This window comes from Desulfovibrio sp. (genome assembly GCF_019422935.1).
Lineage (GTDB): Bacteria > Desulfobacterota > Desulfovibrionia > Desulfovibrionales > Desulfovibrionaceae > Desulfovibrio.
The window spans coordinates 228,519-284,925 of the sequence record NZ_JAHZCJ010000002.1; the positions used below are offsets into that span (position 1 = coordinate 228,519).

The 56,407-nt window shown below is 57.6% G+C and carries 51 protein-coding genes (1 of these 51 running past the window's edge); 26 read left to right on the top strand and 25 right to left on the bottom strand.

Annotation, left to right across the window (positions count from 1 at the left end):
- The 3 genes from QZ383_RS04125 to topA form a co-directional block, all read right to left on the bottom strand.
- Window positions 1-545, bottom strand: partial view of a thioredoxin gene (locus QZ383_RS04125; protein ID WP_291443279.1) — the 5' portion only. Its footprint begins 97 nt before the window's first position; only the first 545 of its 642 coding nucleotides appear in the window; its start codon is at window positions 543-545; its stop codon lies beyond the left edge, outside the window.
- A 191-nt stretch (window positions 546-736) separates the two neighbouring features.
- The gene (locus QZ383_RS04130) at window positions 737-1,897 is read right to left on the bottom strand and encodes an XdhC/CoxI family protein (protein ID WP_291443282.1); all 1,161 of its coding nucleotides are present in this window, start codon (window positions 1,895-1,897) and stop codon (window positions 737-739) included.
- On the bottom strand, window positions 1,890-4,130 hold the full coding sequence (gene topA, locus QZ383_RS04135) for a type I DNA topoisomerase (protein WP_291443283.1): 2,241 nt from the start codon (window positions 4,128-4,130) through the stop codon (window positions 1,890-1,892). Before topA ends, QZ383_RS04130 begins: the two co-directional genes overlap by 8 nt.
- Before the next feature lie 393 nt (window positions 4,131-4,523).
- Here topA and QZ383_RS04140 point away from each other — a divergent pair, with 393 nt between their 5' ends.
- The 6 genes from QZ383_RS04140 (at window position 4,524) to QZ383_RS04165 (ending at window position 10,109) form a co-directional block, all read left to right on the top strand.
- Window positions 4,524-5,234 (top strand): hypothetical protein, encoded by a 711-nt coding sequence (locus QZ383_RS04140; protein WP_291443285.1) that lies wholly within the window; start codon window positions 4,524-4,526, stop codon window positions 5,232-5,234.
- A 122-nt stretch (window positions 5,235-5,356) separates the two neighbouring features.
- On the top strand, window positions 5,357-5,992 hold the full coding sequence (traT, locus tag QZ383_RS04145; RefSeq protein ID WP_291443287.1) for a complement resistance protein TraT: 636 nt from the start codon (window positions 5,357-5,359) through the stop codon (window positions 5,990-5,992).
- 241 nt (window positions 5,993-6,233) lie between these two features.
- The gene (locus tag QZ383_RS04150) at window positions 6,234-7,367 is read left to right on the top strand and encodes a hypothetical protein (protein WP_291443289.1); all 1,134 of its coding nucleotides are present in this window, start codon (window positions 6,234-6,236) and stop codon (window positions 7,365-7,367) included.
- A gap of 12 nt (window positions 7,368-7,379) precedes the next feature.
- Window positions 7,380-9,107 carry a glycosyltransferase family 9 protein gene (locus tag QZ383_RS04155; RefSeq protein ID WP_291443291.1) on the top strand — a complete coding sequence of 576 codons (1,728 nt, stop codon included), beginning with the start codon at window positions 7,380-7,382 and terminating at the stop codon, window positions 9,105-9,107.
- A gap of 57 nt (window positions 9,108-9,164) precedes the next feature.
- On the top strand, window positions 9,165-9,770 hold the full coding sequence (locus QZ383_RS04160; protein ID WP_291443293.1) for a hypothetical protein: 606 nt from the start codon (window positions 9,165-9,167) through the stop codon (window positions 9,768-9,770).
- A gap of 15 nt (window positions 9,771-9,785) precedes the next feature.
- A complete protein-coding gene (locus QZ383_RS04165) occupies window positions 9,786-10,109 on the top strand; it encodes a hypothetical protein (RefSeq protein WP_192112181.1) in 324 nt (107 codons plus the stop codon).
- A 386-nt stretch (window positions 10,110-10,495) separates the two neighbouring features.
- On the opposite strand, the gene thiE is transcribed toward QZ383_RS04165, so the two are convergent.
- Both thiE and QZ383_RS04175 read right to left on the bottom strand, forming a co-directional pair.
- A complete protein-coding gene (thiE, locus tag QZ383_RS04170; protein WP_291443295.1) occupies window positions 10,496-11,143 on the bottom strand; it encodes a thiamine phosphate synthase in 648 nt (215 codons plus the stop codon).
- 17 nt (window positions 11,144-11,160) lie between these two features.
- Entirely contained in the window at window positions 11,161-12,207 is a 1,047-nt protein-coding gene (locus tag QZ383_RS04175) for a DUF362 domain-containing protein (RefSeq protein ID WP_291443296.1), read from the bottom strand.
- Window positions 12,208-12,326: 119 nt separating this feature from the next.
- Here QZ383_RS04175 and QZ383_RS04180 point away from each other — a divergent pair, with 119 nt between their 5' ends.
- Both QZ383_RS04180 and QZ383_RS04185 read left to right on the top strand, forming a co-directional pair.
- Window positions 12,327-15,065, top strand: a complete 2,739-nt coding sequence (locus QZ383_RS04180) for a mechanosensitive ion channel domain-containing protein (RefSeq protein ID WP_291443298.1) — start codon at window positions 12,327-12,329, stop codon at window positions 15,063-15,065.
- 138 nt (window positions 15,066-15,203) lie between these two features.
- Window positions 15,204-15,551, top strand: a complete 348-nt coding sequence (locus tag QZ383_RS04185) for a cupin domain-containing protein (RefSeq protein WP_291443300.1) — start codon at window positions 15,204-15,206, stop codon at window positions 15,549-15,551.
- 81 nt (window positions 15,552-15,632) lie between these two features.
- Here QZ383_RS04185 and aldA read toward each other — a convergent pair whose 3' ends face one another.
- Both aldA and QZ383_RS04195 read right to left on the bottom strand, forming a co-directional pair.
- The gene (gene aldA, locus QZ383_RS04190) at window positions 15,633-17,066 is read right to left on the bottom strand and encodes an aldehyde dehydrogenase (protein WP_291443302.1); all 1,434 of its coding nucleotides are present in this window, start codon (window positions 17,064-17,066) and stop codon (window positions 15,633-15,635) included.
- 166 nt (window positions 17,067-17,232) lie between these two features.
- A complete protein-coding gene (locus QZ383_RS04195; RefSeq protein WP_291443304.1) occupies window positions 17,233-18,066 on the bottom strand; it encodes an Mrp/NBP35 family ATP-binding protein in 834 nt (277 codons plus the stop codon).
- A gap of 150 nt (window positions 18,067-18,216) precedes the next feature.
- Here QZ383_RS04195 and QZ383_RS04200 point away from each other — a divergent pair, with 150 nt between their 5' ends.
- Complete coding sequence (locus tag QZ383_RS04200; protein WP_291443307.1) at window positions 18,217-18,627, top strand: DUF5320 domain-containing protein; 411 nt, start codon at window positions 18,217-18,219, stop codon at window positions 18,625-18,627.
- Between the two features lie 85 nt (window positions 18,628-18,712).
- A complete protein-coding gene (locus QZ383_RS04205; protein WP_291443308.1) occupies window positions 18,713-19,081 on the top strand; it encodes a DUF134 domain-containing protein in 369 nt (122 codons plus the stop codon).
- 149 nt (window positions 19,082-19,230) lie between these two features.
- On the opposite strand, the gene QZ383_RS04210 is transcribed toward QZ383_RS04205, so the two are convergent.
- From QZ383_RS04210 to cutA, 5 genes are read right to left on the bottom strand one after another with little or no spacing between them, the layout of a single operon-like run.
- Complete coding sequence (locus QZ383_RS04210; RefSeq protein ID WP_291443309.1) at window positions 19,231-19,701, bottom strand: YbaK/EbsC family protein; 471 nt, start codon at window positions 19,699-19,701, stop codon at window positions 19,231-19,233.
- 56 nt (window positions 19,702-19,757) lie between these two features.
- Complete coding sequence (locus QZ383_RS04215; RefSeq protein WP_291443310.1) at window positions 19,758-20,186, bottom strand: DMT family transporter; 429 nt, start codon at window positions 20,184-20,186, stop codon at window positions 19,758-19,760.
- A gap of 13 nt (window positions 20,187-20,199) precedes the next feature.
- Complete coding sequence (locus QZ383_RS04220; RefSeq protein WP_291443312.1) at window positions 20,200-20,658, bottom strand: VOC family protein; 459 nt, start codon at window positions 20,656-20,658, stop codon at window positions 20,200-20,202.
- 57 nt (window positions 20,659-20,715) lie between these two features.
- Complete coding sequence (locus tag QZ383_RS04225; RefSeq protein WP_291443314.1) at window positions 20,716-21,669, bottom strand: carbohydrate kinase family protein; 954 nt, start codon at window positions 21,667-21,669, stop codon at window positions 20,716-20,718.
- 35 nt (window positions 21,670-21,704) lie between these two features.
- Window positions 21,705-22,049 carry a divalent-cation tolerance protein CutA gene (cutA, locus tag QZ383_RS04230; RefSeq protein ID WP_291443315.1) on the bottom strand — a complete coding sequence of 115 codons (345 nt, stop codon included), beginning with the start codon at window positions 22,047-22,049 and terminating at the stop codon, window positions 21,705-21,707.
- Between the two features lie 156 nt (window positions 22,050-22,205).
- On the opposite strand from cutA, the gene nth reads away from it, so the two are divergent.
- Both nth and QZ383_RS04240 read left to right on the top strand, forming a co-directional pair.
- Window positions 22,206-22,883, top strand: a complete 678-nt coding sequence (gene nth / locus QZ383_RS04235) for an endonuclease III (RefSeq protein ID WP_291443317.1) — start codon at window positions 22,206-22,208, stop codon at window positions 22,881-22,883.
- A gap of 123 nt (window positions 22,884-23,006) precedes the next feature.
- Window positions 23,007-23,960, top strand: coding sequence for a chemotaxis protein (locus tag QZ383_RS04240; RefSeq protein WP_291443319.1), 954 nt, complete (start codon window positions 23,007-23,009; stop codon window positions 23,958-23,960).
- An 87-nt stretch (window positions 23,961-24,047) separates the two neighbouring features.
- Here QZ383_RS04240 and QZ383_RS04245 read toward each other — a convergent pair whose 3' ends face one another.
- The gene (locus tag QZ383_RS04245; RefSeq protein ID WP_291443320.1) at window positions 24,048-24,965 is read right to left on the bottom strand and encodes a nitroreductase family protein; all 918 of its coding nucleotides are present in this window, start codon (window positions 24,963-24,965) and stop codon (window positions 24,048-24,050) included.
- 204 nt (window positions 24,966-25,169) lie between these two features.
- On the opposite strand from QZ383_RS04245, the gene fliR reads away from it, so the two are divergent.
- The 3 genes from fliR (at window position 25,170) to QZ383_RS04260 (ending at window position 27,976) form a co-directional block, all read left to right on the top strand.
- The gene (gene fliR / locus QZ383_RS04250; protein WP_291443323.1) at window positions 25,170-25,967 is read left to right on the top strand and encodes a flagellar biosynthetic protein FliR; all 798 of its coding nucleotides are present in this window, start codon (window positions 25,170-25,172) and stop codon (window positions 25,965-25,967) included.
- A gap of 254 nt (window positions 25,968-26,221) precedes the next feature.
- Entirely contained in the window at window positions 26,222-26,983 is a 762-nt protein-coding gene (locus QZ383_RS04255; RefSeq protein ID WP_291443325.1) for a glycosyltransferase family 2 protein, read from the top strand.
- 93 nt (window positions 26,984-27,076) lie between these two features.
- Window positions 27,077-27,976 (top strand): radical SAM protein, encoded by a 900-nt coding sequence (locus QZ383_RS04260; protein WP_291443327.1) that lies wholly within the window; start codon window positions 27,077-27,079, stop codon window positions 27,974-27,976.
- Between the two features lie 85 nt (window positions 27,977-28,061).
- Here QZ383_RS04260 and QZ383_RS04265 read toward each other — a convergent pair whose 3' ends face one another.
- The 3 genes from QZ383_RS04265 to QZ383_RS04275 all read right to left on the bottom strand — a co-directional run bounded on the left by QZ383_RS04265 (window position 28,062) and on the right by QZ383_RS04275 (window position 33,503).
- Window positions 28,062-29,573 carry a methyltransferase domain-containing protein gene (locus QZ383_RS04265; protein WP_291443329.1) on the bottom strand — a complete coding sequence of 504 codons (1,512 nt, stop codon included), beginning with the start codon at window positions 29,571-29,573 and terminating at the stop codon, window positions 28,062-28,064.
- 401 nt (window positions 29,574-29,974) lie between these two features.
- A complete protein-coding gene (gene gltX, locus QZ383_RS04270; protein WP_291443330.1) occupies window positions 29,975-31,366 on the bottom strand; it encodes a glutamate--tRNA ligase in 1,392 nt (463 codons plus the stop codon).
- A 133-nt stretch (window positions 31,367-31,499) separates the two neighbouring features.
- Window positions 31,500-33,503, bottom strand: coding sequence for an ATP-binding protein (locus QZ383_RS04275; protein ID WP_291443332.1), 2,004 nt, complete (start codon window positions 33,501-33,503; stop codon window positions 31,500-31,502).
- Between the two features lie 287 nt (window positions 33,504-33,790).
- On the opposite strand from QZ383_RS04275, the gene argB reads away from it, so the two are divergent.
- Window positions 33,791-34,573 (top strand): acetylglutamate kinase, encoded by a 783-nt coding sequence (argB, locus tag QZ383_RS04280; protein WP_240823565.1) that lies wholly within the window; start codon window positions 33,791-33,793, stop codon window positions 34,571-34,573.
- 153 nt (window positions 34,574-34,726) lie between these two features.
- Here argB and QZ383_RS04285 read toward each other — a convergent pair whose 3' ends face one another.
- The 4 genes from QZ383_RS04285 to QZ383_RS04300 all read right to left on the bottom strand — a co-directional run bounded on the left by QZ383_RS04285 (window position 34,727) and on the right by QZ383_RS04300 (window position 39,117).
- A complete protein-coding gene (locus QZ383_RS04285) occupies window positions 34,727-35,359 on the bottom strand; it encodes an HD domain-containing protein (RefSeq protein ID WP_240823564.1) in 633 nt (210 codons plus the stop codon).
- 172 nt (window positions 35,360-35,531) lie between these two features.
- Complete coding sequence (locus tag QZ383_RS04290; RefSeq protein ID WP_291443336.1) at window positions 35,532-37,628, bottom strand: clostripain-related cysteine peptidase; 2,097 nt, start codon at window positions 37,626-37,628, stop codon at window positions 35,532-35,534.
- Window positions 37,629-37,740: 112 nt separating this feature from the next.
- Window positions 37,741-38,427 carry a tetratricopeptide repeat protein gene (locus QZ383_RS04295; RefSeq protein ID WP_291443337.1) on the bottom strand — a complete coding sequence of 229 codons (687 nt, stop codon included), beginning with the start codon at window positions 38,425-38,427 and terminating at the stop codon, window positions 37,741-37,743.
- A gap of 138 nt (window positions 38,428-38,565) precedes the next feature.
- Window positions 38,566-39,117 (bottom strand): hypothetical protein, encoded by a 552-nt coding sequence (locus tag QZ383_RS04300; RefSeq protein WP_291443339.1) that lies wholly within the window; start codon window positions 39,115-39,117, stop codon window positions 38,566-38,568.
- 523 nt (window positions 39,118-39,640) lie between these two features.
- Here QZ383_RS04300 and QZ383_RS04305 point away from each other — a divergent pair.
- From QZ383_RS04305 to QZ383_RS04315, 3 genes are all read left to right on the top strand, one after another.
- Window positions 39,641-39,931, top strand: coding sequence for an HdeA/HdeB family chaperone (locus QZ383_RS04305; protein ID WP_022657584.1), 291 nt, complete (start codon window positions 39,641-39,643; stop codon window positions 39,929-39,931).
- A 60-nt stretch (window positions 39,932-39,991) separates the two neighbouring features.
- Complete coding sequence (locus tag QZ383_RS04310) at window positions 39,992-40,333, top strand: hypothetical protein (RefSeq protein ID WP_022657583.1); 342 nt, start codon at window positions 39,992-39,994, stop codon at window positions 40,331-40,333.
- Between the two features lie 406 nt (window positions 40,334-40,739).
- A complete protein-coding gene (locus QZ383_RS04315) occupies window positions 40,740-42,170 on the top strand; it encodes a helix-turn-helix transcriptional regulator (RefSeq protein WP_291443343.1) in 1,431 nt (476 codons plus the stop codon).
- An 81-nt stretch (window positions 42,171-42,251) separates the two neighbouring features.
- Here QZ383_RS04315 and QZ383_RS04320 read toward each other — a convergent pair whose 3' ends face one another.
- The 3 genes from QZ383_RS04320 to zraS form a co-directional block, all read right to left on the bottom strand.
- The gene (locus tag QZ383_RS04320) at window positions 42,252-42,725 is read right to left on the bottom strand and encodes a rhodanese-like domain-containing protein (RefSeq protein ID WP_291443345.1); all 474 of its coding nucleotides are present in this window, start codon (window positions 42,723-42,725) and stop codon (window positions 42,252-42,254) included.
- A gap of 338 nt (window positions 42,726-43,063) precedes the next feature.
- Entirely contained in the window at window positions 43,064-44,425 is a 1,362-nt protein-coding gene (locus tag QZ383_RS04325) for a sigma-54 dependent transcriptional regulator (protein WP_240823557.1), read from the bottom strand.
- 61 nt (window positions 44,426-44,486) lie between these two features.
- Window positions 44,487-46,001 (bottom strand): two-component system sensor histidine kinase ZraS, encoded by a 1,515-nt coding sequence (zraS, locus tag QZ383_RS04330; protein WP_291443348.1) that lies wholly within the window; start codon window positions 45,999-46,001, stop codon window positions 44,487-44,489.
- Window positions 46,002-46,175: 174 nt separating this feature from the next.
- Between zraS and QZ383_RS04335 the strand changes: the two genes are divergently transcribed.
- Both QZ383_RS04335 and QZ383_RS04340 read left to right on the top strand, forming a co-directional pair.
- A complete protein-coding gene (locus QZ383_RS04335) occupies window positions 46,176-46,637 on the top strand; it encodes a periplasmic heavy metal sensor (RefSeq protein ID WP_291443350.1) in 462 nt (153 codons plus the stop codon).
- A 305-nt stretch (window positions 46,638-46,942) separates the two neighbouring features.
- Window positions 46,943-47,437, top strand: a complete 495-nt coding sequence (locus QZ383_RS04340) for a periplasmic heavy metal sensor (protein ID WP_291443352.1) — start codon at window positions 46,943-46,945, stop codon at window positions 47,435-47,437.
- A gap of 378 nt (window positions 47,438-47,815) precedes the next feature.
- On the opposite strand, the gene QZ383_RS04345 is transcribed toward QZ383_RS04340, so the two are convergent.
- Complete coding sequence (locus QZ383_RS04345) at window positions 47,816-48,940, bottom strand: radical SAM protein (RefSeq protein ID WP_291443354.1); 1,125 nt, start codon at window positions 48,938-48,940, stop codon at window positions 47,816-47,818.
- Between the two features lie 344 nt (window positions 48,941-49,284).
- On the opposite strand from QZ383_RS04345, the gene QZ383_RS04350 reads away from it, so the two are divergent.
- The 4 genes from QZ383_RS04350 (at window position 49,285) to QZ383_RS04365 (ending at window position 54,381) form a co-directional block, all read left to right on the top strand.
- The gene (locus QZ383_RS04350; protein ID WP_022657574.1) at window positions 49,285-49,572 is read left to right on the top strand and encodes an integration host factor subunit alpha; all 288 of its coding nucleotides are present in this window, start codon (window positions 49,285-49,287) and stop codon (window positions 49,570-49,572) included.
- Window positions 49,573-49,885: 313 nt separating this feature from the next.
- The gene (locus QZ383_RS04355; protein WP_291443357.1) at window positions 49,886-51,499 is read left to right on the top strand and encodes an MBOAT family O-acyltransferase; all 1,614 of its coding nucleotides are present in this window, start codon (window positions 49,886-49,888) and stop codon (window positions 51,497-51,499) included.
- A gap of 15 nt (window positions 51,500-51,514) precedes the next feature.
- Window positions 51,515-52,744, top strand: a complete 1,230-nt coding sequence (locus tag QZ383_RS04360) for a hypothetical protein (protein ID WP_291443359.1) — start codon at window positions 51,515-51,517, stop codon at window positions 52,742-52,744.
- A gap of 11 nt (window positions 52,745-52,755) precedes the next feature.
- Window positions 52,756-54,381, top strand: a complete 1,626-nt coding sequence (locus QZ383_RS04365; RefSeq protein ID WP_291443360.1) for a sel1 repeat family protein — start codon at window positions 52,756-52,758, stop codon at window positions 54,379-54,381.
- A 27-nt stretch (window positions 54,382-54,408) separates the two neighbouring features.
- Here the strand turns inward: QZ383_RS04365 and QZ383_RS04370 are convergent, their stop codons facing one another.
- Window positions 54,409-55,287 (bottom strand): LysR substrate-binding domain-containing protein, encoded by an 879-nt coding sequence (locus tag QZ383_RS04370; RefSeq protein WP_291443362.1) that lies wholly within the window; start codon window positions 55,285-55,287, stop codon window positions 54,409-54,411.
- 103 nt (window positions 55,288-55,390) lie between these two features.
- Between QZ383_RS04370 and QZ383_RS04375 the strand changes: the two genes are divergently transcribed.
- Window positions 55,391-56,374: a TDT family transporter gene (locus QZ383_RS04375; RefSeq protein WP_291443364.1), complete on the top strand. Its 984-nt coding sequence runs from the start codon at window positions 55,391-55,393 to the stop codon at window positions 56,372-56,374.
- Window positions 56,375-56,407: the final 33 nt, after the last annotated feature.

Here is a 56,407-nt window from a genome sequence, read left to right on the forward strand (position 1 = left end):
CACCATACGGTATCCTTGAACAGCTCCATGCGCTTAAACTTATGGCGCTCGTCCGTCATGCGCAGCACTGTTATCTCCAGCTGCTTTTCTGCGCCGCTTTCGCCCATAAAAACAATCCGCAAGCCAGCCCGCAGCATGACGCGCAGGTCTGCCGGGGAATACTGGGTAAGTATTCTGCCTGCCACATCGGTGGCCTTGAGGAAACTGGTGGCCTGGGCGGAAGAAATGCCCACCTTGCGCACATCGCCGTTGATCAGCAGTTCCACACGCTTGATGTTGGCCAGATTGATACGGCTGCGGTTAATGACCTTGCCGTCGCGCAGCACGCGGTAATAACAGGCCCCGATTTCCTCGGACACGCCCATAACAACGGTGGCGCTCACATCAGGATAAAAAACGCCGATGCTGGCTGTCATGCCGGAGGCCCTGGCAATATCGCCCTTCTCCTCCGCGATGCAGCGCAGATGGCGCGCAGTGCGCATCCTGGCATTTATATAAATGCCTACAAGCAGGAGAAACAGCAGGGCGACTATTGTAAGGGTCATGCAAAGCGCCTTGGAGGGTAAGGGATGAAGTATCTGCGCACCCGGCGAGCGGCGCACATTCACCTTTCAGTGCCAGTTAACACCTGAAATGCTCGCCCCCAGCAGGCAAAAGCCTGCCTGTTCGCATTTCGCGGCAAGAATTTTCAAAAACTTCTTGCCGGGCAGTTAGCTCATTTCATACGGCAACGGCTCTAGTCGTCAAACCGCAGGCGCACAAGGGTTCCGGCACGGGCGGCCAGCAATTCGGCCACAATGGAAACTGCAATCTGCTGCGGAGTCTCCGCCTCTATGGAAAGGCCAATGGGGCAGCATACGGCAGCCAGTTCCGCATCCGGCACACCCTGCTTGCGCAAAGCGGCATACACCTGCTCGCGCTTGGTTCTGCTGCCGATCATGCCCACATACTGGGCGTGACTTGTCAGTGCCTGGGCCAGGGCCTCGCGGTCAAAGCTGTGCCCGCGCGTGATAATGGCCACAAAATGTCTGCGCCCGATATCGCAGGTCTGCACAAGGTTCTCGTAGCCCGGCAAAATCCGGCAATGGCGGGCCATGGGGAAACGCCCGGCATTGGAAAACTCTTCGCGGTCGTCCACCACATCCACCACAAAGCCGCAGGAATGGGCCAGCCGCGCAACTTCCAGCGACACATGCCCGCCGCCGCAGAGCAAGAGCACAGGCGGCGCATCCAGCGGTTCCACGTAAAGGATGCGTCCGTCAACGTCTACCAGCCCAGGGCGGCCTTTGCGGGTCTCCAGCAGGGGGGTTACTGCGTCCAACCCCACGGTCACGCCTTCGGGCTGAACAGTATGCTCCGGCAAAGCGCCAACAACGAGCCGCCGCTGCGGGGTTTCCGCCTCGCCATGCAGCGAAACGCCGTCCCGGCGCAGTTCAACCAGCCATGCGCCCTTTCCGCCCAGCCGCAGGACCTCTGCCGCAAGGGCGAACATCTCAGCCTGGCGGGGTGCGAGCACCTCGCACAGCACTTCCATGCCGCCGCCGCAGATCATGTCGCTGTTGGGCGTAAAGCCGCTCATATCGCATGAAACACGTGCAGAAAGGCCGCTTGCAAGGCTGTTGCGGGCCGCTTCCATGGCGCGGGCTTCAAGCAGGCCGCCGCCAACGGTTCCTTCAAATCCGTTGCGGGTCTGAAGGGCGCGGGTTCCGGCTTCGCGCGGGGCAGAGCCTGTGCGGCTCACCACAGTCACAAGCACCAGAGGTTCGCCCCCTGTCAGCAGGGCCGTAGCGCGCGCTTCAAGCGTATCTTCCCACGGGGTTGTCACCAGAGATTCCGGCGTGCCCTTGGGGCCTTCGCCGCCTGAAGGCAACAGAGAGGCATCGTTTTTCTTACCCATCTCCATCCTCCTTCACATAGCCGCAGCCCTTGACCGGGCAGATGATTTTTGCGCCATCGCGGCTTTTCTTTTCGATCAGATAGGGCGAATTGCACCGTGGGCAGGGGCCGGGCACGGGTTTGTCCCACAGGGCAAAATCACACTGCGGGTACTGGTCGCATGAATAGAATATCTTGCCGCGCTTGGTGCTTTTTTCAACCAGCGAACCCTTGCCGCAACGCGGGCAAGGCACCCCGGTGGAAAGCGGAGCCGCATACTTGCAATCGGGATAGCCCGTGCAGGCAATGAAGCTGCTGCCCGTGCGGGATTTTTTGATCACCAGGTCTTTACCGCACTGCGGGCAGTCCCCCACCTTTTCATACTGGGGTTTTTCCTGGGCCACGGCTTCCACGGTGCCGTCTTCCGTGCGCTCAAAATTGCTGGTGTAGCGGCATTCCGGATAGCCGGAACAGGCCAGAAAAGCCCCGGCCTTGCCAAACTTGATGAGCAGATCCTTGCCGCACTCCGGGCAGGGCAGGTTTGCGGGCATGCCCCCCTTGAGGCTCTTCATGTTCTTGGACGCAGCCGCCAGCGTGGGATTGAAATCTTCCGAAAACCGCCGCAGCAGTTCGACCCACTGTTCCTGACCTTCAGCCACCTTGTCCAGGTTTTCTTCCATCTGGGCGGTGAAACCCACGTCCATGAGCTTGCCGAAATGCTCCACAAGCTGGGTGCATACCACGCGCCCAAGGTCGGTGGGCACAAAATGGCGTTCCTTCAGGCTCACGTATTCCCTGTCCTGAAGGGTGGAAATAATGGCCGCATAGGTGGAAGGACGCCCGATGCCCAGTTCTTCCAGCTCGCGCACGAGGCTTGCTTCGCTGAAGCGGGCCGGGGGCTGGGTGAACTTCTGCTCCTTGTCGAGCTTTTCGAGTGTAAGCGTCTGCCCAGCGGTCAGGGGCGGCAGCTCAGCGTCCGCCTCATCCTTGCCGCGCGGCATGGCCGCCAGAAAACCGGGGAACAACAGGCGCTCGCCCTTGGCCTTCCACTGCGTATGCGCGCAGGCAATACTGGCCGTGGTGTCGTGAAAGCGCGCCCCGGCCATCTGCGAGGCCACAAAGCGTGACCAGATGAGCCGATAGAGGTTGTACTGCTCCGGCGGCAGGTGGGTTTTCACCTCATCGGGCGTGATGCTCACGTCAACAGGACGGATGGCTTCATGCGCGTCCTGCGCGCCGCCCTTGGCCTTGTAGACCCTGGCCCGTTTGGGCAGATATTCCTTGCCAAAGCTGCCTTCAATAAAGGCCTTGGCCGCATCGCGGGCTTCATCGGCAATGCGTGTGGAGTCGGTACGCATATAGGTGATGAGTGCCGTGAGTCCCCTGTCGCCCAGTTCAACGCCTTCGTACAGACGCTGGGCAATATTCATGGTGCGCTTGGCTGTGTACGAAAGACGCTGGTTGGCAGCCTGCTGCAAGGTTGAGGTAATGAAAGGCGGCTGCGGGGCGCGTTCGCGCTCTTTTTCTTCCACGCTTTCCACCACAAAGGGCTTGCCCGCCATGGCGTCTTCAATATCCTTGGCCTGGGCCGCATTGCTGACCACAGCCTTTTTGCCGCCCACCTTGGCAAGCTCGGCCTTGAACGGAGGCGGCACGTCCGCTGCCAGCAAGGCCTTGAACAGCCAGTATTCTTCGGGCTTGAAGACCTCGCGGGCCTCCTCGCGCTCAACAATGAGGCGCAGGGCCACCGACTGCACGCGTCCGGCAGAAATGCCGCGCTTGATGGACTTCCACAGCAGGGGCGAAATTTTGTAGCCCACCAGACGATCCAGCACACGGCGGGCCTGCTGGGCGTCAAAAAGATGCCCGTTCAGTTCGCGTGGGTGCGCCAGGGCTTCTTTCACAGCCTTGGCCGTGATTTCGTTGAACTGGATACGTTTGATGTCCTTGGCTTTGTCGCGGATAAGTTCCGCCACATGCCAGGCAATGGCCTCTCCCTCGCGGTCGGGGTCGGGCGCGAGATATACGGTATCGGCCTTGGAAGCGGCAGCGCGGAGTTCGCTGACCACATTCTTTTTATTGTCTATAACCTCGTAGTGCGGCGCAAAGTCGTTGGCTTCGTCCACACCAAGCGAGCTGGACGGCAGGTCGCGCACATGGCCAACACTGGCCTGCACCATGTACTGCGGCCCCAGAAACTTCTTGATGGTCTTCACCTTGGCGGGTGATTCCACAATGATAAGCTGTTTGCCCATGCTGCCCCTCGGTTATCTCGTGCTTGCCGGCAAAAGACGCGCGGCCCTGTTAACGCTCACGCCATCGCGTGGCTGCCGCCCGTACCTGCACCGTCACGTATCTGGTTGCCAGTGCGACGTTTTCACGCAATTTTTCTTACGTGCAATCGCAACGCAACACGCCTGCGCAACGATTATTTTTCGTTGCCATAATCCATTGCAGCGCCATAACGCCCCGTTGGCGGCCATGCGCGACACAACCAATAGCGTCAAGTACGAAGCATTTGTCAAGTCCTGACCTGTCTCAGTTCCATACGCCAACACCGCTTACCCTGGGGGCAACCGTGCCAAACTGGACAGCAAGGCCGATCTGCGCTATTTATGATAGTGTCGTTCAAAATTGCAAGGAAGCATATGCCAATCTGTTTTCTGCCTCGTAACTTTGCCGCAGTTCTGTGCCTGCTGACCATGTTTGCTTTTGGCGCGGGTTGCGCAACGCATCAGGATCAGCCGGGCGTCCCACCTGCCGCTGATTCCGGAGCGCAGCCAGGCAGCGGTGCAGACGTTTCTGATGCGCCGCTGCAAAATGTGCAGGTGCGCAAAGGGCAGACCGTGCACGTAGCAGTGAGCGGCGGCGACGCCTCGTTCAACGCCGACTTTGAATCCATGCTCACGAGTTATTTGCAGAGCGAAAAAGATCTGACCCCCGCCGATTCGGCGCAAAAGGCAGACCTGCTCATACGCGTGAAGGTGGAGGACATCTACCCTCTGGGTTCGCGCAACGCGCCGGTGAGCGCAGGGCATGCCCTGGGTTCAACCGCCACCGGGGCCGTGCTGGGTGTGCTGCTTGGCGGCGCAACCGGCGGCAGAAGCGGGGCAGCCTGGGGAGCAGGCGCCGGAGCGGCTCTGGGTCTGGGCGCGGCCCTGCTGGACAGTTCCGGCAAAAGCAAAATATGGGGAATGAAAGCTCTTGTGGGCGTGGGCCGCAACGGACGGGAACCGTCAGATGCGGACATGCACCGCACCACGGTGCGCGCTGAAGGAGCCAACATGGGCAAGGAGGAAATCCTGCCCGCCCTAGAGGACACCTTAAGCCGAAAAATTCTCGAGTCGCTGCGCTCCTGATTTCGCGCCAACGCTATCCGCATTCCGGCCCTCGCCCAGCGAGGCTGGTCGCAAATATTATCTCCCCCCGAATACAACTCAGATCCGCGCCTTTTTTGGCGGCGGCATCTCAAAGGAGCCGTATGTCCTTTATCCGCTATATTCTGATACTGTGCCTGGCCTTTGCCTCCCTGTGCGGGTGCGTACGCCAATCGGCGGACGCGGCACGCGTGGAAGTGCTGCGCCAGGGCCAGATTGAAGAGCCGGAAGCCGATGTGAACATCCATCCGGCGGTTTATGTTAACGTGCGCGACAATACCAACAAGGTTTTCGGCCTGCGCACCCAGGTGGAAACATGGCTGCAACGCCAGGGCTACACGGTAGTGCCAAACCCCAGCGAAGCGGGCTACATCCTCCAGATAGTCGTTCTCGCTGCCGGCACGACCGCACCGGAAACCGCCCGTCAGGTGGTGACTGCCGGGTATGACGCCCCCTCGCAGCTGAGCGGCAAGGGCGGCACCGCCCTGGTGGCAGATGTACTGCTGGTGCAGCGTCATGTTCCCAGCACCCAGGGTTCCCGCAGTAAAAATCTCAAAAACATCGGCAAACGCAATGCCGTTGGCAGCAGCCAGATGCGCATTGCCCTGCTCGCCCATCAGGAATTCAAGACGGGCGCGGGCATGCCCCCGGTCTTTGCCGAAACCCTTGCCAAGGAACTGGCGACTTCCGTTCGCAGCGCCAACGCGGAAGAAGTACCAGCCCAACCCGCCAAGCAGTAGCCGCTTTCACTCGAAAAGCCGGGCCTGCCTCCCTACCCCATTGTCTTTGCCAAGGGCAACCGATGCTGTCGGTTGCCCTTGTTATTGAAGGCGGCCCTGACGGGTTCCTCCGCCAGCGTCAGCATTCCGGCGCAGACCTGATCCGCAAAATATAACCTGTCGTTTTACCCGCGCATATCCAGAGTTGGCACTGTACTTGCTTTTTCCTCAACGCGGAGCCTCAGCCCCGCAGGAGGAACACATGGCACTTTCCAATTTCTTGATCCGCCCCCCATCTGATGCACAAAAGGCCCAGGCGGGAGCTCCACGCCGCACTGCGCCTGCGCAGGCCGGAAATCCCGCGTCCTTTGCCAACATCATGAGCGGCCAGACCACCAATGCGGAAAACACCAGCACTGCCGAAGTACAGCGCGCAGGCATGGCCCTGGCCGGAAACATGGGACAGCAGGGCATGGTACTGGCCGGGCGCTCGCCCAGCGATCTTGCCCGCACACAGGTGTTCAGCAAGGCAGAAGCCGACATGCGGCAGACCAAGGCCATTGACAGCCTCATGCAGACAGTATCCGGCGGCAACTCGACCCTTGATCTTGCCCGCAGCATGGGTACTGCCCGACACCTGCGCTCCATGACCAGCGCCATGGACAACCGCATCAAGGGGCTCAGCATGGGCGATTTTGTCCATTCGCGCACCCAGCCCCAGGCTCAAGCCCGCACCAAGGCCTCGCACAAAATAGAGGACATGGAGCTCGGTCAGCTTTCAGCCCGCTTTGAGTCTGGCAGCGACGGCATTGCCGCCGTAGGCTATGACCGCAACGGCGGCACCTCCTACGGCAAGTATCAGGTATCGTCCCGCGCGGGCAGCCTGAAGGATTTTCTGGATTTTCTGGATACGGAAGCCCCGGATCTTTCCAAGCGCCTGCGCTCTTCCGGCCCCGGCAATACCGGCAGCCGCAAAGGCGCCATGCCCGACACATGGCGCGCCATTGCCAGCGAACAGCCCCAGCGTTTTGAGGATCTTCAGGAGGCTTTTGTGCGCCAGAGCCATTACAAACCCGCGCTGGAATCCATATCACAGCGCATCGGTCTAAACCCCGACAAGGTCTCCACAGCCATGCGCGAGGTTATCTGGAGCACCTCCGTGCAGCACGGCCCTGCGGGCGCGGCACGCATATTCGAGCGGGCGCACGCCATGAGCGGCAAACCGACCGATGCGTCCTATGAGCGCAACCTCATCAACAACGTGTACAACATACGCGTGGGGCAGTTTGGATCTTCCGACAGCAATATTCAGGCAGCCGTGGCCAACCGCTTCAAGCAGGAAAAGGCCCTGGCCCTGAACCTTCTGAACGGCGGCAAAACCTCGGCGCTGGCATAAGGCGGCCAAGCAATGGAGACCACCTGCTCTGCGGCTGACCGCTCAGGCACCACACTGGTCATCAACCTGACGCGATTTGGCGACCTGCTGCAATGCCAGCCCCTCATTGAAGATCTGCATCGTCAGGGCCAGACCGTGCATCTGGTGTGTCTGGACAATTTTTCCAGCGCCCAGCCCTTGCTGCGCCATGTGGAACGCACCTGGCCCCTGCCCGGCGCGCGGCTCATGGCCGACATGGACAAGGATTGGCGCATCGCAACGGCCCTTCTGCTGGAATTTGCCCGCGCCGTCAGGAGCGAGGCCAGGCCCGACTGCATTGTCAACCTGACCACAACCCTGCCTGCGCGGCTGCTCACTGGCCTGCTGGCTGGCGGACATACGGACGGACTGGCCGAAATTCGCGGTTTCTGCCTTGACGCGCACGGATTTGGGCAAAACAGGGGTATCTGGTCCACATTTCTGAACAGCGGTGCTACAAACCGCCTGAGTGCTCCCTTTAATATTGCAGATATGTTCCGCATGGTGGGCGCGCCGCACACTCAATCAGCCTCAGCCGTGCAGACTCGCCAAAGGTTGGCCGATCCGCCGCAGGAAGCCCTGGATGCGGCGGACGCCCTGCTTGCCGAGGCTCCGCCGGAGACATGCGGTTTTGTGACCATGCAACTGGGCGCAAGCGAAACACGGCGGCAGTGGCCCGCACATTTTTTTGCAAAGGTGGGCGATCGTCTGTGGCGCGAGCGCAAGCTCTGCCCGGTGCTGCTTGGCTCACCTGCCGAACGCCCGCTAGCCGAGGCCTATGCCCAGGCTGCCCAAGGCCATTGGGTGGATGCCGTGGGCAAAACCAGCCTCACCCAACTGGCGGCATTGCTGCGCCGGTCAAAATTGCTGTTTACCAACGATACCGGCACCATGCATCTTGCTGCCGGTCTTGGAGTGCCCAGCCTGGCCATATTCCTTGCCACAGCCCAGCCCTGCGACACGGGCCCCTATCTGCCCGGCTGCTGCTGTCTGGAACCTGCCCTGCCCTGCCATCCCTGCCCCTTTGGCCGCCCCTGCCCCAATAATCTGGCATGCGTGACGCACATCAGCCCCCGGAGCGTGGAATCCCTCGCCCTGTCATGGCTTGACGCTGGACGATGGGATGCCGCCCCGCTTGACCTTGTGGAGAGCGAGGCCCGCGTATGGCTGACGGAGCAGGACGACAAGGGCTTTATGACCGTGCGCTGCCTTACGGAGCACGCCGCCGAAGATCGCAGCTTATGGCTTGCGCAGCAGCGGATTTTCTGGCGTCAGATACTTGACGAACTAGACGATGCCGCCCGGCCCGCAGCGGAGGAGCAACAGAGCGCGGATACCCGCCAGCCTGAAAAAAACGCCCCTTCAGCATCTGCACCCGGCACCGCGCATGCGGACAGCCCGACGGGCGCATTTTCTGCCGAATTTACGCAACGCATGGCGGCATCGCTGGAGCAGGCCGCACAACTTTTTGAAATGCTTACCCAACAAGGGCAACTGCTGGGCAGGAGTCCCAAGGCCGGACAATTATTCTTGCGTAATTGCGAACGCCTGCAAACGGTTTTTGACGCCTGCCCAGAGCTGCGTTCACTGGGAGCCTTCTGGCGCGAGTTGCGCCAGGAACGCGGCGACCGGCTGGACGACCTGCTGGAGCTTACTGCCCAGTTTGGCGCGCATTTCGTTATCTGGCGCCATAAATTTACCGATGGCACGTCATTTGCTTAAATATACTCAGAACACATTACGGTAAAATCTTCCCTGTGGGGAGAGGAGGGAACTGGAATGATAATCATAGACGGCTCACAAAGCGAAAAAAGTATTTCTGCCTTTGCCAACCTTGAGGAACTGCTCAAGGATGTCATGCAGGAAGACCAGATGGTCAACCGCGTGGTAACGGACGTTCTGGTAAACAACGAAGCGTTTTCCGAGATCTATCCGCATCAGGCCGAAGACATCGCCTGCTCCGAAATTTCTTCCATTGAGGTGCGCTCCGTGCCCATGGCTGAAATGGCTGTGGATATGTCCGCCGAATTGGGCAAGGTCGCCCAGATGATGGCCCACGGCTCGCGCGAAGTGGCCCGGTTGTTCCGCGCCGCCTCCGACACGGACGCCCTGGAACTTTTTCAGGATCTGCTGGACGTGACCCGCGACTTCATGGGCATGCTGGGCGAACTGCGCACCAACTTCACGGATGGCGCTCTGCCCGATTTTGCCGAAAAGACCGAAAAATTTTCCAGCCTGCTTTCTGAAATGGGCGACGTGCTGGAAAACGAAGACTGGATTCTTCTGGCTGACCTGCTTGAATATGAATTCATCCCGCTGTGCGACGATTGGCGCGCCACCAGCGAGATTCTGCACAAGCAGGTTGCCGAACACATGGCCCAATAGGCCTCAGGAGCTTGCATGAATCAGGGAGTATGCCTTCTTGATGAAGCGCTGAACCTTGCCCGCCTGGAAATGGCGGCACTGGAAGACGGCGCGTACGACAGGGCGGTCGAACTTGCCGAAAGGCGAGGCGAAGTGACCAGTATGGCCTGGCACATGCTGGAAGACAGCCAGGCCGACCAGTACAGAACTCACCTGATTGAACTGGCCCGTGTGCAGGATCAGCTGACGGAACTTGCCACCAGGGCGCACAGCGAAATCAGGTCGCAGTTGCAACGCTCACGCCTTGAAAGCCGCCGCATGCGCGGCTATCACAGGGCAGTGGGTCAGGCGCTGCAATAGCGCACCGTGCGTTCAGAATCATAGGTGGCGGCATACGCAACAGCGTGTGCCGCCACTTTTTTTGGGGCTGGCCCGCTCCAGGTGTAGAATGTCAACACGTTGTTCACCCTTCCCTTCACTCGGTTTGTTGTCTGATAACTCCAGCTTTACCGATTTAGGGAGGGTGAACAACCTATTGGAATATTACATCTAGGGGCTGTTTCTAGATAAAATATTTTGCGCCGAGGACAAGGAAAACAGTGTTTTTTACGACAGGAGTGGACTCGCTTTAGCCGTTGCGATGCAGGAAGCTACGGATAAAGACAGCAGCGCTTTTTGTCCATGACTGGAGTAAAAAATGCTGGATGACGCAGTGATCGGCCAAAAGAATTATTTAGAAACAGGCCCTACCCCACCATGCCTTCACGCATGGTCTTGCGCACATCTTCCACTCTGGTGCGGATGTCGGGCGCGCCGACCAGTTCGCTTACGAGCGAGCAGCAGCGCGCGCCGTGCCGCGCGACTTCCGCAATGTTATGCCGCTTGATGCCGCCAATGGCCACAAAGGGCAAATCCCCATTGCGGGCAACCCAATCCAGATACTCGTACCCTACGGGATCGACTACATCTTCCTTGGTGTTGGTGGCAAAAATCGGCCCCACGCCGATGTAGTCCGCGCCAAGGCGGCGTGCTTCGCGGGCCTGCTCCGGCAGGTGGGTGGAAAGGCCGATGATCATTTCCGACCCCACGAGGCTGCGCACATCGGGAACAGGCAGATCCTCCTGCCCCACATGTACGCCATCGGCCTGCACCAACATGGCGATGTCCACGTGATCGTTGACGATAAAGCAGGCCCCGGCCTCCCTGGTCAGCCGCCGCAACAGGCGGCATTCTTCCAGCATGGCCCCGGATTTCAGCTTTTTTTCGCGATACTGCAAAATGCGCACGCCCGCGCCCATGAGGGCGGAAACGACTTCTTCAAGCGGCCTTCCCAGTGAAAGACCGGCATCCGTGATGGCATAAATATCCGTTTCTCCAGGCAGGATTCTGGGCATATGAGGCTCCTTGGCGGCTATTTTCTGAACGCCGCAACAATGCGGCGAAAACAACTGTGTACAAAGCGGGCAGGATGAAAGGACGTGTGCGAAAGCTCCGCTGGCAACTGAAATCCTTCGGATGAAAAATCCCCGGGGCTTCGCAGGGGAAAGACAGCCCGAATGCCGTCATGCCCTTCTGCCGGGGCGCTGCCCCAGGCCTGGCGGCGGCACAGGGCCGCACCCAGAGGCACATTCTGCGGCGCAAGGCCCAATACGGCATACAGCGCTTCGTCCAGAGCCACGGCAGAGGCGCTGGCCCCGACCACACCCAGTGCATAAGGGCTGCCGTTGCTCGGCCCTGTAACGTGCATGGCCGTAACGCCGTCCGCCACTGCGGCAACAGGGGGCAAGGCCGCCCACAGCGCGGCAAGGCAGTCGGCAAAAAACAGGGGGTCGCGCCCCTCGCGAGCGTGGGCAAAAGCCTTGTGCAGGCCCTGCACGCAACCAAAACAGTTTTTGACGGAGAGCGTCACCAGCATCTGCGCATGGGCCTTTACCCTGGGAACCGACACAATAAAATCGCTCTCTAGCGCCAGACGCGCCACATGAAAGCGCGATCCGCCCGCTTGCAAACCTGCCTTTTGCGCCGCTTCGCCCTCAAGGGGCAGGGGCATCGCCTCCGCAGGGCCGATCTCTTCAACTTCAAGGCCCAGAGGACGCAAAGCCGCCTCAAGCCCCACAGCCCTCGCCACGGAAGCCGCACGCCCAAAACCCGGCGAATCCGCCACGCGCACCCGAGCGCCGTGATCCATAAGCCAGGCGCATACGGCGGCCACAACCTGCGGCGAAACGCAAGCCAGAGGTTTTGCCAGCAGGAGGTTGGGCTTTACCAGCACACGCGCACCGGGGCGCAGGGGGCAAAGCTCCGTCAGACGGGCAGCGTCCATGACTTCGCCCACAGCCCTGCCCAAGCCGGGATCATGGTAATCCTCTTGCTGCAACAAGGCCACGGGCAGTGAAGCCGGGGCGGGCACAGAGCTGTTTTCCAGCCCGGCTGGCGGGGTATTTGTGCTGTTTTCCATGCCCGGACTATGCCGCCCGTCCGGCCCCTTGTAAAGACCACGGCCTTTTCAAACGGCCTTTCTTGACGTATGGAAGGGCATCCACCTTCAGGGACAACCGACTGTAATCTGAGGATTCCATGCACGCACCCAAATTGCTGATAACCGCCCTTTTATTGACCCTGTGCTGTGCCCTGGCCTCTCCCGCCGTATTTGCGGCGGAACCGACCCCCACCGCCAAACAGGATACTTCCAAGCCTGACACTGCCAAGCCCGATGCCGCCAAACAGGACGCCCCCAAGGGCGACAAGGCGGACAAAGCAGAAAAGCCCGACAAGGCCGACAAGCCCGCCGCCAAAACCGATGCCAAATCTGATGGCAAAGCCGACGCCAAGGCGGACGCAAAAGCGGACCAAAAGGCGGACGACAAGGCTGAATCCAAGGTTGACACCAACGAAGAACCCGCCATCGCCACCCTGCCCCTGCGCGATCCGTGGGAAATGGTCTGGAGCGGGCAAAAGGCCATGCTTGATGAAATCACCCAGAAGGCCACGGCCATGGGTGATACCTTTGCCCAGCGGTCAACCAATCTGAGCCAGAAGGTTCAGCCATTTATGGAAGAAGCGCGGCGTCTGCTGGTGCTGCTCAATACGTATAAAAACTGGCCCAATCCCGTTGAGGCTGTCAGCCGGCGCATCACGGCCACGGTGCTTGATCTGCGCAAGGTGCTTGACCCTGTGCTGGTTGCGCGCAGCGAAGCCCAGGCCCTGCTGGAACGCGTGGGCTATCTGGCCGACAGCATGCCTGAAGACCTGCACGATGGCAGCCTTAGCCCGGAAATGCAGGAATACGGCAAAACGCTGGCGCTCACCCGTCTGCGCCTTACAGCCGTGCTGGCCCAGTACGACTCGGCCCTTGCTCCTGCTCTGGCGCTTATCAAGCGGCTGGAAAAGATGCAGGAAGAAATCAACGCCCAGATCCCCCTGCTGTGGAAAAACTATTATCTGCAAAGCCCGGTGCCCTGGCTCAGCCCCGATGCATGGGCCGACTTTGGGCGGCAGATGCACTATTCCGTTCAGGGCATGATCCTGCGCCTGCCGGTGGAAGTTCCCGTCACGCTTGAGCGCTGGGGCACGGCAGTGCTGCGCTTTATCCTCGGCCTGCTGCTTACCGGCGTGCTCACCGTGTTGCTGTACCGCCGCTGGGCCGCGCAGGACAAGGACGAAAACAGCACCCTGCGGCATGTTTTCCGCGTCAGTCTGCCCTGGCTGTGTGTGGGGCTGGCACTCCTTGGCAGTTCCATGTCCGCATCCGGCGAGTTCTTTCGCCTGTTTCTGGCCCTGGGCAACTTGTGCCTCATTGTGGCCCAAATACATCTGGCATGGGACCTGCGCCTGCTGAAATACCCCGAGGTACCGCGCCAAAAGCCGCCCTTCTGGATACTCATTCAGCCAACGCTGTGTTCGTACGTGCTGCTCTACCTGCCGCTGACCAAACCTCTGGTGCTGGTTATCTGGCTGTGCATCGTCATCATTTCCATCGTGCGGCAGCACCGCAGGCCCAAGCTTGATCTTGGCCCCATGCATGTGGAAACCAGTGTGCTTGAATGCGAACCCATTGTGCTGTGGATATGCCTTGTGCTGACCCTGTCCGGGCTGCACATCTACAGTATGGTGCTGTATCTGCTCTTTGTTTCCTGCTCGCTGGCCCTGCAACTCTGCATGGGCGGCATGGCTCTTGTCAGCAGCCTCAATGACAAGCTGCCTCAGGAAGGCGTGCGCGCAGCCCTTGCTCACCTTGCCGTGGCGCTCTCCGCCCCTGTGGTGCTGGTTGCGGCCTTTGTGGGTGTTTCGCAGTGGGTCGGCACATTGCCCGGCGGCATGTACCTGCTCCAGCATTATGTTCTGCGCGGCGTCAATGTGGGCGCTACGCAGTTCAACGTTGTACACCTGCTGCTTATCATCACCATGTTCTACCTCACGCGCACGGCAGTTGCCATGGGTTCGCGTTTTCTGGCACGCCTGCCCAAGCAGGGGCTGGCTATCGATGCCACGCTCATTCCGCCCATGCAGACGGCCTTTACCTATGCGCTGTGGTGCTGCTTCGGCCTGTTCGCCCTGCGCGCCGTGGGCATGGAGCTGAGCAACCTTGCCATGGTAGCCGGTGGTCTTTCTGTTGGTATCGGTTTCGGCATGCAGACCATCGTCAACAACTTCCTGTCGGGCCTGATACTGATCTTCAGCCGTACCCTACAAGCGGGCGATGTGGTGGAAGTGGGCGGCACCCAGGGGCGTGTGCGCAAAATCAGCGTGCGCGCCACCATGGTGGAAACCTTTGACAATGCCCTGATTATTGTCCCCAACTCGGAATTTGTGGCCAGCCGTCTTATCAACTGGACGCGCAACAGCCGCACCGTGCGCAGGGAAATCAAGGTCGGCGTGGCCTATGGCTCCGATGCCAATGCGGTGATGAAAATCCTGCTGGCAACTGCCAACGCCAACAGCAACGTGCTCAAATATCCCCCGCCGAGCGTGGCCTTTGCGGATTTTGGGGCCAGTACGCTTGATTTCAGCCTGAAGTTCTGGGTGCGGGATTATGACGTGTCTGTTTCCACGGCTTCGGACATCCGCGTGGAAATCGAACGCGAATTCCGTGAACAACGCATTGAAATCGCCTTCCCGCAGCTTGATGTGAACATCAAGGAACTGCCGCCGCGCACAAGGACACCCCAACCGCCGACAGAACCGCGTGCAGGCAGAAGGCGTGCGCCGCGCCGTCCGCGCAAGGTTCTGCCTGCCGGGGCCAAAGGCAAGCCAGATGGCAAAAATGCGCCCGCCGTTACCCCCGATGACGGGGACGACGACGAGAACAACAACTAAGCGCCTACCGCGCGAATGATCGCCGCAGCAATGCCCGGTTATCACGCGGGCATGCGGGCGGCCTTGCAAAACAGGGAAACGCGCTCTTGCAGCCCAGTTTTAACCGGCGCATCCGCGCCCGAACCACAGGAGAACACCATGATCAACCGCGCTGATGCTCTGGAATGCTTTGAAAAGGAACTTTTTGGCGGGCCGGGCGCCGTCCACTTTACCAAGATCGTCGATGAAAACGGGCTGGCTGGCAAAGGCCGCCTGTTCAACATCGGCACCCTCAAGCCCGGCTGTGCCGTGGGCAACCACAAGCACAATGGCGAAATCGAGATATACTACATCCTTGAAGGCGAAGGCATGTACAACGACAACGGCGTCGAGGCCCCCGTCAAGGCTGGCGATGTGACCGTGTGCAACGATGGCGAAAGCCACGCCCTGCTCAATACCGGCTCCACGGATCTCAAGATGGTGGCGCTGATTCTGTTTACCAAGTAAACAAAGCCGCCCCCTGATATAAAACAGACGAGGCCCCTCACTGAGGGGCCTCGTCTGTTTTAGCATGCCTGCAATTATGTGTTAATACTGAATATAGGCCACATGAGTCTGGAGGTATTCCATGAGGCCGTGCTTGCCGTCCGCGCCGCCAATGCCCGACTTGCGCCAGCCTGCATGGAAGCCCTGCATGGCCTCGAAGTTTTCACGGTTCACGTAGGTTTCGCCAAACTTCAGGCGGTTCACCGCTTCCATGGCCGTGGATACGCTGGTGGTGTAGATGGAGGACGTCAGACCGTAGTCGCAGTCGTTGGCAAGGGTTAGGGCTTCATCCAGATCGTGGAAGGTCATCATGGGCAGCACAGGGCCAAACACTTCGTCACGCACGATTTCCATGTCCTGTCTGCAGTTGCGCAGCAAGGTGGGTGTGTAGAAGTAGCCGGAATCGCGATCTGCTGGCGCGCCGCCGACAACGGCTTCCGCGCCGTCCGCTTCCGCGCGCTTGACCATGCCGCTGATCTTTTCAAGATGCTCGGCGCTGATCTGGCTGCACATGTCCGGGGCCGGATCGTCAAAGGGATTGCCCAGCCGCACGGCGGCAAAGGCAGTCGCCAGTTTTTCGGCGAACATGTCGGCCACGCTTTCGTGCACGTAGAGGCGCTCCGCGCAGTTGCACACCTGCCCGCTGAACACCGTGCGCGAGGCCGTGACGGCCTTGACCGCCAGATCCATGTCCGCATCGGCGCATACAATGGCCGGGGCCTTGCCGCCCAGTTCCAGCGAAACCTTGGTGATATTCTGCGCGCCTGCGGAGATGATGCGCTGCCCGGCCTCCACGCTGCCTGTCAGGCTGACCATGTCGGTCATGGAGCTGGAGGAAAGAGCCTCGCCCAGAGTACTGCCGCCGCCCGTGACAAAGTTTACCACGCCAGCGGGCAGGTCCAGCTCCGTGAGCAGGTTGGCAAAATGCATGACCGTGGCCGGGGCAATACTACTGGGCTTGATAACCGTGGTGCAGCCCACCAGCAGAGAGGGGGCGACCTTGCGCGCCATGACAAAGAAGGGGAAGTTCCAGGGGCAGATGCCCACCACAACGCCAATTGGCTTGCGGTACAGCAGGATATTTTCGCGCGGGCGGTCACTCTGGATGATCTCGCCTTCATAGATGCGCGCCCATCCGGCATAGTAGTCAAAGTACTCTGCGGTGAGGTCGATCTCCACCTGCGCCAGAGGATGGGTTTTGGCCTGCTCTTCGGCGAGGATGCGCCCAAGCTCCAGCCTGTGCTTGCGGATAAGATCCGCCATTTTTTTAAGATACCCGGCGCGGGCCACCGCCGGAAGCGCCGCCCAGGCATCCTGTGCCCTGTGCGCGGCTGCAAGCGCCGCCAGCCCGTCCTCGCGCCCGCCGTTGGGCGTCTGGGCCATTATTTTGCCAGTGGAGGGATTCTCCACCTCAATCATTGCAAAGCCTGTCGGGGAAACCAATTTGCCGTTGATGAATTGTTGGTATGTACGCATGGTTGCTCCTTGGTTTGGGCAAGCATAGGCACACATGGCAGCAAAGGTAAAGATACACCTTTTTTTACGTATTCAGCAAACGCGCATGGCCGCAAGGCTGGAGCAACCGTACAAAGGTTTCCATGCCCTGCGGCCATGCGCAACAGATGCCAAAAGGCACAGGCTCCTACATCCGTGAAATCACGGCCAGGGCGCCGTCCATGAAGTGCTGGTCAACATCCTCGATGGCGCCCTTGTCACAGGCCTGCGCAAGGGCAGGATCAATGGGCAGGCGGGCAAGCACCTTCAGGCCGTGCCGCTGGGCCACCGCATCAATATGGCTCTCGCCGAATATCTTGTATTCCTTGTTGTTATCCGGGCATTTGAAATATGAATAGTTCTCCACCAACCCAAGGATGGGAATATCCATCTGGCGCGCCATATCAATGGCTTTCTGCACGATCATGCTCACCAGCTCCTGCGGCGAGGTCACAACCACAATGCCGTCCACCGGCAGGGACTGGAACACGGTCAGCGGCACATCGCCTGTTCCTGGAGGCATGTCCACAAACATATAGTCCACATCTCGCCAGACAACATCTGACCAGAACTGCTTGACCGCGCCGGCAATGATGGGCCCGCGCCAGAGCACGGCATCGGAATCGCCGGGCAGCAGCAGGTTCATGGACATGATGTCCACCCCGCCCTTGCTGCGCTCGGGCACAAGGCCATCGCCCTCAACATGGGCTTTGCCCGTCAGGCCGAACACACGCGGGATGGAAGGGCCGGTGATGTCCGCATCCAGAATGGCGCAGTGTTTGTCCTGTTTAGTCAGGGCAACGGCCAGCAGGGATGTGACCAGGGACTTGCCCACGCCGCCCTTTCCGCTGACAACGCCTATAACCTTGCCAACGCGACTTTTGGGGTGCGGTTTAACGCGAAAATCCTGCGCCTCCTGCCCATCGCTGCGCTCGTTGCACTGCTCGCCGCAGGATCCGCACTGATGATTGCAATCACTCATGATTCTTTGCCCTCTCAAGATGAACTGCTTTCAGAAGCATTTTTTTCAGACAAATTGGCCTTGCCTGATTTTTTGTTATTGACATATGTCATAAACACACATACTCCTGTTTATGACATATGTCAATAACAACAACTCAAGGAGGACAATATGCCTCGTTTCGATCACACTGGGCCGGAGGGCAAGGGTTCGCGCACAGGGCGCGGTATGGGCAAGTGCGGCAAGGCTGCCAACGCGGCTGGGCGCGGCATGGGCGCTACGCACGATGCAGGCCAGACCGCAGATCAAGGAATGGACGCAAGCCAGAATATGGGCCAGAGCATGGGACGGAGCATGGGGCAAGGCCGCTGCTGCCGCCACGGACGACGACACGGCAACAGGGGCGGCAACTGCGCCATGAGCGGGCAGGAAACAGGCCAAGGCATGGGCCGTGGCGAAGGGCGTGGTATGGGTCGCGGCATGGGCCGCAGCATGCAGCAGGGCAACGGCTCCGCAGGTCAGGCAGAAAGCTGCGGCGCAGGCCCCGCAGCAGGCAGTGACGCGGCGGGCAATAACGGCTAAAGTGTCCGCATATGAATGAGCAAGGCCGCCCGGTCAGTGTGTGCATTTTGAGCGCGCCATCGCCGGACGGCCCAAAGAGGATTGCATGCCAAGACCAAAAAAATGGCGCAAAGTCTGCTGCCTGCCGGAAAACCGCAATTTTGGGCCGCTGCCTGGCTTTGAGCAGAGCGCCCCGCAGGCGCGGCAGGAAGTCATCATGACCGTGGACGAATATGAGGCAGTGCGCCTCATTGATCTTGAGGGCATGAATCAGGAGGCCTGCGCTGAAAAAATGCGCATTGCCCGCACCACCGTGCAGAGCATCTATGCGGAAGCGCGCAAAAAACTGGCAGATTCGCTGGTGAACGGCAAACTGCTGCGCATTGAAGGCGGGGATTATGAACTGTGCGACGGGCACGGCACACGCTGCGGCGTGGGCGGATGCCACAGACGACGCGGCGGTTTTGGGCAGTAGCGCCATAAAACCAGCCCATCGCGGGCGCTCTGGCGCAACAGGCCGCATATAACCGCCCGCCCGCAGGGTGCGTCAAAAATACAGCGCCCGCGGGATCACGCACGGCACCTGCCGCAACGGTTTACCCCACGGGCGCATCAGCGCAAAAATCAGGATTCTTCGTTCTTGCACACGTCCACCCACACGCCGCCCGTGACCCGCTCCAGCTCCGCCAGAGTGAGCCTGGCGGCATTGTTGGGCGCGCCCGCAGCCGGGTACACGGGATCATAGCGCCTGAGGCTTTCGCCCAGATACACGGCAACACCTTCGGGCAGGGCAAAGGGGCAGACGCCGCCCATGGGGTGCCCCACCTGAGCCTCCAGATCTTCCGGCTTGATAAAACGGGCCTTGGCGTGAAAGGCGTCCTTGAACTTGCGGTTGTCCAAACGGGCCGTGCCCATGACCACGAGCACCAGCGGAGCATCGTTGACGCTGATGGACAGGCTCTTGGCAATGCGCCCCGGCTCGCAGCCAATGGCCTGAGCCGCCAGATCCACGGTGGCGCTTGAAACTTCAAATTTCCGGTATGCCCCTTCAAGACCGTGGCGGGCCAAAAACTCCCGCACTGCATCAACGTGCATTTCTTTCCCTTATTTTTGCTGCAACGCGGGGTTTCTGCCGCGCGCCGCAGGCATTATCAGCGGCGCACCACAAGGGCAATGCCCGCCAGCACCAACACCAATCCAAGCATTCTGCGCCAGTCAAAAGGGATGGCATTGAGGCCGAACCAGCCGTTGTGGTCGATGATGGCCGCCATAACAAGGTTGCCAAAAATCATGGCGACCAGCGTAGCCAGCACGCCTATACGCGGCGCGGCCAGGGTTGTGCTCACGACCATGAACGCGCCCAGCACCCCGCCAGCCCACTGCCATACAGGGGTTTCAATTACGCGGAATACACTGCCCCGCCCCATCAGCAGAACCGGGACAGCCAGAAAAATCGCGCCGATGGCAAAAGAAATAAGCCCGCTTTCCAGCAGCCCCACCGTGCGGCTCAAGGCCGCGTTGATGGGAGGTTGCAGGGCCACAATGCAGCCCGCAAATACCACCAGCGCAATGTAGTACATGCCGCCTCCCTGATCAGGCCGTTTCCTCCGCCGAAGCCGCCTCGCGCAAAAAGGGCGTGTGCGTAACAGCCATGAGGATACCCTCCGGGCTGAGGAATCTGGTGACGGTCTGCCCCCATGGTTCTTCCTTCAGCCGGAGGAGCAGCTCATAGCCGTTCTGCTCAAGAATGCGCGTGGCCGAAACAATATCTTCCACATCAAGCTCAAGCCAGGCCTGCGGCACTGGCAGGCGCTCCGGCCAGACCTCCTCGCCAAAGCAGGAGAGCGCGGCCTTTTCCAGCGGCCAGAGGGCGAAGTGTTTTACTCCCTCCAGACACTGGGAATGCCAATAGCCTTCGTAACCTTCTTCATGGCGCAGGGGCAGGCCCAGCACCTTTCTGTACAGCTTGCCGCTTGCGTCCGGGTTGGCCACCACCGGGCCGAAACCAGCCACAAACAGAACGCGTATGCCATCAGGAAGCTTGTTCTGCATGGTTTGCTCCCGGTTTACAGCCCGTTGGGATTATCTGCCGCAGGGGCGGCCCGCCGGTTAAGCCAATATATCTTCGGGCAGGGGGCCAAACACGGATTCATACCGCTGCCGAAAAACTTCGGGCGAGTACTCGTGCTCCTGCGTGCCCATTTTTTCAAGGCAGAAGCTGGCGCTCACCGAGCCGAGCTTGGCGGCTTCGGGCATGGAAAGGCCGTGCAGCAGGCCCTTGAGCAGGCCCGCGCGGTGCGCGTCACCCGCGCCTGTGGGGTCGAGGATCTGACGGGGAGGTACAGCGGGAATGCGCGTTTCTGTGCCGTCTGCGCCGCGCACCAGCGCGCCGTCGGCACCGAGCGTGGTCACAAGCCACAGAGTGCGGCCCACAAGTTCATCCTCGCTCTTGCCCGTGGCCTTGCAGATCATGTTCAGTTCATAGTCGTTGGTAATGCAGGCAAAGGAGCCTTCAATGGCCGCCAGCAGATCGTTGCCGGTGAGCACGGGCAACTGCTGGCCGGGGTCGAAAATATAGGGAACGCCCTTTTCGCGGTAAAATCCCGGCAGGCGGCGCATGTCTTCCACATTGCCGGGGGAGATGATGGCAATGTCCTTGTCCGCATCAATGGCGGGGAAGCTGTAATCGGCAGGGAGGCTCATGGCGCCGGGGTAAAAACCGGTAATCTGGTTGCTGTTGAGGTCGGTGGTGATGTAGCACAGGGCGGTAAAGATTTCTTCCGCCCGGCGGATACCATCCAGCGGCAGCCCCATATTTTCCAGCACAATGGCGTAAGGGCCAAAGTCGCGCCCTGCGGCGGCAACAATGGTGGGCTTTTCGCCAAGCAGGGCCAGAGAATAGGCAATATTGCCCGCACAGCCGCCGCGCCGTTCATCCATGCCGTCCACCATGAAGCTCACGTTGATCATGTGCAGTTTGTCCATCAGGATGTGATCCTGAAAACTGCCGGGGAAGGTCATGATGCGGTCAAAAGCCAGTGATCCTGAAACATAGATGGACATAGTTTCCTCTTGATGACGTGACGGATGAAGGTTGGTCAGGCCGTGGGCGGCAGACTGTTTTCTGTAATCCAGCGCAAAAAAGGCTGATGGCCGTCTGCAATGGGCATGGCGACCACGCAGGGAACTTCATAACTGTGCAGTGCGCGCGCCTTTGCCATCAAATCCGGCAATGCGGCTTCGCTCACCTGGGCCACCAGCAGGCATTCCCCGGCTTCGTGCACCTCGCCCTTCCAGCGGTAAACCGACTGCGCGCCGGGCACGATGTTGACCCCGGCGGCCAGCCGCAGACGCACCAGCTCGCGCGCGAGCGTCAGCGCCTCCTCCGGGGTGGGCGTGGTCATATAGACCAGAAAAACCTTGCTGTTTTCCTTGTGTTCCATGAAGGCATGCTACACGTAGCCGAAAAAAAAACAAACCCTGCACACAGGGCGCAATACTGCAGCCAGACGGCGGTGGGGCATTCCGTTACGCCGAATCGCGCCTCGCCCCGCAGCGCCCTTGCTTGCGGGCGTGCGCGCCCTGTGGCATAAAAAGACATGAGCGTAAAATCATCCCCACAGGCAACGGCCCGGAACGTTCTTGCCGCCCTGCAAAAACGCTATCCACACCCGCGCACTCATCTGGACGCCCAAAATGCATGGGAACTGCTGGTAGCCACAGTGCTGGCGGCGCAGTGCACAGATGCCAGGGTGAATACCGTTACGCCGGAGCTGTTCCGCCGCTGGCCCACCCCTGCCGCACTGGCAGAGGCCCCGCTGGAAGAGCTGGAAAGCGTCATCCGGCCCACAGGATTTTTTCACAGCAAGGCCAAAAACCTGCTGGGGGCAGCGCGGCGAGTGCGTGATGTTTTTGACGGGCAGATTCCCAAAAGCATCGAAGACCTCGTCACCATCCCCGGCGTTGCCCGCAAAACAGCCAATGTGGTGCTGTTTGGCGCATACGGCATCAATGAGGGGCTTGCGGTCGATACGCATGTAAAACGCATCGCTTACCGCCTAGGGCTGACGGACGAAACCGATCCCATACCCATTGAGCGCGACCTCATGAAACTTTTTCCGCGCGAGGAGTGGGGCGATGTGAACCACCGCATGGTCTGGTTTGGGCGCGAAGTATGCGATGCACGCAAACCCCAGTGCGACACATGCGAAATGCTGGGCTTCTGCCCCCGGCGTGAACCGCCCAAGGCAGCCAGGCCCGCGAAGAGCCGCAAATAGGTTTTTGAACAAAGGCCTTAAGGGAATGCATATCCTGCCGATACATCTCAACAGCGGTTCCCGTAAACGGAGCACACGATATCGGTGGAAAGCCACGCCTTCCGCAGCACAGGATGGAAAGCCATGTCGCAAAACAGCTTGCTGAACGTTAGCAATAACGAACTCGAAATTATTGAATTTATCATTGATGAAAAGCAGCCGGACGGCAAGGTTTACAGCGGGCATTACGGCATCAACGTTGCCAAGGTGCTTGAAATCATCCGCCTGCCCAATATCACCAGCGTGCCCAGCAAGTGCGATCCCTCGGTGCTTGGCACGTTCAATCTGCGCGGCAGGGTGCTGCCCATATTGAACCTTGCCTCATGGCTGGGCAAAGAAATGGCCACGGAAGAAAACACCAAGGTCATTGTCACCGAATTCAGCGGCGTGCAGGCGGCGTTTATGGTCTCCTCCGTCACCAGCATCCACCGCATGACATGGGATCGCATTGAACCGCCGAACCAGTACGTGCAGACCTACTCGCGCGAAAGCATCACGGGAGTTCTGCGCATTCAGGATCGCGTGCTTTTTATTCTGGACATGGAAAAAATCCTCGCCAGCCTCGACAGCACGCTGGACATGTCGCAGGTTGAGGTGGACACCACCCCCGTGGAAGGCGCCGGACAGTTCCACCTGCTGGTGGCTGACGATTCAAGCTCGCTGCGCAACGTCATGCAGTCGTCGCTGGAAAAATCGGGTTTTCAGGTCACGGCTGTGGGCAGCGGACGCGCCGCTTGGGATTTTTTGATGCACACCCGTGAGGAAGCCCAGGCCAAGGGCAAGGAACTTACGGATGTGGTGCATCTGGTTATTTCCGACATTGAAATGCCGGAAATGGACGGGCACATGCTCACGGCAAAAATCCGTGAAACCCCCGGCCTCAGCACCCTGCCCATCATCCTGTTCTCCTCGCTCATCACCGATGCGCTGTATGAAAAGGGCGTAAAGGTGGGGGCAGACAGGCAGGTTTCCAAGCCTGACCTCCCCGGCCTGAACAAGATCATACGCGAAGTTATTTCTGAAAAGCTGAACAAGTAACTGGATCAACCTTGCTCCCTCAGCCCACGGCCAGATTTGCCAGCGCCGCAGGAACCATCCCTGCGGCGCTTTTTTATATATGGGCGGCTATGCCCGATGCACCGAGGCGAAGCTGCGCTCAATGCCCTTGCTGTAGTGGACGCTCGCATAACCAAACAGCACCACCAAGCCCTCACGGCTTTTGCAGCGGATGCCATGCCGTTTGCGAAAGCGCGCCGCGCTGCCGCCCCACTGCAACAAAGGGTGCATGGAGCCAATCATGCAGGTACCAAGGCCCAGAGCCTCGCCCGCCAGCATGGCAAGCGATGCGGCCACCAGAGGATCAGCGGGGTCTGCCCAGGGCGAACCGTAAAAATACATTGCTAGAGGCGCATCATAGGTAACGATATTTTTTCCCGCATCCATTGAAGACGTGAACGCCACCAGCGCAGGCTTCACAAAATTGCGGAACAGCCCGTCATTGGCCTTGCCCCAGAATGGGCGCATGAACGCGAGAAACCAGGGGGCAGTGAGCCAGCCAAGAGTTTTGAGGTGTGCGCAAAAATCACTGGCGAAGGCACGGTTTTTCTCCCTGCTGTCCAGCACAAGCACATTGACATCCGAAGGTGGCACCCCGGTGGGCGCGCTGCGGGCCGCGTCAAGGATACGCTCGACCAGTTCCGGCTCCACCTCGGCGGGCATAAATTCGCGCACGCTTCTGCGCCGCCGCAGCAGGGCGTAGTAGGCAGCAAAACTCGCGGCGCTGCTCTGGGCCGGCAGGGCAAACAGATCTTCCGGCCCCAGCCCTCGGCCATGCACGGTTATGGCCCTCGCTGGGCAAACAGCCATGCAATGACCGCAGCCTACGCAGCCAAAAAGGGGGTGGAGGGCAAGGCAGGCCTTGCCGCCTTCAAGCCGCAGGCCAAAATCCTTGCACACGGCCACGCACTGGCCACAGCCGGTGCAGAGTGCGGTTTCTATGCAGACAGTGGCCGCACTTTGCGTGCGGGATGTGGGAATGGCCATAATGTCCCCTTGCAGCAATGATAGTAGATGCGTCACAGTAGTACCCAGGGCAGAACGCATCAAGCAAACCATACCGGGAACCGTTCTATGCTGGTATCGCGTGGCAGCCATTTCAGACTTGCCGCCACGTGCAATTGGCGCTCCCACCCTTGGGCGTCACAAGCGTGACGAAATATTTGGCAACCTTTTTGCAAAACTCACTATATGGATGTTTATAACTACGATCCGGCCAGCGTGCTCAGCCTGCTGCTCACCATGATGCGCGTAAGCATAGTCATGTTCATGCTGCCCGTTTTTTCCACCAACAACATCCCCACGCAGGTCAAGGCGGCCATAACCATTGTTTTTTGCCTGGGCGTATGGCCGCACCTCACGCTCCCAGCCGCCGCATTGCCTGCACACCCCTTTGACGTGGCACTCATGATGCTGGGCGAGGCGGTACTGGGCCTGGTTCTTGGCATGGCCGTCAATTTTCTGTTTATGGGCATTCAGGCGGGTGGTGAACTACTGGGCTTTCAGATGGGCTTTACCATGATCAACTTTGCCGATCCGCTCACCGGCAACCAGACTGGCGTCACAGCATTTTTTCTGTGGATGGTGTCCCTGCTCGTTTTTCTGAGCCTTGACGGGCATCTGTATATGATCAAGGGATTCGCGGCCTCATTTGACCTGGTGCCGCCGGGAGGGCTGTTTATCGGGCCAGTGGTGCTGCGCCAGATTCTGTATCTGGCCTCGCAGATGTTTGTGCTGGCTTTGCAGATCGCTGCCCCGGTCATGGTGGCCCTGTTCATGGTCGAAGTATCGCTGGGCCTTATGGCCCGCACCTCGCCGCAGATACCCATCATGGAATTTGGGTTCCCCATCAAGGTGATGGTGGGCTTTTTCTTTCTGGGGTTGCTCATGGTCATCATGTCTGACCGCATCGCATCCTTTGTGCAGGGACTGGACAGTTTGTTCATCAACCTGCTGCGGGCTGTGAGTCCCATGTATCAAACTCAATGAGCCTGTTGTGATTTCTTATTTCTGCTGCAAGGATCTTCAGCCTCACGACGAAATTAGTGCATAGGAGATTAATCATATTATACTATTATAAAAAATTAGTGCAATACTCGTTTGTTATTGAACGACATACTAAAATGATTACTTTTAATTTAAGATAAAGCATGACAGAATTTTACCGACATAAGTGATCTGAATTGACGACATTTCAGCCTATCAGGAATGACGGACATTCCACCACTGAAAAAGAGGATCGCATGCGAATTGAACTCATAACAATGTGGTATAATGAAGAATTTTTAGCTCCATTTTTTCTTCAACACTACAACTACGCCGATAGAATCAACATTCTCTATGACACAGATACTACTGACAATACAAAAAAAATTTGTGAGCAGTACCCTAACGTCAGAATTATACCGTTCCATTTTCCCAATATGATGGACGACGAAATCAAGAGAGATCTCATTAATGACTTATATAGTAAGATAGACGCAGATTGGGTTCTGTCTGTGGATTCTGATGAATTTGCATTTTTGAAAGAACACAATTTTTTTATTTATGACTTCCGTAACTTTCTTGCCGCAGATAAAAAACACGATATATACAACGTCATGCTGTATCAGGTTTACCGACACATCACAGATAAAGACCTTGATCCAGACCTACCAGCAGTTCCGCAACGAAGACATGGGGATCCCAATATTTCAGTCGGCATCAACGCTCTGTATAAAAAGCCTATTTTGGTGCGCGGCAATCTTTCCATCAATTGGGAGCCGGGATGCCACTCCATAAGATACGGCCGCGATCCACGTGCAGTTGCTCCGCAGCACGTGCTTGGAGCGCATTGGGCCATGGCGGACCCCCAATTTGCTATGGAGAGGCGTTTAAAAAACAGAAAGGCCCGGCAAAGCCAAAACAATTTGAACAAACAGCTTACAGTTCATCAGCACACCATAACAGCAAAAGAGCTCACAGAGGACTTCAAACGACACATGAATGACCCTCAGCTTTTTTAGAAAAACAGTCATTTACTTTGACTACTGCATATAACATAAGAATAGTCATGGAACTACATTAATTTAACGGCATAGCAGTCTACGGAGGAAGGGATGCAACATATATTCGAGTCATGGTGCGTACAAATTGACGTCACGAATTACTGCAATCAGTCATGCCTTTACTGCTCCAGGTATAACAGGCACCTAAAAAAAGAACAGCGCGCGCACATGCCCCTCGAGCAGTTTGTTGCCGCCCTAGACTCATTACGCCATTGGCCCAAAAAAATCGGTATTATCGGCGGAGAACCCCTGCTCCACCCACAGTTTCGCCATATAAACTTGCTCCTTCGCAAACATTTTCCGCGTGAAAAACTTGGTTTGTGGACATCGGGGTTGCCTCGCACGGAGCTGGAAGACCCACGCACAGACAGCGATATCATGAGTACCTATGGATTTATTGCGTACAATCCGCATACTCCGGAGCAACAGGAACAATGCAAGCACCAACCGCTGACTGTGGCCATACGAGAAGTTGTCAGCGATAGTGAGCTGATGTGGAAGTTGATTGATAACTGCTGGGTACAGCGCACATGGTGCGCCACAATCACCCACAAAGGCACCTACTTTTGCGAAGTGGCGGCAGCCCAGGATCTGCTGCTTAATGATGGTGCAAATGCATGGCCCATTGAACCGGGCTGGTGGAAAAGACATCCCTCAGAGTTCCGTTCCCAGGTAGAAAAATTATGCCCCAATTGCGGCATGTGTATCCCCATGGAACGCGAACTGCTGCACAAGAAGACCGAAAAGTTCACCCCTCTCTTACTGCAAAGTTTTCGCGATAAAAATCTCAGGCTTGTAAGAGATAAGGATGTGGAAGTATTTGGCGAGACATTCAGCAAGGAAGATATTCGCAACAACATTAACACATGGTATCCCGGCAACTATCGAGGGGATCTCAAAGACGATAACACGGCTCTGGAAGGCTTGGGCTTCACCGGAAAAATTGATTAATTTTCAGACCGCCATAGAAAAGCCGTCAGAAATAGAAAAATATTTCTGGCGGCTTTTTTCCATTGAAGCGTTGTTTACTAGATGGTTAATCAATTTTATCAATAAAATTTTTCAGGCTCCAATCGTTCTGAGCCCCCACATAAACGGCCCGGGTCTGTTTATCAAACATGGTTTTTTCTTCAAAGGTAGTGGCACGTTTGCGAAGTCGCACTTCCATGGAATCCACTGCGCGAGGCATGCGTAGAATTGCAGCTAAGGCCGTACCCTGCTTGCGCATCTTTTCGCCAAACGGGGAAAAAATGTAGTCAATGTTCTCGACATCAAAACGCCAATCTCGCCACCCTATGTACCAGTGCCATTCTGTAAAATACAACCAGCTATTTTCATTGAAAGCGTGCCGATGCGTTGGATCTTGCCATGCCCCAAGGGAAAGATCATATGGCACGTTTAGATGTAGCTCCCCGCCATCGCGCAACAGCATAAGCAGGTTCTTCATCGTTGCGGGAACGTCTGCAACATGTTCGAGAACATCGAAAAGACGTATCTTTTCAAACATGCCTTCCCGGAATGAGACCATGCCGAATCTGCTTGTGGGATATTGAGAGGAAAAATCGATTTTTTGGGAAACATCAAAAACAAAATCCGGATTCCACTTTGGATCAATATCTACGTTCAGCGCTTTCTGCAAAAAATTTTTCCCAGATCCAACATTAAGAAAGAGTGGCAAAGGCAAAGCCTCTTTTGCAACAGAACGGGCCTCGCACTCTCCAATTATATTCTTTAGCGTATCTTCGAACCTGTTTTTCGAGAACTGCATAAAGGCAGCATTTCCCATGGCATCAATAGCTTTTGGCGCATGCAGCAGCTTGATAACTTGCTCGACAATCTGGTCATACGGGGCATAAAAACATGCGTCTTCATACCCTTCATGGATATCTGTATCGGGATTACGCTCACACACGACACATTTTTTATTCGCCCACAAGTACCCCAGGCGAACAACTTCCTGAATACCCGGCACATAATAATGTGCATTTAAAACAATTTTTGAACGGGCGATCATTATATCCCGTTCAATCCCAAAAAGCCCCTGAAAAGCAACTGCATTAACGCCGGCAGCTCGAAGTTGGCCAATAAGCTCTGCCCTACGTTCATTTATGGCCCCATACATCAACACATCAATATCTTTCTGATATGTATGATCAAGGCGTGACATCTCCGGGCAATACCCCATGGGGACATATTCAACATTATCAATATTAAAATTTTCTTTGAATCGCCTTACATTTTCCTTACTATAATCCCAAACTTTAAACTTTGAGCAAGCGTCAAGATAGAAAGGAGTTACCCCTTTGCTACCGCATACCATTTGCTCAAGATTATAAATTATTGAATCTTTAGGAATCTTACTAAGAGAAATTTCACTGCAATCACATAATCCAAAAATAATATTCGTCGAATTATCACACAGCGCGTTCTCAAGTATTTTAGGCTCATATCCCAGCTTTCTGAGCGAATAATATAGAGGCAATGCAAGATCAGCAAAGGCCTGATGCCCACCAATAGCAGCTATTGAATATTTTTTACTGTTTATCATGAGCTTCCAACGGCTCAATAAAAATTGAGCAAAGTTATTTGTACATAAAAATTATCACCCGAAGACACTTAGGAGAGTATGTAATCTTAATATGCCCCTGAACGCATTATTCCCGAAAAAATCACGATGCAAGCTGCCTACTTCAAAAGCAAAATAAAGCGCAGGACAACAGCAATCTCTACTCTAACATACTGCTCATGACATACAAAATCCTGCAGTCGGAGCGAATCAACACGGCATGACGTAGCCCAGGACGGTTCATGAACCCAAGCTACTGGACGAAGGTACCCGGCATAAAAAATGGATACCTCCGTCCTTAAAGTCGGCCCACAGAATCATGGCAAGAAGCTGTCCTCTGCGCGAGATTTCAATCTGAGACGCGCCGTTGCGCGATGCGTCTTTTACCCCATAGCCCGTTGCAGTCGGGCAAGGGTTTCCTGCTTGCCCAGAAAGGCCATGATTTCATTGAGGTGCGAGCCACCCATAAAGCCCATGAGGGCCGTGCGCAGGGGCGGGGCCACTTCCTTGAACTTCAGCCCGTTGTCGGCCACATAGGCGTTGAGCGCGGCCTCGAGGGCTTCAGCGGTAAAAGGCTCGCAAGCGGCAAAAACAGCAGAGAGGGCCTGCAAATGCGCCTTGCCCGCATCGCTAAAATGCTTGGCCGTGTCCTTTTCCACATAGCTGAGTTCTGCGGCAGGCACCACCAACGGGCGAAAGGCCTCGCCCAGCGCCTTGAGGTTGTTGGCCCGCTCGCGGAACATGACGCACAGTGGCTCAAGCTTTTCCAGAGGCAATGCGCCAAGCCCGGCTTCTTCCACAAAGGGGGCAACCAGCGCCGCCAGTTCTGGCAGGGGCAGCTCGCGCATAAAATGGGCGTTGCACCACTCCAGCTTGGCCGGGTCAAAAGCCGCAGCGGCAGGGTTCAGGTTGGTGCCGTCAAAATATTCGATCAGCTCTTCCTTGGTGAACAGTTCCTGATTGCCGTGCGACCAGCCAAGCCTCACCAGATAGTTCACCAGAGCCTGAGGCAGCAGGCCATCCTGTTGATACTCAATAACCGCCCGCGCGCCGTGGCGCTTTGAGAGCTTTTGCCGATCCGGACCAAGGATCATGGGCACATGCCCAAAACGCGGCACGGGCAGGCCCAAAGCCTCATAAATAAGAATCTGGCGCGGCGTGTTGGAAACGTGGTCGTCGCCACGAACAACATGGGTGATGCCCATTTCGTAGTCGTCCACCACCACGGCCATATTGTAGGTGGGCATGCCGTCAGCGCGGCGGATAACCATGTCGTCCAGTTCGGTAACATCCACGGCTATCTTGCCCTTCACCAGATCGTCAAAAACCACCTTACCCGCCACAGGCGCCTTGAGGCGCACGCAGTGGCCCTCGCCGGGGCCGAGGTTCCGTTCGCGGCAGCGCCCGTTATAACGCGGTTTGAGGCCGTTCTGGCGGGCTTCTTCGCGCATGGCTTCCACTTCTTCCGGCGTGCAGGAACACCAGTAGGCGTGGCCTGTTTCCAGCAGCTTGTCCACATAGCGGTTGTACACGTCGGCCCGCTGAGTCTGGTAGGTCAGCTCGCCATCCCAGTCCAGCCCAAGCCAGCGCATGGAGGCCAGGATGGAATCTGTATATTCCTGCTTGGAGCGCAGCAAATCAGTGTCTTCAATGCGCAGGTGAAAACGTCCGCCGGAGTGGCGGGCCAGGAGCCAGCAAAAAATGGCGGTGCGTGCGCCGCCTATGTGCAGATGCCCTGTCGGGCTGGGTGCAAATCGGGTTACCACTTGAGTCATGTTGCTTTCCTTGAAACTGGCGTTGGGGGGAAGGTCGCGCATGGGCGGCTGAGTGTCAAGGGCCGCTGCGCAGGTGAAGGAGGCTTTGCCTCTTTCGGCAAGCCTGCCGCCGCCCGCAGAGTACCAGACATTTCTATTCTGCCGGGCCTCGGCTGAACTGTTTGAGCGTGCGCCGCAGATCGGCAAGGTTAACGGGCTTGGTCAGGTGCGCGTCCATGCCTTCCTGCATGCTGCGTTCTGCATCGCCCCGCATGGCATAGGCCGTCATGGCGATAATGGGCACGGTTTGGGCACACGGCAGATTGCTGGCCCTGATAGCGCGCGTGGCGGAATAGCCGTCCATAACCGGCATCTGCACATCCATGAGGACAATATCAATCTCCGCGCTCCGCTGGTTCCAGAGTTCCACGGCCTCCTGCCCGTTGACGGCAGAAATGCAGGTTATGCCCATGTCTTCCAGCAGAACTTCCATGATCTCGCGGTTGATATCGCCGTCTTCGGCCAAAAGTACCCGCAGACCCTGAAGCGAGGCGGCTTCATCCCCGCGGTTTTCTTCCGCCTGCTCCTGCGCGCAGTCTTGGCTGCAAATGGCAAAGGGCAGCTCCACGCGAAAAACACTCCCCTGACCCGGCTCGCTCTGCACAGAAATGCTCCCACCCATGAGGGATATCAGGCGGCGACATAAGGAGAGGCCAAGCCCCGTGCCGCCAAATCTGCGGGTGATGGACGTATCCGCCTGCGAAAAAGGCGTAAACGCGCGGGCCAGATCATCGGGCGACATGCCAATGCCTTCATCGCTCACAATAAAGGCCAGCCGCGCCTTTACGTCACTTTGTTCCAGCAGCTCAACGGCCAGGCGCACCGTGCCGCGCTCGGAAAATTTCAGGGCGTTGCCGCCCAGATTCAGCAGAATCTGGCGCAAACGCAGGGCATCGCCGGAAAGCACTTCCGGCACGCGCGGGTCCATGCGGCTCTCAAGGGTGAAGTCCTTGAGCTTGTGCCCAACCTTGGGCCGCAGCAGGGACATGACCGACTCAAGTTCCTTGCGTGGCTCAAAAGGCAGATTTTCAAGCTCCAGGTGGTTGGCCTCAATTTTTGAAAAATCCAGCAGGTCGTTGATGATATCCAGCAGTGATTCGCAGGTTGCATGGATTTTTTCCACATAATCGCGCTGCTGGGGATTCAAAGGGGTGTTGAGCACCAGATGCGCCATGCCCATGATGCCGTTCATGGGGGTGCGTATCTCATGGCTCATGTTGGCCAGAAAAATACTCTTGGCGGCGTTGGCGGCTTCGGCGGCCTCCTTGGCTTCGCGCAGGATGCGCTCGTGCTGGCGCGCCTCTGTCACATCGCTGACATAACCGGCAATACGCAGCACTCCCGGCCCGCTCACGACCTCATAGGCCAGGGCATACCAACGCAAACCCTTGCGCGGGTGGGCAACCCGCAAATCCAGATGCTCCTGCCCACCAGCCGTCCACCCTGCGGGGTCGCAGAGTTTGCGCCACTTGGGCTGATCCTCGCTCACAATGCGCGACCCCATGCGCTCAAGTCTGTCAGACGCATTCGAGGCCGTATTGATGCCAAACTGCTCATAAAAAACATCGTTACCTGTGATGTCCAGCCCGGAACTTTCGAGGCGCGCTATCTCAAAAACTCCAAGCCAGCCCAACCGGCAGGCCAGCGAAAGACGCACAAGCCCCTCACGCAGGCTTTGGTGCGCCTCGTGCAGCTCCGTCATATCCTGATGATAACCGACAATCCGCACCACATCATCATGATCGGCGCTGATGCGCCGCCCGCCGCAGCGCACAGGCACCAGACCCCACGTGGGGTGGTTATACTGGTAGCGCACCTCGTGCATGGCTGCGTCTGCAATAAATTCGTCATGGATGGCCCAAAGATGGGGACGGGAACGGGCATCAACCCTGTCCACCCAAAAGTTGAAGCATTCTGCGGGGGTCATTTCTTCGCTTGCGCCGAGCAGGCGCAGGGTCACCGGATTGGCAAGCATGGATATATGACCGGTGTTTCTATCGATATCAATGACCCACAGCCCCACATTGGCCGCAGCCAAGGCTTCGCTGTTCCAATCCTCGTTGCGGGATGCGTCTTTTGCAGCGCTTTTTACGGTCATAATTCCCCCGTTTTCCATTGTACTATCCATAGCCATTTTGCTGACCCAAGACAATGCCGGGGAGGGTTGCTCTGCCCGGAGTAGAGCGTAATTTGCGCACGAAAAAATCAAAAAATATACGCATCGCCACACGCCTGTCACACAGGACTCTTGCGGGGCGGCGCACAGGGTGCTAGTGCTTCCAACTGTTAACTAAGTACGCAAAACAGATGAAAGGCCCGCGCCTGCGCCTGAGCGCGCATGTGGCGGAGCAGCCTTTCCGGCCAGACGGCCAAAGGATCAAACAGATGAAAAACGCTACAGTCGTTATCAAATACGGCGGTCACGCCATGGACAAGCCCGATCTCAGCTCTGCCTTTGCCACCGACCTTGCCCAGCTTTCCGAACAGGGCATGGGCTTTGTGGTGGTGCACGGCGGCGGCCCGCAGATTTCTGCCCTGCTCAAGCGCCTGAATATTGAGAGCCACTTTGTGGATGGCCTGCGCGTTACCGATGCCGCCACCATGGAAGCTGCAGAGATGGTGCTCTGCGGGCAGGTGAACAAGGCCGTGGTCAACGAATTTGCACGTCAGGGAGTACGCGCTGCGGGCATTTCAGGCCGCGACGGCGGCCTGCTGCGCGCAAGGGTGAAAAATCCCGCGCTCGGCCTGGTGGGCACGGTGGAAGCGGTCGATCCCGCCCTGCCCCGCTGCCTGCTGGAAGGCGGCTTTGTGCCCGTGGTGGCCCCTGTGGCCTCCGGCCCGGACGGCGAAGCCCTGAACATCAATGCAGACACCGCCGCAGGCGCGCTGGCAGGGGCCATCGGCGCGGAATATTTTGTGCTGATCTCTGATGTGCCCGGCGTGCTGGATGCTGACGGCAGGCTCATTCCCAGCCTCAACCGCAAGGAAATCCAGAAGCTGCGCGAGACCGGCGTCATCACCGGGGGCATGATCCCCAAGGTGGAAGCCTGCCTCAACGCTCTGGATGCGGGCTGCCAGCGTGCGCTCATTCTTGACGGGCGTTCGCCTTCAAGCCTGCGCCGCTACCTGCTTGACGATGCCCCGCTTGGGACGGTGGTCGCCAACTAGCTTTTTAACTGCCGGATGCAGTGCGGAGAAAAGGCAGACCGCCAGTTAAAAGGCATCTCTGCTCCTCAGCGCGTATCAAAAAAGGCCCGAGACCGGATGACGCGGCAATGCGCCGCCCGGTTTCGGGCCTTTCATACTTTTGAAAATCTGTTTTTAACGACCGCGCCGCACCCACCATTCCCGCTCAACCTGTCCATACCACCAGCGGTTGTGATCCGCGCGCAGCACAGCCTCAGCCACCTGCTGCGCCGCAGGGCTGCGCAGACGTTTGACCGCACTTTCCAGCCACTGGGCGGCAAAGGCATTGCCCTTGTCCAGCTCGGCCTTGAGATTGCAGATAAGATCAAGCTGGTCGGCATCGTGCGCCAGAATGGCCTCACGGCTGGCTTCTTCCTCCAGCTCGTCCCAAAGGGGCAGCACGTCTCCCTCAAGCCCTGTTCCGTCCACGCAGTCTTCCAGCGCCTTGCGGGCCTGACACTGCGCATAGCGGTGGTTCACGTAGTTCAGATCGCCCGTGCGCGCCTCGTGCAAATCATGGAACAGGCAAAGATACGTCACACGCGCTGGATCCATATCGCACATGCGGGCCAGCACGTAGCCCATGACGCTCACCCGGTAGGAATGTTCGGCCACGTTCTCCTGCCCGGTGCCCAAAAAGGCGTAACCCGTGCGGGGCGTATGCCGCAGCATGCCGACTTCGTTAAAAAAATCCACAATCCGGTCAAGCCGATCCGCGCTCACGTCCATAGCCGGGAAATCGCCGTTGTTGCTCTTGGATTCACTCATGCCTGTTCAATACCGATCCCGGCGGCCTGTGGCAAGGATGCGCGGCGTAGATGGTGGGACGGATAAAAAAGGCATCCGGCGGCTCAAGCCGCTCCCTTAAGAACCCCATTGCAGCTTGGCGCTGAGGCAAACGTATCAGCATGGAAAGATCGCAATACTGCCGCTGACCATGTCAGTTGCTGTAAACGGCTACACCATCCTTTACTTCAATGGTGACGATTTGCGATGTGGCGGCATTGTTCTGCACATCTGTCATTTCAAACATGAACATGAACTGCCCATCGCCCATGTCCGTATCTGCAAAAACAACTTTTTTGCCAAGGGTAAAGGTATCTACCTCCACCTCCTGAAACTCTCCATCTTCGTCATCCATCTGCATGGCGAGAAGAATTGTGGTCACCTTGTCGCCAGCCTTAAGCCTGATAAGCGCCTTGTCGGTCATTTCGCCTTCTTGCACACGGCGCGCGCCAAGGATTTTGTATTCCTTTTCCGCAAAATCATAGACGACAATAAGGTTGCAGCGCACTCCGTTCAGTTTGATAGGCACAACATAGTGGTTTACCCCGTCATCCTGATGCGTGATCTCAAGGAACACCAGGTGGTCGTCCAGAGCTGCCCACCTTCCCTGAAAATTATCCTTGAACACACCTGCGGTCCAGTCAGCTTCCATATCTGCATCCTTGCCCAGCAGCATGATCAGGTTGTCTTCGATGCTGTAGTAGGCAAGGTAAAACTGCACGCTATCCAGAAATTTGACACGCTCTGTGCCAAGATTGAGCAGCGCCTCGCCGCCATCGCCGACTGTTACCTCAAAATCCTCAAGCGCGGTGATATCCAGCGGCTTCAGGGGAGCCACCGATGCCACCACGGCGCTGGCCGCCTGCCCCAGCAAAGCCGCAACGCTGCCTGGGGATTGACCCTCAGCACTCTGCCCGCCAAGGATGGCTGACAAGCCCGATTGCAAGGGCGCCCACAAGGATTGTGCGCTCCCCTGCGTCTGGGGCGCGGGCAGAGGCGTTGGTGCAGCAGGAGCAGATGTTCCTTCAGGGATGTTTTCTTCCCGTTCAAGGGCGGCAGAGATATCAGCAGAGATGCGTTCAAGGTGTTTTACGGCGCTGTCCGTATCCAGAAAACCCAACTGAAGCCCGCTCAGGACCAGAAAGGTGGTGATGTTGCCCGCCCGCATCATGCTGGAAAAACCAGCCTTGCCGCCGTCAAACGGATAGTAGCAGGACAGCCCGGAGGGCGACCGGTAGGGGCCATGAACCGTATAGACCACCGCTTCGCCCAGAGCATCCAGAAAATACGGAGCAAATTCGGGCAAGGCCGTTTTCAGCCGCCGCACAAGAGAACCAAGGTCCACCATATTGGTGTAACCTTCCGAACGCGAGTTCACATAGTTTTCAGAGGCCTTGGCCTGCCTGCCGTAGGCGGCGTAAAAGCTGTCGTCATCCATGGCGAGGGAAACAGCTTCAAGGCCGAGCGCGTTGTAAGCAAGATTAACAAACGGAATCCTGGCAAGATCAATGAGCGAAAGCGTGGCGTTTCCCGCTGTTTGCGCTTCCTTGCAGCCCTCAAGATAGGTATCACAGATAGCCTTGCCCAACGCTTCCGGGCCTATGGATGTGTTTGTCCCAAGAGCGTTCACCCATTCCGTGTACTGCCAGCCGTTGGCTGGTTCCACCTCTTGCGATGCCACCATGTACCGGCCAAAACCGCTTACAGCGCTGGCTGTGTCCAGCGTAGCCATCAGGCAGGCGTCAAAGCCGATGATTTCAAATGGCGGGCGGTCAACTGAGGCCGTATGTACCTGCTTGAAGGAATTATTGATTTCCCTGAGGGACAGGGCGTCAAATGCATAATTCTCGTCATTGGCTACGCCGCCGATGCTGCCGCCGCCGTGATCCCAAAAAATGAAAACCTGATGATCCGCGCTGTAATTTTCTTTGCAAAAGGCAAGAAAGGAGGTCAGCGTTTTTTCATCCCCCATGCTTGCCTGCGGCAGCTTTGCCACCAGCTCAAGTTTTCCTTTGTGGTAAAGGTAGCGGCTGATGTTTTTGGGGCTGATGTCGGGCCTGTGCCATTTGCTGGCCCCCCCGGTCTGAATGACCACCTTCACATTATCCGGCAGGCGAGCCTTGAGCAGCTCTGCCAGATCGGCAGAGGCCGCGCCGTCTTCTGACTCAAGGTTGCTGCCGCAAAGATACCAGTACACAGCCCACGTTTCTTCCGCACGGGCTCCATCGGGGCAGGTAAAGAGCAGCAGCATTGGCAAAATACAGACTGCGCAGCGGAGGTAACGGATACTGTTTTTCGGCATAAATATTGTACTGAAAATCAAGTTACAAGGTCACAGCGCCAGAAAAAATCTTCCGAGGCAGTCAAAAGGCATCAAGACGGGCCTGCGCGTCAGCATCACCCTGTCTGGCGGCCTTGCCATACCAGTAAAGGGCTTTTTCCCTGTTCTTGTCCAGGCCATCCCCGGTCTCGTAGCTGCGCGCAAGGTTATACTGGGCGGTTGCATACCCCTGTGCCGCCGCCCGCATAAACCAGCTGGCGGCGGCATGCGCATCACGGGGCACGCCTACGCCCTTACTGCAAAGAATGCCGAGCATGTTTTGCGCCTGGGGGTAACCAAGTGCGGCAGACATACTGTACCAATACACGGCTGCGGCCTTGTCTGCGCTTACCCCCAAGCCATCCTCAAGACAGCCTGCAAGTCTGTATTGAGCTTCGGCATGCCCCTGTTGCGCGGCCTTGTGCAACAGGGACGCCGCCTGTTCAAGATTCTGCGGAACGCCAAGGCCAAAAAAACAACGTATCCCCAGCGCAAACTGCGCTTCTGCCCGGCCTGCTTCCGCCGCTTTTTTAAACCAGACCACAGCCAGAGGGTCATCCTTGCACAGGCCGCACGAGCCACTCTCATACTGCCGGGCAAGCCAGAGCTGGGACTCGGCATCACCGCGCTGCGCATGCTCATAGACCTGCTCCAGGCTGTTGCACGATTTGGCGGAGCATTCTGGAGAGTGGACGGTTTGCTCCGTTCTCCAGCCAGGGGCTTTTCGCATTGGATCCATGGCTGCGAACGAGGCACTGTCCCTGGCAGGAACCGAGGCCGCGCACAAACAAGCCGCAGGGCCAGCCGTCCCCAGAAAACCATAAATAACAGCAAGGCAAACCACGGTGCCGCGCATACGCGTTACCGCTTACAAAAGCACCAGCGGAATGCCCACCTGAATCAGTACGGCCAACACTAGCGCCGCCCAGTGCAAAGGGCCAAGTGTGGCAGGCACAGTCCCCTTCCAAATGGACAAAATCCCCTGCAGCGTGCGCTTGAGAGTCCAGACAAGGTACAGCAGTGTGGAGCCGCACATAAAGCCAACCAGAGCCTTGCTGCCCGGGATCGCCCAGAACTGGCGCAGCATTTCCAGTGGAGGCTGATCCCCGGTGGAGAGTTCATCAAGCTTTGCCATTACTACGGGATCATTTCCCATCCAGCCGGCTACCCCGACAATGCCGCCAATCCCCACAAGAGCAAGCACCAAGGCAAGCCAGACGGTATTCACCTGCCATTGGGCATGGGCGTATTCTGCCTGTATGGCACCCTTGCGCGCCTGTCGGCGCTGATAATAGCCAAGGGCCAATGCGCCAAGGCCAGCCCACAACAACAGACTCCAATAGAGTGAAAAAGAAAAAAGAAGCAGCAGAACATAGCCCGCCCAGATCATGCCACTGACGTGAGTACTGGAATCTTTCATCGACTGTTCTCCATAACTAGATTTTCAATGCGTGCGGCATTGCCGCAGAATTCCAGCAGCTTTTTCCTCCAATTGGACGCAAAACGGTATCACCCGAAGAGGCCTTTGTGCAAAAAATTTTGTCACCCTTACGGATGATACGCCCTTTCAGCCACTCCGTCGACCGAATAAGCTGCCCGGCAAAAAGCTCTGCCGGACAGAGGCGTAAGCGCAAGACACAGATTATTGCATTATTCACTCTACAACTAGAACGCATTAACTATATTAAATTTAATCAAATTTTTATTCATCACGCCATTACTCACCCCCAGGGGTGAGCAGCAACCGGCAAAATCGAACATTAAGGTGATGTGCAGAACTCTGCCCAAAGTGTAGGCCTGATCGGGTTGTTGAGGCCATCAGGAGTTCGCGGCGGCCTGCACTGGAATAGGCTTTGCGTTCAGGCGCTGACATTCCCCAGCACCACACGGATATCTTCGGATACTTGGGCATGGTTAAATATCAATCGGAGACGGAGGAAGTAATGAAAAAGTATATGTTGGCTGCATTGACTGTTTTTATGCTGGGCGCTGCCCCCTTTGCAGCACATGCAGCAGAACAGGATGTGGCAAAAATCACCTGCAAGGACTTTCTGGCTGACAAGCAGAACATAAGCATGATGGTGATGTGGATTGACGGTTACATGAGCGGCAAAAGCGGCAATACCTCCATCAGCGATCAGTGGATGGAAAAGCTGGGTACCCATCTGGGCACCTACTGCGCGAAAAATCCTGCCAAAACCATTATGGACGCCATCGAAGCAGTACCCGAATAACCACTGCCGACTTCAGCACACGGCGTCCCATCACACCCTGGATCACATGGAGATATTTACATGAAACGCTTTATCCTTTCTTTTGCCGCAGCGCTGATGCTCTTTGGTTTCAGCGCCGGAGCAGCCCTTGCACAGGAAATAGTTGTCGCCAACGGCACAGGATTCACCATCCAGCGACTTGGCCTTGTTGACTCCAATGCAGGCGGCAATGCTCAGGATCTTTTGGGCAACGACACGCTTGCCAGTGGCGAAGGCCTGAAGATCAACATCAACGGCAGCCCCAAGGGCTGGGAACTTATAGCCGTTGACAGCGACGGCGGTCAGGTGAACTGGCAAAACCTCGACCTGAGCGGCGTAAAAAAAATTACCCTGCGCGGCGATGGATCTGCAGAACTTGAATAAATGTGATGCTGCATACGTGCCAGCATTCCCGTAATTCTTGCAGGTTTAGCTGATCCGCAGGCATGCACAGCCGGTGACAAAAGCCTATCAGCTTGAGCGGGCTATATATGTTGCATGGCTTGAAGAGGAAGGTACCAGAACGCTTGTTCGGGTACCTTCCTCTTCGCTGTTTTCCTGTCAATCCCTATGGTTCTGCTGCCGCACTTCGCCAGAGGTTACTGGGGCCTCGCGCTGAAAAACTTTTCAGGCAACCTCCGCGAACGCAGGATGAAATAATGCGGCCAGCATCGAATCCTACATATACAAATTTGCTATTGACCCACAATAAATGTGGTGTTCTTTTAAGGGGTAGTGCAATTGCAACTGACTATCTTATGACAAGCCACGCTGACATTTCGGAGAACCAATGGAATCAGGCAAAAAGGGATTGCCAGTCATTTCCGGCATGGGCATTGCCAGCCTGCTGGCAGCCCAGTTTGTAGTTTTTCTGGAAGGCCGGGGACTTGGCATTGTATCTTTTTCCCTGCAAAACGCTGTTGCCGGATTTTGCGGCGGCATAATTCTGGGCGGACTGCTTTTTTCCACATGGCTTCCCAAACGGTTTGGCGCTCCGTGCGCAGTGGCCTTGACCCTGATGGGCGCGCTGCTGTGGACGGGCGGCATATTCCAGAACAATGCCATATACTCCTATGGAGCCTGCTTCTGGGGCGGGACGGTTCTGCCTCCGTTGCTCAAAAATTTTTTTGCGCGCAGTTCATCACCCGGCTTTCATCTGGGCGTTGCCTTTGCTATTGGGGATTTTTTCTGGCTTTTTTTATACATCTTTCCCCTTTCAGATGAATCACTGCAATGGCTCATGCTGTGCCTTCAGTTCGTGAGCGGCTGCATGGCGGCAATTTGCCTGTTCAAAGCGCAACCGACAACAGAAGGATTGGAAATTGTACGCAAGTCAGACAGGCTGACAGTAATTTCACTCAGATATCTGACTGCCATCGCCTTTATATTTTTTCTGTTAAATGCCTTTGTGGACATTACCTTTTACAGAATTCACAGTCAGGCTTTTCCCATCCCCGCTCAGGTACACCTGTATACGTGGCTGGCCTATCCCCTTGTTGGCGTGCTGATTGACAAGTACGGAACAGATATGCGCCTGTTGCTCATCTGCATTGGCGGGGTAATTTTATCCCCAACTCTTGTAGTCATCACAGAGGGAACAGTCATTTACTGGATCATTTATGTGATTGACCTTGCGTGCCGTGGTATTGCGCAATTGTACTTTCTGCTAGTTTTCGCTCAGATCGGCAGACACTCTCCCCGCCGCGGCCTGATTTCTGCCATTCCTTACCTCGTAATGCTTATGGCTTTCTTGTGCGTATACCGTTTTGTGGAGCACTTTCCTGGTACAGTGCCAGTTGCATTCTGGTGCCTTTTTCTCACTACGGCCTTCAGCTATGTGAGCTCCCGCATCCAGTACGCCCTCACGCTTACCGGGGTATCAAAAACACCCACTGCGGACAGCGAAGACAAAACAGAGCACAAAGCCTTCACCCCGCAGGAGTCACACAAAAACGAACGCTGCCGGGCAGACAGCATAGCTGATTTTGCCCTGAAATACGGTATTTCTTTGCGAGAGCGGGATGTTTTGTGTCTGATTCTGGAGGGGTGCGATACGTCTGCCATTTGCGATCGGCTGCATATTTCTGAAAACACGCTTAAAACCCACATCCGGCAAATACTGCGCAAGACGGAAACACGAAACAGAAATGCTCTGCTGGTACTTTTTTTCAATGAAGAAAATATGGAAAAAGAAACAGAAACGGGCCTTGAGAGTTTTTAGCCCTCAGGCCATCGGGCGGCAGGAGCAGGCCGCCGGCATTATCCCTGCGGCGTACTGCCGTGGTGACAGGCGTGCTTGCCCTTACTGGCCCGACTGACCTTCGTGCTGCAAAAATGAAAAATGCACCTGCCCCGCTGCGTAACGGACATTCGTAATGTCTGGCCGTAACCGCCTGAACAGCTTGTATGCCTGAAGCGCCCTGTAGCCATACTGGCAGTGCAACAGCACAGCAGAATCCTGCGGAATATTTTTTACCAAATGCTGAAAAGCATATAGCGGCATGTTAACGGCGTTTGGAAGATGCCCATCTGAAAATTCTTTTTGACTGCGCACATCAATAATAATCAATTTTTCCGTTTTTAAAACATACTCGCGAGCCGCTTCTGGCGACAAGGCCACAGACTCGCCCGCACTTTTGCTCGTTGGCGCTGAAAACTTCCAATAAATATATGTTTCCGCACATGCAATAACAAGCAGAACTACAATAATTTTCAGTAGCCGCCTTGTCCCTTCAGCACCATGATACAAGGCAATGCCGACTTCTGCTGTTCTCATTGAAAAACCTCTCTCCAATGCCTTACCGCGCGGCATTCGTCAGTGCAACTCGCCATTTCCACTGATTTTTCAGGCCAATCCACAAAGACGATCACAGAGGGGCACGCCGCCAGGGTGCAAAGCCCGCCCGCCATCCACAACTGATGCTCGGAGGAGTGTTATACACTTCTTCCTTGCTCACGCGCAAAAGAATTCAGAACCCACATTCGTCTAGTGATCGGAGGAATTTTGTGCGCTGGCAAGGAAGTAGCACTTTTTTGTGAAGGGAGTGTACTCTAATGGTACTCGACCGGAACAAAAAAGTGCTACTGACGCAGCCAGCGCGCAAAAGAACCCGATCACTCAAGGCCGTACTTGCGGAGCTTGTTATGCAGGGTAGCCCTCGTAATTCCCAACTGCCGGGCCGCCTCGCTCTTGTTGTCGCCTGTCTGGCGCAGGGTTTCCTCAATGGCGCGGCGTTCCACGGCATCAAGGGGCAGGCCTGCCAGGGAGGCGTCCACCTCGGGCTGGCGCTCGTCGGGCAGGGCAGGGCCAGTGACCACAGAGGGCAGTTCGCGTTCGGTGATAAGGTCGCCGTTGCAGAGTATCACGGCGCGCTCCACGGCGTTTTCCAGTTCGCGCACATTGCCGGGCCAGCCATAGCGCAGCATACAGGCCAGCGCCTGCGGCGAAAATCCGCGTACGCTTTTGCGGTTGCGGCTGGCGAAACGTTCCAGAAAATGCGCGGCGAGCACGGGGATATCCTCGGCGCGGTCGCGCAGGGGCGGCACTTCAATACAGATGACGTTGAGGCGAAAGTAGAGATCCTCGCGAAAACGCTTTTGGGCCACTTCTTCGCGCAGGTCGCGGTTGGTAGCCGCCAGTATGCGCACATCCACAGTTATGGCGGCATCGGCCCCCACGCGTTGCACCTCGCCCTGCTGCAAGGCGCGCAACAGCTTTGACTGAAGGGTAAGGGGCATCTCGCCGATTTCGTCCAGAAAAAGCGTGCCGCCGTTGGCTTGGGCAAAGCGCCCCTCGCGGCGGCGATCCGCGCCGGTGAACGAGCCCTTTTCGTGCCCGAACAGCTCGGATTCCAGCAGGTTTTCGGCCAGAGCCGCGCAGTTCACCGTTACCAGCGGTTTATCCGCTCTGGCGCTGGCGCAGTGCAGGGCGCGGGCCACCAGTTCCTTACCGGTGCCGGATTCGCCGGAAATAAGCACTGTGGCCTCGGTTGGGGCAACAGTGGCGATAATTTCCTGCATGGCGCGGATGGAGGCGCTGCGGCCAAGGATGCCGGGGCGTGAGGCGGCATCGCTGAGCTGACGGCGCAGCTCGCGGTTTTCCACGCTGAGGCGCGAATGCTCGATGGCTTTTTCAAGCGTATGCCTGAGAGCCTCAAAGTCCAGCGGCTTGACCAGATAGTCGTATGCGCCGAGGCGCAGGGCCTCCACGGCTGTTTCCACTGAGGAGTAGGCCGTCATGAGCACCACGGGCAGAGCGGGATTATATTCAAGAATATTCTTGAGCGCGTGGATGCCGTCCATGCGCGCCATGCGCACGTCAGTCAGCACGGCGTCAAAGGATTTTTCGCGCACCAGGGGAACGGCCTCGTCGCCGTCCGTGGCTTCTTCCACAGCATAGCCCCAAGAACGCAACATGGTGCGCAGCATGCCGCGGTGGGCATCGTCATCGTCTACAACCAGTATGCAGTTGCTCACCGTATCCTCTCTTTATGCTTGGCAAAATCTGGAATCCCGGGCCGCTCCGCAGCTGCGCAGGTTATTTTTTGCGGTTGTCCTGCGCTACTGCGCCTTCTGCCGCGCGGGGCAGCCAGATGCGGAACGTGGTTTCCCCACGGCGCGCAGTTTGCGCGGGGCGCGAGGTAACGCTGATTTCGCCGTCGTGTGCTTCCACAATCTTGTGCACCATGGCAAGCCCCAGCCCCGTGCCCTGCCCCTTGGTGGTATAGTAGGGGTCAAAAATATGCGGCAGCTGGCTGGCCTCAATGCCGGTGCCGTTATCGCGCACCATAAGGCACACGCGCCCCTTGCGCTCCACAATGGCAAGCGTGAGCTGCCCGCCTTCGGGCATGGCGTCCAGAGCATTGAGGCAGAGGTTCAACAGGGCCTGCCCCATGCGTTCTGGGTCGGCCAGGGCCAGCGGCATCCGCCGGGGAGAACGGCAGACAATCTTGACATCGCGTTTGTCCGCATCCTGATGGATGAGGCGCGTCACGTGATCCACCACAAGCTTGAGATCAGTCGGGTGCGGGCTCACATCGCTGGGACGTGAAAGTCCTATAAGATCCATAATTACGCGATTGAGCCGGTCAACCTCGTGCACCATGACATTGGCTGCCTCGCGGTCTTCGCTTCCTTCGGGAAAGCGCTGGCCGAAGTAGGTGGCATAGCCCTTGATGGAGCTGAGAGGATTGCGGATTTCGTGCGCAACGCCTGCGGCCAGATTGCCCACGGCGGCCAGCTTTTCCTTGCGGCGCACTTCTTCTTCAAGCCTGCGCACCTTGCCCTCTGCCATACGCTGCCGCTGACGCGACTCCCGCGCCCGCTCGGCATAGTACAGGGCCACCAGACAGGCCAGCCCCACCAGCAGGGTCACGGCGGCCAGCATGGCCACGTAGTCCCGGTTCTGACTGCGCGTTATTTCAAAGGGCGAAAGATCAAGACCGAGAAAAATCACCGGCAGGGGAAAACCCCTCGGCAAATCGCGTATGCCCGGCGAAAATTGCCTGTACACGGCAAACACGCGCCGCCCCTCCATGCGCATGATGCCCCAGTGGGGCAGCATGTCGGGGGCAAGGTCACGCATGGTGACATCGTCAGCTTCGCGCCCGCCCACATGCAAAATCTCTCCAAGCCGCGCAGGATTGCTGTGCGCCACAATGGTACCGTCAGGCATGGTCACGGCCACAAAAACAATGCCGGGGCTTTCGCCCATTTCTTCCAGCAGCACCTGAAGGCGCACGCCAGCCTCGCTGCGCATGCCCGAACGCAGGATGCTCTCAAAGGCGATGATCAGCGATGAGCCCTTTTCCGCCAGCAGGCGGGCCATGGCGGCCTCGCTGCGGTCAATGGAAATGAGGGTCAGCAGCGTCACCATGAGGGCCAGCACCACGGCGGCCCCACCCAACAGCAGGCCGAGCGGCGTATGCGCGCCAACAGCGGAGGTCTGTGCTGTCCGCGCTTTGTCTGTGGGACTTGTGGGGCTTGCGGCAGCGGTGCCCTGGTGTGCAGCTTCCTGCCCGATTTTTTCAGCCGTGCTGTTTTCCATATTCATACGGCACACTCTGTATTGTGCGCGGCACAGCCAGAGGCGCACCACGAGTAAAAAAATTTGCACGCTTTTTGCAATAAAATAATCATTCCTTGAGCCCACAAAGCCGGGAATCTTGCCACCCCGCTCAGTGATTGGTATGAGAGCGGGACGAGTTTATTCTTCAGAAGGTCTTTTATGATGAAACCCCTTCTTTCCCTTTGTGTTCTGGCCAGTCTGTGCCTCCCCCAGCCAACGGCGGCGGATCAGACCGACTATGCGGAATATACACCTTCGCCGGGAAGCCCGGCAGCCAACCACGCCGCAGATATGCGAACATGGCTGCAACAGCTTTCGCCCGCGCAACGGGCCAAAGCCCAGGCCGTCATTGACGAATACTCCCCCAAGGTGAACGAACTGCGTAAAAGCATCATGCTGAAAAAAAACGAGCTTGCCCACCTGAGCTACAACCAGACCACCTCGCCGGAAACCCTACCCCGCCTGGGGCATGAATTACAGCAATTGCGAGATGAACTGCGCGCTCTTCTGCAACGAGCAGACCAGCGCATGGATACTGAGGTAGGCGTTCCGCTTGGCAGCCCGCAAACCCGCGGGTGCAGCATGGAATATCCCGGTCTGTCCACTTCCGCCAGCAAATAACCGCGACAATCTGCTCGCAGCAACACGCGTCCGCCCCAAGGCGGGCGCGTTTTTTATTCAATTTTGCCAGGCAGCCCCTGTAAGAAAATTATGCAGATGTACAAATTTTATACAGAGACAATGCCCGAATGTATAAAAAACATACGCTTCTCTGCTCGGCGGTGCAACGACCCCGGCCAATATCACATTAACATACTAAATATATTAAATAAAAATTATTTGGCACACGCATTGCTATATTGCAAGCAAACGTTGAAGGAACAACGAAACAATATACGAGAAAAAAGACTACGAGGTAGCCTTCCATGAAATCCAAAAATATCGCCATCGCAGCCATACTTGCAGCAGCCCTGATGGGTGGCGCCATAACTGCCTACAGCCAGCCTGGCCCCGCAGGCGATATGCCCGAAGGCATGCGGGAAATGGGCGGCTGCATGGGTGAAATGCCCTGCCCTGGAATGCAAGGACACGGCATGATGGGACGTGGGGCGTATACCCCCGAACAGCGGCAGAAGTACGATGCCATTGTGGCCGAATTCGTAAAACAGATGGAACCCGTAAAGGACCAGATGTTCATCAAGAGACAGGAGCTGCGCGCCCTGCAAAATGCCTCCAACCCCGATATTGCGGCTGTGCGCGCCACTGCCACCGAATTGCTGCAACTCAGAAAGCAGCTCGGCCAGATGCATGAAACCATGACCCAGCGCCTTGAAAAGGAAGTGGGCAAGCCTGCCGCTGCCCCCATGCCCAAGAAGGACGCCCCCGCTGCGGCGAAACATCAGCACGGCGCGGCCCAGTAACCACAAATTAATCGAAATTGCCGCTCCCAACTCGTCCGCCCAAGGCGGTTGACATATACAGGATCATAGAGAACAAATTTCCGTCCTGCCCCCTACCCCCAAGGGGGGCATTACGGAGCCTCCAAGAACCTCCTCCTTTGAACAGAACCTTATAACCATCAACACCCTCCCTCCCTTCTCGGCCGCCGGTTCCCCCCCGGCGGCCGCCTCCTTTTTCATGGCTGAAAACAAACGCACAGAACCCGCCGTAAAGCGGGTTCTGTGCGTTTTGCCCTGCGCGGCGTCACTCTGGCCGCGCTTGAATTTTAGTAACTGAGCGTGGGGAAAACTTTTTTACAAAAGGCGTCTCCCTGCAAGACATTTCGCTTCAAACCAGACCTATATGAAAACAAGCTGCGGCGAAATGTTATCGTCAAAAGATACTGTGCGCAGCCCCAGCGCCGCCCATCTTGCGCGCAGTTCCCCCTTGGCGCCCCAAAAGAAACCCTGGGCTGACCGGGGCAGCAGCAAATCAAAATGCGTGGCTGGTGTTGCCGCATTCTCGCCGAGCAGTTCCCTTACCGCCAGCAGCAAGGCACGCCCCTTGACCCTGCCGCCAAGCTCTCTGTCCACCGGCCCGGCAAGCACAGCCTTCTCCAGCCCCGGCTCCGGGGCAAGACCCATGCGAATCACGGATACGTTGACCCGCGCGGCTACGAGCCAGCCGAGGGCAAGGCTTTCAAGTGTATCCTCCAGCAGCCAGGGTTTGTAGCTCCCTTCGCGCCACATGGCGGCAAGACCGGTGCCTTCAAGTACAAGGCAGGGATAAAACCGCAGCATCTGCGCACCCGCAGCAAGAGCTGTTGGCACATCGTCCATAAAAAACTGAGGGCTATGCCCCGGCATGCCGGGCAAAAGCTGCACCACCAGCTTGAGGCCAGCAGCCCGCACAAGGGCGCAGGCCGCCCAGGCAGTGCCGCCGGAATAGCCCCGGCGGGAGGCGGCAAGGGCGCTGTCGGCAAAGCTCTGCACGCCCAGCTCCACCACACCGCAGCCTGCGGCGCGCAACCTCTCCAGTATTGGGGCGTCCACCCTGTCCGGGCGGGTTGAACAGCGGAAGGAACGTATCCAGCCTTTTTCCTGCGCTTCGCAGGCCAGATCGAGGCAGGCGGACAGATCCTCTTCCGGCAATGCCGTGAAGGTGCCACCATAAAACGCCAGCTCTGCCGCAGGTTGCCCGCTCTCGCGGCGCAGGCGCAGATTCTCCCGTGCGGCGAGCAGCAGGCCCTCCACACTTGCGGCGCGCGAACTTTTCGTGCTTTCCGGATTTTGGCAGTCGCCGATGCCGGTCTGCACATCCTGCGCGCAAAAAACACAGCGCACAGGGCAGCCCCTGAATGGCAAAAAAACCGGCACAACGGCCTGCCTTTGCGTTGTGTTGCGCCTCAGCCATGCAAAATCCAGCGGCACCGCACGTTCTTTGTCACCAACCTGCGATGGGCGTTGCGCACTGTTCAGAGTCATACCCATATCCCCCCCTGGTCATGTACCACGGCGTACGCAGGTTCACTATAGACTTCCTCAGAATGAGACTGCCTATAAAGGGGCGAAGAAATGCCCATAAGGGCCATGGACAAAAACTTTTTTTTGAGGGGCATAGGGGCTCGCTGACTGTGAAACGGTATGTGGAGCGCATTGAACGGAAAATAACATGCAGGCGATTTTTTTAAAAAAATCTTGCTCTGTCTGTAAGTTGCGTGTATTTTACACAAAAGTTCCGTTTGTGTGAAGCTGACAAACATTGCTGCGGGGCATTAGGAACACTGGGTTCCACTCAGCCATACCAGCGCACTGCGCCGGAGAGCACTATGAAAAAAACACTGACCAAAGCGGACATCGTGGAGGCCATCTACGAAGAAACGGACAAAAACCGTGTAGATGTCAAAAACGTGGTAGAAAAACTGCTGGAGATCATGAAGGTCGCCATCAAAAAAGACCGGGCCCTGCTTATCAGCGGCTTCGGTAAGTTTGAGTGTTATGACAAGGCCTCCCGCAAGGGCCGCAACCCCAAGACAGATGAAACCATCACCCTGCCGCCGCGCAAGGTTATGGTGTTTCGCCTCTCGCGCAAGCTTCGCGCAGAGCTGAACCCCTAGGCAAGCTCGGAGCCTCGGCAGCCTTGGCATGCCGGTGGGGGCGCGTGTGACGCGTTTCTTGTCGTGCGCGCTTTTTCTTTGCCATTTGGCCTACAAAAAATGCACAGCCCGGCACGGCAGAAATGCATGCCGGGCTTGAGCAACCGCCTTACCCTGCTGTGCGGAACGCAAGGCGGCACTGGGGATCAAAGCAGGATGCCCACATTTTTGCGCTCAGCCGCAGAGTGCGGAGCATCCCACACCGCAAACTCGGAAGAATCCAGGCTGACGCCAGCGCGGCGGGCATGTCCACGCCGTCCAACGGGAGTCGCACATGCTTTTCAACTCGTACACATTCCTTTTCGCCTTTCTACCCCTGCTGCTGGTATGCTGGCGGCTTGTCCAAGGCTATGGCCCCACGGGTCTTGCCCTGGTGCTGCTGGCTTTTTCCGTAGTATTTTACGGCTTGTGGGGTTTGCCCTTCCTGATTCTGCTGGCTGTGATTCTGGGCATGAACTATGCCTTTGCCCTGGCCCTGGCAGCGCCGGAGCCAGAGCAGAAACAGGATGCCGCTCCCGCTGAAAATGCGGAAGGCGATGGCGAAAAGGCCTGCCTGTGCGGTTCGCGCAAGCAGGCTGGCTGCCGGTTTCACCTGAGCCGCAAGGGCCTGCTGATTCTTGCCCTGGTGCTCAACCTGCTGCCCCTGCTGTGGTTCAAGTATTCCGCCTTTCTGGCCCAGAATTTTGGGGCGCTGCTGCATGCGCAGTGGCATTTCACCCCGCCCGGTCTGCCCTTGGGTATTTCTTTTTATACCTTCATCCAGATTGCCTGGCTTGTCAGCGTATACCGCGGACAGGTGACGCCTCAGGGCTTTACGCGGCATGCGCTGTTCTCCGCATGTTTTCCCTATGTGATTTCCGGGCCAATCGTGCGCTATGAGCAGATAGGCCCGCAGTTTGACACCCTTGCGCCAGCCACTGCGGAGAATCTGGCTCAGGGTTTCACGCTTTTCACCATCGGCATGGTCAAAAAGGTCCTGCTGGCTGACAGTATTGCCATGTACGCCGACTCTGTCTTCAATGCGGCGGAAAAGGCCTTTCCGCTCAGCGGGGCCGAGGCCTGGCTGGGTTCGCTGTGCTATACCTTCCAGCTGTATTTCGACTTTTCGGGCTACACGGACATGGCCATTGGCCTTGCCCTCATGCTGGGCCTCAGGCTGCCGGAAAACTTTGATTCGCCCTACAAATCCACAGGCATTGTGGACTTTTGGCGGCGCTGGCACATCACGCTCAGTTCGTGGCTGCGCGATTTTCTGTACATCCCCCTTGGTGGCAACCGCAAAGGGCGGCTCATGCAGTATCGCAACCTGTTTCTGACCATGCTGATCGGCGGCGCGTGGCACGGCGCTGGCTGGACCTTTATTGTCTGGGGCGCGCTGCACGGTTCCATGCTGGGCATCAACCACTTTTTCCGAGCCTGCATCAAGGGCAAAACAATGGAGCGCGTGCTGGCCCTTGCGCCGCTGCGCATCTGCTCCATCCTTTTCACATTTTTCTGCATCAATCTGTGCTGGGTTGTGTTCCGCGCGCTGACAATCGAAGGCGCGGGCCGCATGTTCAAAGCCATGTTCACAGGGCCGTTTACGCGTGAAGCGGCGGGCCTGAGCGCAACAACCGACGGGCTTACGGGTTTTGCCGCCCTGGTGGCCCGCTGGCTGCCCAACAACTACATTCAGGGATGGGTTCCCTTTGCGCTGCTGCTGGTGAGCTTTCTGGTGGTCTGGGCGCTGCCCAACAGCCACGAGATTTTGCACGGCAGACGTGATGGCAGCCGCCCGCGCCTGAGCTGGCGGCCCACGGCCGCCTGGGCAACGGGGCTGGCCGTTATGGCCTTCCTGACTCTGATTCTGGTTTCGCGCAAGGCGACCTTCCTGTACTTCCAATTTTAACCACGCGTGAACGCCATGAACAACACAGAAACCGCCTTTTTGAAGCGTTATTTTCTCGTGCTGCTGGGCCTTGTCCTGGCGGGATGCCTGCTGGCCGTTCCCTATACCGCGTGGTGGCTGCACAGCAGCGGCGACGTGGCCGTGGAACGGGCCGTCACCGAACAGTCCAAGGGGAATTTTGCCGTGTTCGGATCCGGCGTTTCCCAGGATTTTGTGGACTACAAACTGCAGCTCTATGCCAAGGTGAAGCCAGAGATTGCCGCCGTGGGTTCCTCGCGGGTCATGCAGTTCCGCGGCGCTTACTTCCGCAAGCCCTTCCTCAATGTGGGCGGCACGGCGGGCAACCTGCCCGTGCTGCGCTCCACCATCGACGCCATGCTGCGCATCCACAAGCCGGATGCCATCATCATAGGGCTGGACTTCTGGTGGTTCATGCCGCAGTGGAACCCCGACCCCTTCAAGGAAGAACCGCCCACCAGCGGATCATACAACTACGGATTCGACAGCCTCAAAAAGCCGTGGACATGGCTGCTTGAAGGCAAGATTTCATTCAAGGACTTTATTGCCCCCATGCTGCCGCAGTCCATGGGTGGATTCCGCAATGCCCGTTACGGCATCATGGCCCAGCAGTACAACGACGGCTTTGGCTCTGACGGCTCGTGGTATTATACAGGTGAAAGCACCGGGCAAAAGCGGCCCTTTGACTACCAGTTCGAGGATACCCTCAAGCAGGTACGCTACGGCACCAAGGCCTTTTTCCACGCCAAGCCGCTGGCTGACAGCCGCGACCCCGGCGGCATCAGCAGCGCCCATCTGGACGCCTTTGCTGAAATTTATTGTCGGCTCAAGGCCAGGGGCATTGCCACCTTTGTTTTCATTTCGCCCCTTTCTGTCCGTGTGCTCGACGCCATGCGCGAACGGGAGGCCGATTATCCGCACCTCTTCAAACTGCGCGACGCGCTGCTCGCCCGCGGCATTGACGTTATGGAATTTACCGATCCGCGCACCTTTGCTTCCGGCGACTGCGAGTTCTTTGACGGCTTCCACGGCGGCGAAGTCACCTACGCGCGCATGCTACGTGATATGGCCGACCGCTGGCCCGCCTTGCTGGCTTACGTGAATATGGATAGAATCAATGCCACCTTGCGCGACTGGCGCGGCTATGCCCTGGTGCCCGATGAGCGCCTGACGAGCCGCCCGGAAGTGGACTTTATGAATTTTAACTGCCCCAAACGTAAACCGTAAGGAACACCAGCATGTTTCTTCGATGGGGCGCGGTTTACAGCCGCGCCCATCTTATTTCAGCCATCCGGGCCGTATTCGTGTACAGCCTGTGCGTGTCCCTGGCGCTGTCGGGCGGCGCGGCCTTTGCCGCGTCAGACTCCGTTTTTGTTCAGGGCACTGGCGCGCCCAACGCGCCCAGCCCCAACGGCATGGGTGGGCAACCCTTCGGGGGCGGTACTTCGCCCACGCTTTCGCAGCCAATGCCAGCAGCGCCAATACAGACGCCCACGGTTCAGGTGCCTACCGTGCAAACACCCACGGTGCAGACCCCAAACGTCGCAGCGCCATCTGTGCCCACGCCGCAGCAGGTCACCCCCCTGAACGCACCGGGAGCGCCCGCCCCTGCTCAGGCCCAGCAACCGCAGGCTCCTGCGGCAAAGGATGCATCTGCCCCCGCCGCTCCTGCCCAGCCCGCAAGCCCTGCCCTCGAAACGCCCAAAAAGCCAGAAGCCCCGGTGAAGGAAAAGGGCTCAAAAAACCGCAGGGACAAAAAATCAAAAAAAGGCAAGAAAGAAGAAGCCGCCGAGCAGGAAAAAGCCGCTCCGTCAGTGGAAAGCGCCCCCACCAAGGCGCCTGCGCCTGTTCCGCAAAGGACCTCGCCGCCCACGCAGGCGGAGGAAGCCGCAGCAGCATACGCCAAAGGCGATTACGCCACAGCGGAGAGCATCTGGAGCAAACAGGCCGAAGCTGGCGATGGGCAGGCCATGAACAACCTTGGCGTGCTTTATGACCTCGGGCAGGGAGTGGAACCTGACCTTGGTCGCGCCCTGCACTGGTTTGCGGAGTCAGCCAAGACCGGGCACCCCTCGGGCATGAGCAACTACGGGCGCATGCTGGAACAGGGACGCGGCATAGAACCCAACCCCGCGGAAGCAGCGCGCTGGTTTGATCTGGCGGCGCGTCAGGGCCAGCCCGAGGCTCAGTATAATCTGGGCATGCTCTATGAGCTGGGGCGCGGGGTGCAGCAGGATTTCACTGCGGCGGCGGCATGGTACAGCCGCGCTGCTGCGCAGCAGCAAACCGAGGCTCTGTTCCGCCTTGGGCATTTTTACCGCATCGGGCAGGGAGTGACCAAAAATCCCTCGCGGGCGGTGCTGCTGCTTTATGCGGCGGCCATGAACGGCGATGCCAACGCCATGAAGGAACTGGAAGACATGGCCCGCGCCGAGCCTTCGCGCCCCGAGGCCGTTCTGTTTGGTCAACGGCTCGACAATACCGACAGAAATTCCATGCGCGAGGCCCTGCGCCAGTACGGAGCAACCGTTATTCGCGAGGATGACGCCTATATCTGCGACCTGTACGATGCCGCCAAGGTTGCCCCCGGCGCGCGCCAGATGGCGATCTGTTACGGCCCCGGAAAACACGGCCCTCTGGGCTTTCTTGAGCTGGATTACACCGCGCCGAACAATACGGTGGAAGGCATGATCCTCAAGATGGTCACTGACCGTTTTGGCAAGGCCTCTGCCGGGGAAGGCGACGACGCCCATCTCTGGAATCTGGGTTCTGTGGTGGTTGCTACGCGCTATGAGCCTACGCGAGGGCAGTTGAGCCTCATGTACATGGTTCCCCGCGTTTACCACCTGACGCGCCAGCGTTAGGCCGCATAGGGGGTTCTTTGCGCAGCGCTATCTGCTGAGCGGCGACCACGCCCGGCAAAAGCGGATAAACGTATCCATGCCCGCAGAGTGGTATTTTGACTCGTGCCAGCAAAGGGAAAACGTGCGTGAAAACGTCTGTGTCAGCCGGATTATTGAAAAACGGCTGCTGAAGCCCGGCAGCTCGGCCATGAGCCGTGAAGCAAAGGTGATGCCCAGCCCCTGCTCCACCATGCCCAGCACCGCCTCTGTGGAGCTGAGGCTCAGGGCCACGGTATAGGGCGCTATAAGCGAGCCGAGGGTGTGCGCAAAAAACGCCCTTGTGCCGGAATCCGGCTCCCTCAGAATCCAGCGCTGGCCTGCCAGCTCTTCCGGCGCATGGGCCTTGCCGTCCGCCAGAGCATGCCCCTTGCACGCCACCACCGCCATTTCATCCTTCAGCCATTCCTCTGCCACCATGTCGGTTCGATGCTGCTCGCCCTCCAGCAGCACCACATCCAGAACATAGCCTTCCACCAGTTCAAGCAGGCGGTTGGTGTTGGCTATCTGCGCCTTGGGCAGCCACCCGTGATCCCGTTCAAAATCGTGCATCAGTTGCGGCAGCAGATAGTTGCCAATGGTCTTGCTGGCCCCAATGCTCAAAAAGCAGGCCCCGCCAGCCTGAAACGTCCGCTCGATGGCCTCGGCCCTTTGCAGCATTTCGTCCGCCAGCGGCCACAGACGCGCGCCCTCATGATTCAGCCGCAAATGCGGGTGCACCCGGTCAAACAGACGCACGCCGAGATGCCGCTCCAGCTCCTGCAAGGCTTGGGAAACAGCGCCCTTGGTCAGAAACAGAGCCTCTGCGGCCTGTGTGAGGTTCTGAAAACGCGCCACAGCCAAAAAAACCTGCAATTGCTTGAGTGTCATATCAGCGTTTAATTTTTTTATACGTTACGTTAAATTCATTTCGGTTTTCTTAATGCACGATCCGTGGCAAACACGCAAGCAGACCACAACCGAGGATAGTTCCATGTTGCAGAGTGTTCGCAATTTCTTTCGCGCTGTTCCCACTCCCCTTGCGGGGCTTGCCCTTGGCATTGCCAGCCTGGGCATCGGACTTGAAAAAAGCCTGCCCCTCCACAATTTTGCGCAGGTGCTTGGCGCGCTGACATCCATGACGCTGATTCTGCTGCTGGCGGGCAAATTTGCCCTGAACCCGAGGCTGTTGCTCGAAGAACTGCGCCACCCCGTGCTTGGCAGTATTTTACCCACCACCTCAATGGCCCTGATGCTGCAATCCAAGAGCCTGAGCATTCTGGACGTACAAGCGGCCCAGTGGCTCTGGCTGTTTGCCGTGGCCCTGCACCTCTGCCTTTTGCTGGCCTTTGTCGCCTTCCGGGCAAGGCAGTTCAGCCTGCACCACATGCTGCCTAGCTGGTTTGTACCCTTTGTTGGCATCAGCGTGGCGGCCATGACGGTTCCCGGCCCGGCCTACTACCAGCTTGCCTATGGTCTGATGGTTTTTGGCATGGTCAATTACGCGGCCCTGCTGCCTGTCATGTTGTATCGCCTCATATTTTCCAGAGAAATCGAGGACGCATCCAAGCCCACCATCGCGGTGCTTGCCGCTCCGGCCAGCCTCTCGCTGGTAGCCTATCTGAGCCTTGAGCCAACCCCCTCCCTGCTCTTGTGCAGCCTTTTGCTCGGGGTAGCGGTGCTGATGACCAGCATCATCTATGTTGCCTTTTTCAAACTGCTGCGTTTGCCCTTCAGCCCCGGCTTTGCGGCCTACACCTTCCCCATGGCGGTGGGTGCAACAGCGCTGTACAAGGTTTCCGAACTGCTGGCCGCGTACCCGGCAACGCTGGAGTATGCCCTGCAACTCAAGGTACTGGCAGTGCTGGAAATGATTGTCGCCACCCTGGTTGTGGCCTATGTGTGCTGGCGCTACCTGATCTTTTACGTTCGGGCCTGGGATACGCTGCTGCGCGCGCAAAGGGCGGCGCACGCCTGACCCGATGGGCTGGGAAAATACCCTTGCGCGCGG

Excerpts from the sequence above, each read along its gene's own strand:
- QZ383_RS04245 (WP_291443320.1), bottom strand. The coding sequence starts at position 24,965 with ATGGCCATTCCCACATCCCGCACGCAAAGTGCGGCCACTGTCTGCATA.
- topA (WP_291443283.1), bottom strand. The coding sequence starts at position 4,130 with ATGGGCAAACAGCTTATCATTGTGGAATCACCCGCCAAGGTGAAGACC.
- QZ383_RS04275 (WP_291443332.1), bottom strand. The coding sequence starts at position 33,503 with ATGACCGTAAAAAGCGCTGCAAAAGACGCATCCCGCAACGAGGATTGG.
- QZ383_RS04260 (WP_291443327.1), top strand. The coding sequence starts at position 27,077 with ATGCAACATATATTCGAGTCATGGTGCGTACAAATTGACGTCACGAAT.
- QZ383_RS04290 (WP_291443336.1), bottom strand. The coding sequence starts at position 37,628 with ATGCTGCTGCTCTTTACCTGCCCCGATGGAGCCCGTGCGGAAGAAACG.
- QZ383_RS04225 (WP_291443314.1), bottom strand. The coding sequence starts at position 21,669 with ATGTCCATCTATGTTTCAGGATCACTGGCTTTTGACCGCATCATGACC.
- aldA (WP_291443302.1), bottom strand. The coding sequence starts at position 17,066 with ATGCGTACATACCAACAATTCATCAACGGCAAATTGGTTTCCCCGACA.
- QZ383_RS04300 (WP_291443339.1), bottom strand. The coding sequence starts at position 39,117 with ATGAAAGATTCCAGTACTCACGTCAGTGGCATGATCTGGGCGGGCTAT.
- QZ383_RS04315 (WP_291443343.1), top strand. The coding sequence starts at position 40,740 with ATGGAATCAGGCAAAAAGGGATTGCCAGTCATTTCCGGCATGGGCATT.
- QZ383_RS04195 (WP_291443304.1), bottom strand. The coding sequence starts at position 18,066 with ATGAGTGATTGCAATCATCAGTGCGGATCCTGCGGCGAGCAGTGCAAC.
- QZ383_RS04240 (WP_291443319.1), top strand. The coding sequence starts at position 23,007 with ATGTCGCAAAACAGCTTGCTGAACGTTAGCAATAACGAACTCGAAATT.
- QZ383_RS04215 (WP_291443310.1), bottom strand. The coding sequence starts at position 20,186 with ATGTACTACATTGCGCTGGTGGTATTTGCGGGCTGCATTGTGGCCCTG.
- QZ383_RS04180 (WP_291443298.1), top strand. The coding sequence starts at position 12,327 with ATGCACGCACCCAAATTGCTGATAACCGCCCTTTTATTGACCCTGTGC.
- QZ383_RS04295 (WP_291443337.1), bottom strand. The coding sequence starts at position 38,427 with ATGCGAAAAGCCCCTGGCTGGAGAACGGAGCAAACCGTCCACTCTCCA.
- QZ383_RS04165 (WP_192112181.1), top strand. The coding sequence starts at position 9,786 with ATGAATCAGGGAGTATGCCTTCTTGATGAAGCGCTGAACCTTGCCCGC.
- thiE (WP_291443295.1), bottom strand. The coding sequence starts at position 11,143 with ATGCCCAGAATCCTGCCTGGAGAAACGGATATTTATGCCATCACGGAT.
- zraS (WP_291443348.1), bottom strand. The coding sequence starts at position 46,001 with ATGAATATGGAAAACAGCACGGCTGAAAAAATCGGGCAGGAAGCTGCA.
- QZ383_RS04370 (WP_291443362.1), bottom strand. The coding sequence starts at position 55,287 with ATGACACTCAAGCAATTGCAGGTTTTTTTGGCTGTGGCGCGTTTTCAG.
- QZ383_RS04305 (WP_022657584.1), top strand. The coding sequence starts at position 39,641 with ATGAAAAAGTATATGTTGGCTGCATTGACTGTTTTTATGCTGGGCGCT.
- QZ383_RS04350 (WP_022657574.1), top strand. The coding sequence starts at position 49,285 with ATGAAAAAAACACTGACCAAAGCGGACATCGTGGAGGCCATCTACGAA.
- gltX (WP_291443330.1), bottom strand. The coding sequence starts at position 31,366 with ATGACTCAAGTGGTAACCCGATTTGCACCCAGCCCGACAGGGCATCTG.
- QZ383_RS04345 (WP_291443354.1), bottom strand. The coding sequence starts at position 48,940 with ATGACTCTGAACAGTGCGCAACGCCCATCGCAGGTTGGTGACAAAGAA.
- QZ383_RS04220 (WP_291443312.1), bottom strand. The coding sequence starts at position 20,658 with ATGCAGAACAAGCTTCCTGATGGCATACGCGTTCTGTTTGTGGCTGGT.
- argB (WP_240823565.1), top strand. The coding sequence starts at position 33,791 with ATGAAAAACGCTACAGTCGTTATCAAATACGGCGGTCACGCCATGGAC.
- QZ383_RS04360 (WP_291443359.1), top strand. The coding sequence starts at position 51,515 with ATGAACAACACAGAAACCGCCTTTTTGAAGCGTTATTTTCTCGTGCTG.
- QZ383_RS04130 (WP_291443282.1), bottom strand. The coding sequence starts at position 1,897 with ATGGGTAAGAAAAACGATGCCTCTCTGTTGCCTTCAGGCGGCGAAGGC.
- QZ383_RS04160 (WP_291443293.1), top strand. The coding sequence starts at position 9,165 with ATGATAATCATAGACGGCTCACAAAGCGAAAAAAGTATTTCTGCCTTT.
- QZ383_RS04200 (WP_291443307.1), top strand. The coding sequence starts at position 18,217 with ATGCCTCGTTTCGATCACACTGGGCCGGAGGGCAAGGGTTCGCGCACA.
- QZ383_RS04320 (WP_291443345.1), bottom strand. The coding sequence starts at position 42,725 with ATGAGAACAGCAGAAGTCGGCATTGCCTTGTATCATGGTGCTGAAGGG.
- QZ383_RS04185 (WP_291443300.1), top strand. The coding sequence starts at position 15,204 with ATGATCAACCGCGCTGATGCTCTGGAATGCTTTGAAAAGGAACTTTTT.
- QZ383_RS04285 (WP_240823564.1), bottom strand. The coding sequence starts at position 35,359 with ATGAGTGAATCCAAGAGCAACAACGGCGATTTCCCGGCTATGGACGTG.
- QZ383_RS04210 (WP_291443309.1), bottom strand. The coding sequence starts at position 19,701 with ATGCACGTTGATGCAGTGCGGGAGTTTTTGGCCCGCCACGGTCTTGAA.
- QZ383_RS04265 (WP_291443329.1), bottom strand. The coding sequence starts at position 29,573 with ATGATAAACAGTAAAAAATATTCAATAGCTGCTATTGGTGGGCATCAG.
- QZ383_RS04355 (WP_291443357.1), top strand. The coding sequence starts at position 49,886 with ATGCTTTTCAACTCGTACACATTCCTTTTCGCCTTTCTACCCCTGCTG.
- QZ383_RS04365 (WP_291443360.1), top strand. The coding sequence starts at position 52,756 with ATGTTTCTTCGATGGGGCGCGGTTTACAGCCGCGCCCATCTTATTTCA.
- QZ383_RS04155 (WP_291443291.1), top strand. The coding sequence starts at position 7,380 with ATGGAGACCACCTGCTCTGCGGCTGACCGCTCAGGCACCACACTGGTC.
- QZ383_RS04310 (WP_022657583.1), top strand. The coding sequence starts at position 39,992 with ATGAAACGCTTTATCCTTTCTTTTGCCGCAGCGCTGATGCTCTTTGGT.
- QZ383_RS04140 (WP_291443285.1), top strand. The coding sequence starts at position 4,524 with ATGCCAATCTGTTTTCTGCCTCGTAACTTTGCCGCAGTTCTGTGCCTG.
- QZ383_RS04340 (WP_291443352.1), top strand. The coding sequence starts at position 46,943 with ATGAAATCCAAAAATATCGCCATCGCAGCCATACTTGCAGCAGCCCTG.
- QZ383_RS04150 (WP_291443289.1), top strand. The coding sequence starts at position 6,234 with ATGGCACTTTCCAATTTCTTGATCCGCCCCCCATCTGATGCACAAAAG.
- nth (WP_291443317.1), top strand. The coding sequence starts at position 22,206 with ATGAGCGTAAAATCATCCCCACAGGCAACGGCCCGGAACGTTCTTGCC.
- QZ383_RS04205 (WP_291443308.1), top strand. The coding sequence starts at position 18,713 with ATGCCAAGACCAAAAAAATGGCGCAAAGTCTGCTGCCTGCCGGAAAAC.
- QZ383_RS04375 (WP_291443364.1), top strand. The coding sequence starts at position 55,391 with ATGTTGCAGAGTGTTCGCAATTTCTTTCGCGCTGTTCCCACTCCCCTT.
- QZ383_RS04255 (WP_291443325.1), top strand. The coding sequence starts at position 26,222 with ATGCGAATTGAACTCATAACAATGTGGTATAATGAAGAATTTTTAGCT.
- QZ383_RS04175 (WP_291443296.1), bottom strand. The coding sequence starts at position 12,207 with ATGGAAAACAGCACAAATACCCCGCCAGCCGGGCTGGAAAACAGCTCT.
- cutA (WP_291443315.1), bottom strand. The coding sequence starts at position 22,049 with ATGGAACACAAGGAAAACAGCAAGGTTTTTCTGGTCTATATGACCACG.
- traT (WP_291443287.1), top strand. The coding sequence starts at position 5,357 with ATGTCCTTTATCCGCTATATTCTGATACTGTGCCTGGCCTTTGCCTCC.
- QZ383_RS04335 (WP_291443350.1), top strand. The coding sequence starts at position 46,176 with ATGATGAAACCCCTTCTTTCCCTTTGTGTTCTGGCCAGTCTGTGCCTC.
- fliR (WP_291443323.1), top strand. The coding sequence starts at position 25,170 with ATGGATGTTTATAACTACGATCCGGCCAGCGTGCTCAGCCTGCTGCTC.